Here is a 57,671-nt window from a genome sequence, read left to right as displayed (position 1 = left end):
AGTCAGCCGCAGGGGTACCGCATCCAATACGACCAGCGGCAAGCCCAATCGGCGTTGCAACCCGCTCGGCGTGGCGTGGGCCCCGCGGATCCGGAGCGGGAGCGCAACGTAACTTTTGAAAAGTTAAAACATACGTTGCCCGATACCCGGTTTTGCCGGGTGGCCTACGAGATTGAGGCCGTTTCTAAGTACAGCGAATATTTCCGGGATCGGTCCCCAAAAAATAAATCTCGGGCTAACAGCATTAGCGGTTACATAACCGAAACGTTTGATCAGTTAATAGACATTTCTAACCAGGTAGATTTGTCATTAGAGCAACTAACTAATACTTATCACGATGACCATAACGTTAAATTTCTCTCAGTATTGAGTTCCGCCAAGCCAGAAGAGCCAATCATTGAAAAAATAGTACCGCTGCTGAAGTGGAATGCCCCATCACCCAACCAACGGGATGAGTACACAACGAGCGTGGAACGGCGATGTGATTCCGTAAGAATCTACTTTTCTGGGGACTGGTACAGTACGGGTTGGGGCGAACAAGTTGCGGTCTTTTTTCGGGTCGAACAGGCCATGGAGCTGCCAGTTATTGAGCCGGGCAATTCTGCGCCATTAGATTCAGCTAACCAAGAAGTTGCCAATTACCGGTGGGGAGCCGAATTTTCTTCGCGCAACAGCGTTCGCTTTACCCAAAAAAAAACTTCTTACCACGAACAAAGCCTTAGTCAGCTCATCAGTCAATTTGGCTCGGATCCAATCGCCACCATTATCCCCGTCGGCGATACGATTGACCAAGACTTTTTTATCACTGAGGATTCTGAAAAGCGTAGCGTAAAAATTCGCGATTTGGAGTGGGAAAAACCGCCGTACGCGGACGCGAAGGATGATCTTACCGATCAACTGGGGGAAGTAGAGTTAAACTATGTAGTCTACAAGGTAAAATTTGCTTCGTGTGATGCCCTCAACAAGATGGCCGGGTATAACGGGAGAGAAGCCTATGCCTACCAGGAGGGTAAGTTCTACGTGGACATTCCGTTTAATCCGGAATGTATAAAGCCTTATTATTTTCCTTTCCTGCGGTTTGCTATTGCCCGTTACCAGCCCAATAGCATTCGGCCCATGCTCAACGCGAGCAAACTCGAGGAGCGCTCCGATCGCTACTGCTTTTCCAAAGTGGTGATGACCGATTTTTTCCAACCGCTGCCTTACCGCAAGCTTTTATTGGAGCAGAAAGGCACGAGCGAGCTCGAAATTCGGTGGCCGGTTGATCAGAATCCTACTAAACAACTGAAGAATTCAACTGGGAAGAGTAACCGCCTGGTATGTTTTGTGAATCAAGAGGTAGAAGATTCGATTGCAGCGGCTCCCCTGTACGCCATTCCGTCCCCCGAACATGGGCAGGAAGTTTATGTGCAAATATTTCAGCAGGACCTGCCCTCATCCTTGGTGAAGACTCCTGGTGCTCTGCAACAACCCCCGCCTTTGTTGCTTAACAACCTACCGAAAACCAAGAGTGTCATCACCATTGCGGAATACGAGTACCACGAAAACGATGAACTCAGCGCCGTAGGTAGTGAAGGGCAGGATCCCCGCACCGAACCCCGTCGCCGACTAATATTTTCTTATGTGCTGACTTGGCCGATGACAAACAACACGGCAAATTAAGATAATGGGTATGGGCCGGTACGTATTAATTAGCCTTTGCTGCTGGAGCTGGGCGGTTGCTTTTGCCAACGCACAGCATTTAAGTCCTCCCCCCGGGTATGCTTACCTGGATGCAGACCCTAACTGCATTATTTATTACCGCGGCGATCAGCTCCGCCTCACACTTGATTCGAAGTCGCAAACACTCTTGGTGCGAAGTGATGTGACCAGGGGGGAACGGAAGCTTAGAGCGCAATACTTCAAGACGTACGATGAAACACCTAAAGCTTCATATCGACGCAAATGCTGGCTGTTATTCTGGCAAAAGAAGTACCGCCGTGTAAAACGGCCGCAAGCAAACGGGCAAACCGATACAATCCTTGAGTGCGACTTGGGTTTATTGCAGCGCTCGGGTTTGTTCCAATTGCAACTAGAAAGTTCCGACGCAACGCAAACCGTTAATATGTTTGCCTACAGCGGTTGGACGGGTAAGCCGACGACCGTTTCTAAACTACAAGCCCCCGCCCCTAATCCACGCCGTGATGAGCTGCTGAAGGAGGCTAGCCGCATGCTAAATTTTGCACTAACGCATGCTAAATTTGATTCATTGCAAGCTAAGTGGAATAAGTTGCTAGCTCAACAACTAGCCACGCACCTGCGCAGAAATTGGTTTCCGCACACTGTTAACCGACCGTATGCGCATCATGATTTTGCGTTTGTTTTTGCTGCTGACAAGCCGATTGCTTTGTTAGTGACTGCCAAGCCAATGTACCCAGGCGTCACCGAGACGACTGAGGCGGATTCATTGCGCTTATTTGCTAAGAAATTTATCAAACAAGTACTACTTACATTCAGTGATCCAACTTATTCGACGCTCGAGAATGATGACAAAACCCCCAAAGCTTTGCTTTCACCTGAATCAGTGAAGTTGTTAGATGATGCGCTCAGTGCCTGGATTGACCTAGGACTTACCAAACCCGATGGCCCTTCTGCTATTGATTTAATAGATGATGGGGGATACGTCAACGAAGAGTTACTCAGCGAGGGCATTCAACCCGAAGAAACGACATCAACATTTCGCATTCGCGAGATCCAACAACACTATCGGCAGGTGGAATTGATTTTTCGGCTGCGCAGCCCCCCGCCTCCCAAATCGCAATAAGCCAGCGCCGCTTGCTAGACAAGGCGATTCCTCTTAAATTCCGACTACCCTTGAGTTATTGATGAACGCTTACTTACCCACGTTAAACCATGCACTCATCACTACCTACCTTAACTCTCCGACTGGGGCGCTTATGCTTGGGCGTTTTGCTGGGGGCCTGCTCTAGCACCATGAGCCCAACCTTTACTGCCACTGAAGCCGGTGAGCACCGCATTACAGCTGACCTTTCGGCCAGTCCTTCCGAAGCTGCAGTTGACGCCGTGGCGCTGCAAGCCGATATTCCCTTAGATCCTGGACACGGAGGGCGATCGATCCCTCCGGACGCTTTGGAACCTGGCGACGTTATCTTTTCGACCACCAATGAACGGATCTCGGCGGTTATTCGCCGCGTTAGCGGGCCCGGTCCGGTAAGCCACGCCCGTATCTACATTGGCAAAGTGGCCAATGAACCCATGGTGGTGGAAGCCGTCAGCTCGGGTGTGCAAAAGGCATTTCTGGGGGAGATAATTAAAAAAGACAACCTGGCCGTCGCGTTTCGCATGCGCGGCATGACTTCCGCCCAACGGTCGAACTTGATGAATTTTCTAGAGAGCGAACTCGACAAGCCTTATGATCACTGGGGCGTTATTGGTTATCCGTTTAAGCGGTTCGTTTACAAGGATAAGCCCGCCAGCGTAAATTTTGAAAATACCAATCCCAAGGGCTACTTCTGCTCACAGCTGGTAGAGGAAGCGTTTAAACGCACCGGTATGCCTATTTTTACGACCACGGCATACCCCCCTTCGCCCAACGATTTGGCATCGCTCACTTTTATTCCGGACAAGATCGAGTACGTTGGGCACCTTAAAACCCCTTAGTCGAGCGGTAACTGATTCCTTACCGTTCAGGGTAGAGCCCCTTTCTCTAGGCCAGGTTTGATGTCTGCAAGCAGGCGTTGGGGGAATAGTAGCGCTAAGCCAAGACCGTCAGTGGCTAGTTATCCCCAGTGGCGCTCAGAGTGCCAACGCTCTACTAGTCGTCGTATTTACGAGTGGAACCCTTGGCAAGGGCAATTGGATATTTTGCGGTATTTCGAGCAATTTTCTCCCGCATCAGCTCCGCAATGTCCCATCCGTACCTGTCGGCCAGTTGGAAGGCATAGAGCAGCACATCAGCCAGCTCCTCGCGGACCTGTGTCTTCGCCCACGAAGCCTTACTTCACCAATTCTTTTCCTAGTTATTTCTGCACGGGGCAGTGCGCGATCCGACTAAAAGGCGGGGTCTGCGGTTTGCGTTAGAGTTTTCGTTCTCCGCATTGCAGCATCTGGTCTTATGTAGGGATTCCCGCTACTTCCCGGTAGGTGCCTTATTGGTTTTCGAACACGCTTACTTCGGTACCATTGGTAAGCAGTACTAGCCCAGCCTGCACTAGTTCATCGTAGCGCAAAACCTGCCGCTCGTATCGGTCAATCAGAATTTGGTTGGGCTCTTTTGCACTCCACCACCGCCACGGGCGCGCGCTTGTAGATACATGCGCATCCGTAGATAATAATGTCGGCCCGGACTACCTTTGTAAAAAACGGGCCATGGGTACTTCAGCCTCAATACACTCAGCGGGAATGCCAAGCTCCGTAATCAGAAAATGAATAAACGCTTGGCGCACCTCTTCCTCCGACGTCTGTAGAATGAGTTTTTTCCGCGCCTGGCACTCGTAGCAGGGCTGCTCACCCCGCCGGTAGACTGCGCTACGCCGGTGTTTACTCAAGGAAAAAGCAGTCGTCCGATGGGTAGCCAGGTTGCTAGTTCGTGTTGTTACTGCATTAGTATTGATTAGTGACATAAAGACGGTGGCTGTTGCAGAACTCCTGATCCATTATCAGTCAAGACTAGCGGCTTTCCATTTTGGCGAGCTTATGCCTTGCCCGAAGCCAGAAAAAGCGTCCTAGAGGTGGCGAGGGCATGGCTAGGGCAATGGCCATGCGCTGTGTCCGCTCGGGACGATAGCGCAGCAGCTTCTTGAGGTTGTAGGCGATGGTGGCAAGCAGCATCGACTTGTACGCTCCGGCCTGACCGCGTACGTTGATGCGGCGCAAGCCATAATGGTGGAGCAAGTTGCCAAATACGGGTTCGATAGTTCGCTGACGCATGTGCTGCCCTTGCCGGCTGCGCTGTCGGTGCCAGGCTCGGTGATAGGCCGCCTCAAAGGCGGAGCGATTGAGTTGCTTGTGATCCGCATAGGGTACGCAACTCGCTTTGAAGTCGCAATGCTGACAGTCTTGATAGAAGGCTCGGTAGTGCTTCATCCAGCCCCCGTCGGCCGTGGTGCAGTACTTACGAAAAGGCAGCGACTTGCCGGCTCGGCACCGATATTCATCGACGTCTGCGTGGTAGGTGAAGCCGTCGAGAACGGGTTTGTACGCGCCAAAGACCGGGATCCAGGGGATGATGTTGCTGTTCTCGAGCCAGGCATAGTTGAAGCCATTCGAGTAGCCCGTGTCGGCGAAGAGGTCCTGCAACTGCAAGTCGTTGGCGGCTAAGCGCTGCTGCACGTGCCGTACCAGGCCGGGCAGGTGCAGGCTATCGCGACTGTCGGCCAAGTCGGCCTGCACCTGGCTGATCACCCCATAGGCGGTATCCACCGCTAAGCTGCACAAAAAGTTGAGCGCACGAGCCTTACCGGGTTTGACCGAGATGCGGGCGTCCGGATCGGTTGTGCTATAGTGGGTCTTGTTGCTCAGCAAGCGGGCGTGGGGATTTTTAGCACCCAAGGACCCGGCTTGCTGTTGCCGCTTGGCTTGCCGCCTGGCCTCGTGGCGCAACTGATGGGCGGGCGCGGAGCACAAGGCAACCAGTGGGGGAGCCACCGGCGGCTGGGAGTCCTCGTCGACGACGCGAAGCCCGGCCGACAACTCCAGCGCACTTTGCTTCTCGCATAGACTGTCCAGGGAGGCATTTGCTTTAACAGGTGCCGAGTCCACGGCTTGTGTATCGCCCTTGACTAAACCCTGCGCCACACACAAGCGGAACACGCGGTCAAAGAGCTGTTCAAATAAGGTTGCTGGATAGAGCTGACGGGTGCGGCTCAGGGTCGAATGCCAGGGTAGGTCTTCCTCTAGTTCGTAGCCGAGGAACCAGTGCAGATCGAGTCGCAGCGCACAGTGCTTGAGCAAGCGGCGGTCGCTGGTGATGTTTTCTAGATGGCCGACGAGCACGAGCTTGAAAAAGACAACCGGGTCGTGCGAGGGCTGTCCGGTGTGGCTATAGAGCGCTTGGGTTTGCTGGTAGAGAAACGCTAGGTCCAGTAGCTCGTCGAGCCGGCGGTAAAGATTATGCGGCGGCATGCGCTCCGAGAGCCGGAAGTGGGTGACCACCTGATCGGTAAACTGCTTCTTGCCCTGCATCCTCTCTACGCGCAGCAGCTTATTCAGGTGCCGCCTTCTGCAACAGCCACGGCCGTTTTCTTGAGCTGCTGGCTATACTGAAAACGCTACAGCAAGTTCTGAATGTGATCTTGCGTGAGACAGTTTTTACCTTAAAACTGCCTCACGCAAGATCACATTCAGGACAAGACAGTGGTTATCTTCCTGATTTTCTAGAACATCTTCAGCTATACACAATACCTGATGGATACAATACCTACAGTATACAGGTATTGTATCTCTCAGCAGCTTAGCCCTTTGATGTTGCGGAATCCAAAATTCTTCAAGGTTATAAAACCACAATCTAAGCTCTTTAAAAGGCCAAAAAGAAGAATAAAAATCAGTGCTGCCACTGAGGAATGGGATCCTATAGCTTACTAAAATTACAAGGTTCATAAACAAAATATCCTCAACAAGCCCGAGAAATTGAAGAGGTCCTCACGTCCTACGAAAAGACTAGCTCTACACCATCATAATTTGATCAACTAAGCTTCTGTTTACAAACTTTACTCGTTTACGCTATGAAAGCATTGCTAACTTCCTCTCTTGTAATTTTATTAAATCTTGCAACAGGGGTCTGCATTCAAGCTCAGCTCTTTCCATGGGTTTACCGCAGTGCTGCTAATCGAACCCAAAAGAATGAAGATAAGAAAAAGGAAGTTTTAAGTAACACTACAAGGGGGAATACATGGCCTATAAAACCAGTAACTACTCCTTTTGCTCCGGACGTAGTGTGGGGTAGTTCGGACCCGGCCAAACCTCAACAAATTGTGTTGAGCACAGATAAGACTATCACTGGTGCCACTGGCCAAACGCTGGTCATCAATGGCTACGTAGACATCACCCACCAGGATGACTTGGATGACGGGCAGAACTTGACAGGCACGCCTACTAAGATCAAGGTAGTCTACGACCACATTCGCTTCCGGCCCAATGCCAAACTTACCACCAAGTCTACGCTCGTGCTTACGGCTTTGCAGAGCATCGGCGGACCAGTCACGGTAGTCAATCTGCGTGGAGTTCAAGGCAGTGATAGCCCAAACAAAGATAGCTTCGCATCCCCAGCACCTGATGGGCCCGATGGAGGGAGTCCACCAAGAGGCGCCAACGCTAGTTCAACGCGTCCTGCTCGTAACGGGGACCCTGGCGGCAATGGGAGTAACGGCCAGAAAGGAGCTGATGGCGCCCATGGCGAGCATGGCCACGATGGCGGGCATGCTGGCTCCTTATCCTTTGATCTAAATGCAGTAGAGCCCGGCACCACATTCTTCGTCAGTGCCATTGGCGGGGCTGGTGGCAAGGGCGGCAACGGCGGTCGTGGCCAGGACGGGGGCAAAGGCGGCAGGGGTGGCCATGGAGGGCAAGGTGGTGGCTCGAATATACCGGGAAGAAGTGCGGCGGACGGCGGGCCGGGAGGCAATGGAGGCAATGGAGGGGACGGTGGCAACGGTGGCAACGGTGGCAACGGTGGCAACGGTGGCGATGGCGGCACTATCCGCTTCTTCTCAGCCAATACCAATACCAGATCCTACTTTGGATCTCGGGAGGACATTGTAGATGATCACGTTGAGGGTGGCAAGCGTGGAAATCCAGGCCTGGGAGGGGCTGGCGGCTTAGGTGGCAGAGGCGGTGAGGGCAATGAAGGAGGAGCCAAGGGTGATGCTGGTCCAGTTACTGGTCCAATCATAACTCATGACGGACTTGGTGGCCCACGTGGGACTAGAGGACAAGATGGCAAACCAGGATTAGCTGGAAATAATGGTCAGTGGGGTCAAAATGGCCGAAGAGGCAAAACAATTCAATGGGAAGTTGTGAAAAAAGATGCGTCAGCTATTGCGTCTAATGAACTATTCAGCCAATCTAAGTTAGCAGCTACCCCAACCGGCAACTTTCAAATCCGCTAGCAACGGCTCACCTTTTTCACACTTATGTTTTATGGCCAACCCCACATTCTTCGCACTTATTTTTTTCTGCATAACTTCTATGCCATGCAGGGCCCAAGATGATGATATTATAGTAAGTTTTGTTCCTTCAGGAAACTTATCAATTGGAAAAAGCATCGATATAAACAACCCAAACGCTACTAAGCAGGATGTCTTAGCGACTGGTGAATTAGAGTGGTTAGATGGTGGATCAACTTATACAGCTCTAAAAGCATCTTTGGTTAGCAATACAAATGAACTACATGAGAAGATGAATTTAAATGCAAATATGAAAGGTGAGGTCAAATTGCCTGTCATAGGAGGAGGCAAGACTGAGTACGATTTAAAACACCAGATAGAAAAAGATTACAATGACAATAACTTATATTATGTAATAGAAGCTCATAATGATTTTGGTAGGCAAGAATTAAAAGGAGTTAAGTTAAAGAAAGAATTTCAGAATTTATTAGATTCTCATAAATATGATGAATTCATTTCTTTTGCAGGCACTCATTTTGTCAAACGACAAAGAAGAGCTTCTGTTATTTATGCTTTGATCACTATCAGCAAACTAAGCTCTATTACAAAAAAATCTTTGGATTTAACTTATAATAATAGCACTAATATTAACATTTCTAAAGTCGCTGATGTTTCTGGAGAGCAAACACTTCAATTCAAACGTTTTATTAGTACTGCTAATAAAATGGCTTCCGTGAAGTTAGAATATTATTCAAGTGGTACTGCTGGCTTGTCAAAACTAACTGGCGCGTTTCCTCAATCGCCAGATGATTTAGTGAGCATATTAAAAGCATTATCACAAGCGACTGAAAGCGTTACAAGGGATAACTCTAAGCCTATAGAATACCATCTAGTATCATTCCATGCTTATGGATTAAGCTTGCCACCATTTGACCGAGATAAAAATGAATGCTTATCAAAACTTACAGACAGAAGATTAATTATAGGATCATATCTTAACAAAGTCCAGAAAACGTTAGCCAGCCCAGTTAATAGCAATTTTAAAAATTACTATTCAAAAAAACATGAATATTTAAATTTAGCCTTGAAAGCGATAAACAGGATTGAAAAAGATTGCAAAACAAAAAACATATGCTGTCAAAGTACAGATAAAGACGAGTCTATAATTTGGCTAGAGGATATAGTTACTGTAAATAAAACTTATGTAGTACCAGACTATATTGCTGTATATAATTCAGATGGGATTAAGGCAGGAAAAATCATTAAATCGTTAACATTGCTTGTGGAAGGAACTATTGAAAATGACGAATATTATTCTTCTATGAATAGCTATTATTTAGATGATGGTTTTAATCCTGTAAAAACAAATGTCAAACTTGTAGGCAATACAAACCCATCTTTAAGCAATCCTGCAGACAAAGAAGGTTATTTTTTAAAAAGAGATTTTGTTTATATTGTTGATATTACTAATATTGACTATGAGTACAACTCCAATTCGCAAGTTATTTACAATAATGTTAATCTTGATAAGAGTCAAGCTGCCGTAAATAGTTTTAGAAACAAGAACTATTTTATAGAAGTACAAAGTAGAGATAACTTAAAACATTACGTAGATTTAGGCCTTTTCAATTTTAATACAGTGCAAACTTTGGCTAGGCAATAAAATCATGGCGATGGTCTAAGCAAAAAAGGATGGTGTCAAGCCGTCGAAATGATGCGCTGGATGTACCAGCACGTGGGGTAGGCACCCTCTATGGGCTGTTTGGCAAGATCCGAAACGCATTCTACGACGACCAGCGCCGAGCTATGGCGCAAGCCCTGCTCGACGGCCTAGTGCTGCCTTTGGTGGCTGACATCCGCGAGAACATTCCTCGCCCGAGCACGCGCAAACTCCATTAACTACTGCTCGTGCCCGGCTTAGGCGAATACGCACCCTGTGTGGGTCGGGATTACCTATTTGCCCTGCTAGCCGGACACAGTCTGTTCTGAAGTGGTCTAAGGTAGCTGGACAGAAGAAGGACGTATCTTCTTTCTGTCATAACTGCAAAAAAGAGTGAAGCGTCGCCAGATAAACGGCGCAAGTACGATGCCGCTTTCAAAGCCGAGGCCCTGCGCCTAGCCAACGAAAGTTGCTCCACTCAAGCTGCCGCCCGTGCGTTGGGCATGCATCCCAAACTGCATTATCGTTGGCAGCGGGAACAGGTAGTGGCGTAAGTGGGCAGCGTGGAAGTAGCCCGTGACCCGGAAGTACGGGCTCTGCGCGCGGCCAATAAACGGTTGGGGCAAGGAATCGACATTTTAAAAGAGTCTTAGTCATCTTCGGCCAGCCGACCCCGTGAGTAGGTATCAGTATATTGCCCAACATCAGGGGCGTGTGTCGGTTCAGCAACTCTGTTACGTGTTGCGGGTAACCACCAGTGCCTACTATGCTTGGCGCGCCAAGACTCACCGGATGACGCCTGTACCCGCATGGCAAGTAGCCGTGCGCCAACAAAGCAAGCCTATCATTTTCGCTGCGAGGCAGATGGTGCGCCGCACGCGATACGGGGCGACACGGTGAATCTGGATCAGCCCTGGCGGGCCGTGGAACGCGAACTGCTGGCTATTACCGGGCTGTAGGAAGGCGCGAAGCTGTTTGCGGCATGAAAATGGCTGTTTTGGTGTGCGGGTGGCGCTCAGCCGGGCGAACGTATACTCGACAATTCAGCGTCAGATTTAAAGACAATTCCTGGTTTTTCGTTAACACGAGGGCTTAACCCCCATGGCTTTTGCAGTTCCCAACTTGATGCTCGCCATGGACGGAGTCAACCAACCGGCCGACCTAAACGGCTCCCCTGCTTTGCAGAATTATTCTTCAACTCGGCCGTAGGCAGTAACGCTTGAGGCGCCCTTTCCCGATGCGTACAGCCATAGGCGTAGTTAGAACAGCCGTAGAACGCCCAGGGCGTGCCGTCCTTTGTTCCGCTACGCTTGATCAGGTCCGCAGTTACGCATACCGGACACTTCGTCAGCGCTCCCGAAAGCCCCACCACTTCTAGCTCAGTAATGAACTTGGATTTCGCGCTGGGATCGGTCACGAGAATCACTTGCTCTTTGGCCCGCGTCAACGCCACATAAAAGAGCCGTCGTTCTTCCCCATTTTCATACTGGTCGCTGGCACTTAGCAACAAGCTCAGCACCGGATCATCCGACATTTCGGACGGAAATCCCAATTTGCCGGCATTGCAGTTGAGCACAACAACGATGTCAGCTTCCAGCCCTTTCGACTTGTGCACCGTCATAAACGGCAAGGACAACGTTTGGCGATGGCCTTGGTGATCCACACCAGCATACGTCAGTACTTTATTGGCGGGGTCGGTGCCAAAGGTGTGGGTGGTGTTTTTAATGCGCTTCCAATCAAACGAGTACCGTCCCAACAGCAACAGCTCTTTCTGCGCAATACCGGGCACTTGTGCGAGCAGCTCATCGAGAGTTTGCTTGAGCGCTGCCGTATCATCCTGCTCTTCGTAGGCACTGTAGACGATGCGATAGTCGGTTTGCTTGCCCGCCCCCGCGCTCTTCAAGGTCTTTGGGGTCTGCACCGGGTTACGCGTAATGAAGGCGCTAGAATGAGTAATGAGCGGCTCGTGAAACCGGTAGGTGGTTTCAATCTTGGATTGCAAGCAGAAGCCGAAGTGCTGCTCAAAGTTCTTGAACAGGGCCATGTCACTGCCGGCGAAGCGATAGATGGACTGCCAATCATCACCCACGCAAAAGAGCTTGCACTGAGGGTTCGTTGCCGTAATCGCTTTGATGAGCCGATACCGGCCTTTCGAGATATCCTGAAACTCATCGATAATAATATAATTGAAGCGCTTCTGGTACTCCCCGCTAGCAATGTAATCTGTTGCTAGGTTGATCAGATCGCTGAAGTCGATTTCGCGCCGGTCGGCTAGGTGCTGTTGATAGCGTACGTACAGGGGCGCGACGACATCCAAGAAGCGTTGACTGCGTTGCCGCTGGTGCTGGTGCGGAATGCGCTGGATTTGCTGGCGAACCTGCTCGAGCGAAACGTTATCCGACTTGAGCAGGATGATAAAGGTTTGCAGCAGCTTGCTGAAGCTTTTCACTTCCTCCCCGGCGGCGGTCGAAATGATCTGCCAGATTTCGGCCGGGGCTTTGCGCTGCAACACAATGCCATGCTTGGTCAGGTTGGCCGTCAAGGTATCGAACAAGGTGCCCTCCTGCATCTCGTAGCTGAACGACTCCACGAGCGTCGTGTTATAGGTCTGGCTGGTTTCTCGCGCCCAAGCCATTTTCTCCCGGTACCGCTGGCTGGCCGCTGCCCGACTTTGGCCGGGCTTGGCGAAAAAGGCCGGTACCTGGCCCTGCCGGTCAATGCCGAAGTGTTCCAGGTACAGCGTCGTATCGCCTTGCATGATGGTAAAGTCCGGCTTCCACTGCGCGTGCTGCGCGGACGCCATGTCTACCTCGTACGGGGCTTCGTAGCGGTACTCGACGCCGTGAAAGAGCAGGAAATTAGCGATGTGACACTCTTCGACGCTTTTGACGACCTCCTGTTTGTACGTAGTCTTACCCTGAAAGGACTTGCCTACCGTTTTGTAGGAGCGGAAGTTGTTGTCCTTCAGGTGCTGAATGTACTCGCCCTGGTCTTTGAATTCCTCGCTCGGCTTAACGGGTTTGAGGTAGTGCTGAAAATAGGTGGTTACTTGCTCGGCATACGCCGGGGTTTGCATCAGCTCGTGGAAGGTGCGGGTAATGAACGCGCCGAACTGGCTGTCGTCGTAGAGTGAGGGCTGTTTGCCTTGCACGGCGCTAATAATGTCCTTGCCGAACTTGTGGAACGTCTTGGGCGCCATGCCCTCAATGCCGATGCGCTTGGCCAGCGTCTCCGCGGATTTATTAGTAAAGGAGATCAGCAGGATGTTGTCCGCCGGGGTGTGGTAGCGGTCCAACACGTACTTGACCTTGCCAATAATGGTGGTGGTTTTGCCCGAGCCAGCCCCGGCCACAATCAAACTGTTGATCTCATCGCTGACAATGGCCGTTCGCTGCTGCACGTCTAAGCTGCGGCCCTCGATATGACTGAATAAGTGGTCGTACTGCTGCAGCTCGTGGGCTACGAAGTCGCGGTTGTACGCGTCCCGCAGCTCATCGGCCCGGTGATAGTGGTCGAGGAAGGACTCGATGGTCGCTTTCTGCAGCGAGGTTAAATCAGTGGCTTGGTAGGCCACCCCATCGACTTCCATGAAGGCGGGACGGTAGCGCTCTTTCCAGCGCACGAGCTGGGTATGATCGAAATAGCCGGCGGCAAAGGTGCTATGCAACTGGAAGGACGCTTCGGCTTGCGTTAGTTCTTCCAGCCAGCGGCGCAAGGCGGTCGTGCGGGCGCTCCGTTTGGTTTTGGACACGTGTTGCTGGTAGGCGACAAAGCCCACGAGCAGGACCAAAGCGCTCCAGGGACTATAGTCGAGCAGGGAGGACGAGGCGGCAGCGGTACGTTTCGCACACGTCGCCAAGCGACAAGCGCGGCGTCCTGCCTTCCGCGCTTTAGTTACGGTACTTTCCGTGAGCGAGGTAGAGCAACTTTGGAGACCAATGCACTCCGCGTTATAGTGATAAACTTCACTGTAGCTGCCTTTACAAAGATAAACCGTACTAGTTGTAGAAGCTGCCGTTGCTTTCCCTTGGGCAATAGATTGGGATACGGGGGTACTCATTAGCAGCATAACTGCTAACACGATAGAGCGCATGCGAAGAAAGATAACGTAAAGTATTAGTATAGTTCAAATAATACGGAAAGGTACTATTTAGAATAGAGCAAACAAATTACCTGTTGTGCAACACGATAGTATTTTTTAGGTTAACCACAATTATTTACTCTTCGTCCTCAAGCTGGATAGCTTGAATAATAACAAATGGGCTAAGAAAGGCTAGTTGCCTTGTGACACTTTCAGGAGACTGGATTCAAACAGTGGCACTGGCTAGGCAAAGCAAAATGCTGCTTCACAACACTATATTTTCAAGTAACACCGTATTACCTTGTAATACTGTATTACAAAGTAACATGATGTTTAGTATATTATCTTTTAGAGGTAGTAGGGTTCCCGGGAAGTGAACGTTGCAAGCCAGCTAGCAGAAAGCTAAGCCACTGCCCAGCTTGGTTGACACTGGGCGTGGTGCGGTCGGCGGGGCTGATAGCCTGGGCCATGGCCTGGGCTAGCCGGCTGGCGGTGTTAAGGTGAATCCAAGTGGTTAGAATCCTGAGCAGGCGTCCGTGCAGGGGAGGGGAGGGGAGGGGAGGGGAGGGGAGGGGCTAACCAGTGCCCCAAGCTCCTGCCTAAGCACTTGCATACCGGCCAAGCACATAAGGTCGTAACCGGCGCTACCGGCGAGAGTTTGCAGCAGCTCGTAGTGGCGAGTGAAAATGACGTCGGTAATGAGCACGTGGTAGTACTGCAGAATCAGCCGCAGGTCGGTGCCGTCCTTGCCGCGCTACTCCGGATGCAAAATAGCTTGGAGTTCAGATACAAATCATTTTCGGCGTTTAGGTCATACAATGAACACCTCTATCTTCTTTGCCGACGCATTGCCTATCAGGATAGTGCTTTTGGCCTTGCCATTGTCTGCCCTCTACCCTAATGAATAGGGAGTGAGCCGCGTACTCGTCCATTTGAAGCAGTCGATCAAAACTCCGGTGCCCAAAGACTTCGCACTTGTTGCCAAAAGGTACGTGGCGGCACGTCTTGCCACCTGTGATCCGCCCAGGCGGGCAACTGGAACGGCTGTTCTGTGCGGCCGCCCAGACGCAACAGGACGGTAAGCGCGGTGTTGCGCAAGTAGCTGTGAGCACGGGTATTGACTTGATCTGCACTCAATTCGATGAGAAACGGATAAGTGGAAAAGGGTAAGGAAAGGGGACGCGCAAGGGTGGCTTCGGCATGAGCGTGCAACTCTAATCGGTCCTCCGACCAGCTGAGCATAACGGGCTGCGCCGGATGGGCCGGATGGGTAAGGAAAAGTTCGTTGTTCTCTCTAACAGCTAGCTCCTGACAAAAGCCCGTCATGGTCTGCAGTGCGGTTGCTACATCGAGTAGTGTAGGAGCAGTCAGGAAATAGACTGAAACCGAATACCAGCCCATTGCGTGAGGAATACAACTGTTTTAGATCAGGAAGGGGTGCGAGAAAGACAACAAACATAGCCTTGTATTTTTCTTTAACGAATGGTCGTTTAATGGAGGCCTAACTACCCCACGCAAACGACCCGAAAATCTAGACTTTCCCGGGCCGTTCTTCATACCGTTTACTGGAAGGCAAAGCTGTTCTCTCGGATGCTTATGCCACCCCAGGCACTATCCCGTAAAGACGTTTTTCGAAGTTGTTCGGTGGACTGAGTTCCGCAAGGGGCGTTTCAGCGGCATAGACCAGCGAAAGACTACGATAGCGTCTGTGCTGTGCAGTACGATAAGCTCCTACCTAGCCTCTGTGTATCTTCGACGTAATGACTGCTTCTTCTTTCTTGGTCTTAGCTGACCAGCTCAGCCACCTGCACACGCAGGCCCAACACGCCGCCCTGCAACAAGTCAACTACTGGCTAACGGCTCGCAATTGGCTGGTCGGCTGCTACCTGGCCGAGTACGAACAATACGGCCAGGACCGGGCGACCTATGGGGAGCGTCTACTCGCCGAGCTGGCCAAAACCCTACGCACCCGGGGCGTTGCCGGGCTCTCGCTCACCAATCTGAAGCTCTGTCGACAGTTCTACCAGACCTATCCGGCCCTGCTGGTCACCCACGCCGCCACACTGCAAGCGGCGGGACTAACGTTGCCGGCAATTGGTCAGACAGTGTCTGACCAATTGCCGGCAACTGTTGGTGGACCTGGTATCGCTCTGCCCGCGCTGCTGACCCGACTCAGTTTCTCGCACTTCATCGAGCTGCTCGCGCTCTCGACGCCGCTCCAGCGCACGTTTTACGAGGTACAAGCCGTGAAGAACAACTGGTCGGTGCGCGAACTCAAGCGGGCCATCCATTCTGCGCTCTATGAGCGGACGGGGCTCTCCACCGACAAGGCCGCAGTTCTAGCAGCCCATGCGGGAATTCAAGCCAAGGACGGGCAAGCGTTGAGCAGCCTGCTCGGCCAGTTCAAGGCGCCGCAAACCCCGTGGGACGATTGGTTTTAATGGCTTCTATAAGGACCCCGCGCCGTTCGTTGCCTTACTCGGTCCCGTTCGAGCCTAGGTTTTTTTAATATCTGACCATACTATCCTGCGCGCTTATAAGCAGAACCTGGCTTCAAGCATCCCATCCTAATTACTTTTTCCTTGTTAGCCGATTGTTGCTGAAGGTGGCCATAACTCAGATGCGCAGAGCAACCTGTAACTAACGCTGTAGACCATACTGTTGGCCGTGTTGTAGCCAATGACGGGACCTTGCTTACTGTTATCGTAGTAAGCCAACTCGACGGCGGTACTCGTGAGGTTGCCAGGGTTGGTTTAAGTACTACGAACGGTGTTGCGCGTAATTAGCACACTTTCGGAATCGCTCCTGACCAGAATACAGCCGCCGAGGTTGCGGCGGTACCGACGTTCGTCAAGCAGTTGTAAGATACTGTAGCAAAGCTGTGAATCTATGGGATGCCCTCTACGACCCGGATTAAAGTGTGGGCTGCCGTGGCGCGGGAGTAGTTCTGGAACATGTTGCCGCTGCCCGGCATTGGCGATTTGATCTAATTGTTTGCCACAAGTACGCCAACCAGACTGGTAGTACCGCAGGCATCCGTCACTAGAATAACCTATACCTATAGAGTATATACTGACACCTAACCGGGTGGCAAGGGCAACCAGAGGCAGGTTAAGCGTTTTTTTCAGGATGCTTACCAGCGCTGTTTCTACGTAGCGCTTCGTAACGGAGAAGGGAATCAAGCCATTCTACCTCTTTCTTCGATACCCATAAGGACTGTACGTTCTATGCACAACGATTGCGCACGATAAGAATAAAGTATCTAGGTAAGTCAGGAACTAAGTAGATAGTGAGACATTGCTATATTAGACGTCAATATAGGACGGATAATCAACGATTATGCTGGACATACGGTGTCTGAAACTTTGTCTACGAAAACGCTCCTATAATGGGGCGGACAAGACACAAGCCACGACAGTTTGTCTAAGTGACCCTTGGTTTAATGTTTCACGGCCTGATAGTAATCGTTCTGCCCCTCATCGGTGTTTTCCTCCTCCATTGACAAGCTGGCCGCCGCGACAATTGCGCGATAGTGTTCTGCCCCGAGGGAGGTAGATTGGCGTCCGGTCAGGCTGTCGCGCCACGTTCCGGCTTGGGCGGGGGCGGTAAATAAGAGCCGACCACCCGCTTGCAAAGCCCGGGCCGCTTTGTAGATAACTAGTTCCTGGGCTTGTGCTGGCAGCAGAAACAACAAGCCCCAGGCCACGACGGCGTCGAATAGGCGCTGGAAAAACAATGATTCCTCAACCGCTTCGCAGACCACTGGCACCATGGGAAAGTTCTGCCGAAAGGCGGCTACCATCGCAGGCGAGGCATCCAGGCCGTACACGCGCAGGCCCTCCGCGAGCAGCAGCTGCGCAATAGGAATCCCGGGACCACAGCCCAGGTCCAACACCGTCGCCTTAGGGGGCAGGAGCTTAGCCCACTTCCGAACCGCTGCGGTGCCGATGCCTCCTACTGCTTGCCCGCGACTTGCTATAAAGATAGCCGCGATGTCTTCATAGCCATTCGATTTGTCCATGTCCGTGTTTTGTCCATGTCCCCGGCTGGGGTTGCCCATCATCAACGCGAAATACAAGCAGTTCCCGTTCCTACTGCCCGCTAGACTGATTCTCTGGTATAACGGGGGCGCCTTTAGCTTATTCTTCTGCAGGGACTTCTGCTAGGCAACTGGTTTTTCCTTCCTAGGTCGGTAGCCACTAGGCCTCTGCTGGGCTGCCTGTTTAGATTATAGAGCCATTGGGTTGATGCTTACTTGTTTGTTCCGGTCTGACCAGTTGAACTGTGTTCTAGTAAAAGCAGCTTTCTGCACGTTTGTTTCTGCCTTTAAGCAAGCATTAGTACGGGCGTCGATGCGAAAAGCAGCTTTAGAAGCGCAAGTAGCAAAAGGGGGTGGGTGCCCAGCCCTCTGAACAGCAAGTTACTTGTCGTATCCCTCCATTTCATACCGCCGGCATACGCATGCAAGGGTTTAAGGTCTACCGGGTAGACACCACGACGAATCCACTACCGGCTTCTGGCCGCCGCGGTTTTTACTCGCCTTATCTGCTTACCAGTCCAGCAGGCAACAGCAGCGGCCCTTTGAGGCCTGTAGCCCGCGCTAAGCGGGAGGAATCGGTTGCTCTCTCTGCTCGTATCGGTTCCCTCGGCCGGGATGCTACCTGCCGGCTAACGGTAAACACCCGAACAGGTCTGCTGCGGCTTGCTTAGACGAGTGAACGGCTCGGTTGAGCGAATCCAGGCTTCTACCGCGATGTAATTCCCGACTTTTGCTACCCCGCCCGCGCCGCCTTGGGGACGGGCACAACTACTTCTTATCGTTCTCGCTCGTGCAGGGTGGGCACCGCTTCGCCTTGGTCGTCCGACTTGCTTTCTAGTTTATCCCATGCTATTTTTTCAGAATGCGGCCGCCCAGCTTACGCTCCACTCACGGCCGGCTTATGTCCGACTAAGTTGGCACGCGGGCCCACTGCCGGAAACGGCGGTGCAGCACGCGCTCGACCAGGTGCTGGTCGCCTTGCAGGTGCAGGGCTGGCAGAAAGTGCTGATCGAGCAGGCCAGCAAAGAGGTGTTCAGCGTCGAGCTCCAGGTGTGGATTGAGCTGGACTGGCGCCCGCGCGCCGTGCAAGCCGGCTACCGCTACGGCGCCTTTGTGCAAGGCCGCGACTTGCTGGCGCGCATGGCCACTATGGAGAGCATTTTGCCTTATGCGGCGCCTTGGCCCGTCTATCAGTTGTGTACGAGCGAAGCCGAGGCGCAGGCTTGGTTGGCGCAGTTTCCTGCCGGGACGTAAACTGAGTCTTTAAAGGCGGCGCACGGGACGGCCTGCGCCCTTGCCTATCCGTAAGGAGAGAAGATAGGGAAGATTCAGTTTCCTGGCCACGCCTGGAGTGGGCGCGTACAAAAGCGCTCGCCTGAATGGCCAACTGCGACCAACTGTAGGAGCCGGTTAGCAGGACAACCGCGCGCCTATGTAGTGCATAAGGGCGCTGATATGGTATAATGCTATTAAGCGTTACGTATTAGCATTAGGTCTTAACTATAGTATGTGCTTGCCCCGCTGGCTTTGGTTGCGTCCGAGAGGTGGCAATAAAGCGGTAGCTCCCAAAATGCCATTCGCACTGGTTAAAACAAGTTAACCGCTTAACAAGGAGTTTACGCGTACTTCTTTTTCGGCCACAATTCGGCCTAGTCTGCAACCAAGGCCGGGCCGACAGTCCAGGCTGATGGCAACGCCACGGTCCTACGCCACCCCCTGTTTAGCAACAGCTTCGGGGAGGCAGTCTGTGGCCCGCCCGATAAGGTGCTCCGCTACAAGCCTCCAATAACCTAGCTGCGTAAGACTTCAGTAAGCGTCCCCTCCCTGCCTTGCCAAGGAGCGGTGCCCCTGCTTATGGTTGCAGCCAGCCCTGTTCCATCGCGTACTTAATCAAGGCGGGCGTGTTTTTGGCGCCGGTTTTTTCCAGTAAGTTTTGGCGGTGACTTTCCACCGTTCGTTTACTGGTGAAAAGCTTGTCCGCGATCTGCTGGTTGGTAAGGCCGTTGGCCACTAATTGCACGATCTCTCGCTCGCGGGCCGTTAGGTAAAAGGCGGCCTTGGGCGCAGGGGCGGAACCTTCCGCTTCGTAAGTCAACAACTTTTCGAGCGTGCCCAAGCCAATTTCCGAGCACAGAAAGCGCTTACCGGCGGCCACCGCTTGGATCGCCGCGAAAATTTCGCCCTTATCCGCGTTTTTAAGCACGTAGCCGTGGGCCCCGGCGGCTAACAGTTCCCCCACCGTGCGTTCGTGCGTGTTCATGGACAAGATCAGGATGCGCAGATGCGGATAGTGCTCGCGCAACTCGTGGGTGGTCGCCAGCCCATCCAGCACGGGCATGTTTAAATCCATCAGCACGACGTCGGTGGGCACGGTTGGCAGTTGGTCTAATAGGTCCTGCCCGTTGGCCGCTTCGCCCACCACTTCTAGCAGGGGCATCGCGGCAAGCACCGATTGCAGCCCGTCTCGCACAATAGCATGGTCGTCAACGATGAAAACGCGAATCATAAGGGAGAAGATAGGGAAAAGAGGTAACCGCAGATTCCGACGAGTGCCCTGTTCAAAAGAGAAAGTGCTTGGAACGGTGCTCGCTAGCCGGTCAGCCGCCGCATACCGCATACGCAAACTCAGCCCTTTGGGGTAGTGACGGGGCTGAAGCCGAGGCCGGCCGGTGCGGGGCGCCGCCCTACCCAGCCGGGGCTAGGGCCTCTCGGCCGGACTGTTAAGCTGCGTGAGCCTGTAGGACGGCCGGGAGGCGGCAAATAGGAGGTAGCGGTCGCGGGGCTTGCGTAAAAACCGCAGCGATATGTGAGGTGAATACGGAGATCGATTTCGTATTCGCCTCCTTGCGCAGGGCATTATTGTCTTTCAACTTTGCACCTGCACAGTAGACGCTATAACGCAGTAGCTAGTAGCGTATTGGCTCTGATTACGATCAGGTATCCGCTTAAAAATTTCACTATTCCGTATGCTGCTTAGTTCATTACAATTCAGTTCTGGGGGCAAGTGCGTGCTCGACTACGACGAGGCGGAGCAGTGGCTGCACGCCACGTGGAGCGGGCTGATTGGTAACCACGAGGCCATGCAAGGCGCGCTCAGTTACTTAGCTAAAGCAGCAACTCAACCCAGTACGTTTTTACTCAATAACAACCTGGCGTTACAAGGCCCCTGGTTTAACTCCGCCGAATGGCTTGAACACGCCTGGCTGCCCCAGGCGCAGCGGCTAGGTCTCCGCTATATCGCGCACGTGGTGCAAGCCGATCAGGGAGTTGATATTCTTGCCCTTACGAATTATCACCAGTCGAGCGGGTCGCTCGAACTGCAATTGTTCTACGACCTAGCGGAAGCGAAGCACTGGCTGCGCAGCTGTCAGCACCAAACTGCCTTACTCACTAAAGCTAATTACTCACTTGAATAAGGCGGCTATTGGAGGAAACAGAGTAGTTGTCGCGTTTCCTATACATACCGCTTGGCTTTATCCTCGCTAAACGGGGCCGCTTTGTTTTCTTGCCTTAATTACCGCTGCTAAACCCTGCACGGGGGCGAAGCCTTACGCGGGTGGCCGAGCGTTTGCGTGCCGCTGGAAGAGTTACCCGCTAGCTCCGGTAATCGGAATGCGGACGGTTACTTGGGTGCCCGTACTGGTAGCGGGGGGATGGAGGGAGAAGGTGCCGTTGAGCAGGTTCACCCGGTCCTGGATCGTCCGCAGGCCTATCCCCGCCGATTGGCTGAGTTCCGGGTTTACTCCTTTGCCATTGTCGCGTACTTTCAGCGTTACCGCCCCATCTTCCTGTTCGAGCAGAATATCGGCTCTGGTTGCTTCCGCGTGTTTCATCACGTTGGTTAACAGCTCTTGACAGATGCGGTAAATTGCCACCTCCAGGTAGGGCTCCAATCGGTCTTCCAGCCCCGCCACTTCGCAATAAATCCGAATCCGCGTCTGGGTATAGTTCTTGCATAAATCCTTGATGGATTTAGCCAGGCCAAATTTATTGAGGGCAGTGGGTACCAACTCGTGCGACACCTTCCGGGTTTCCTGAATCGCTTCATCTAAGAGCTGGTTGGCATTCTTGAAAACTTCTGGTGGTACCAGCTTAGCTACCCGGTCGAAGTTGAGTTTAGCCGCGAACAAGAGCTGGCCCACCCCGTTGTGCAACGACTCGGCGATGCGCCGGCGTTCTTCTTCCTGGGCGTCGAGTATCCCGAGCAACAAAGCCTTTTGTTGATTGAGCCGCATTTGCAGGTTTTCTTCTTCCAGGCGCTTTACTTCGGATACATCTAAATCGAGGCCGAGTAGCTTTTCGGGTTCTCCTAGGTCGTTGCGTAGCACGATCGACTTGATCCGGAACGTATGCACCACGCCTTCTACTTCCAGGCGGAGCGTTTCGTCTAAGGGTTCGTGCTTTGCCTGGAATTGGTGTACCAGCTTCCGGGCCACCGCCTGATCCTCCGCGATAACATAGCGCAGGTACAGATCCGGGCGTACCGGGCTGCCGACCGGCAAGTTGAACAAGCGGTACATGCCCACACTCCAACTCAGTTCGCCGCTGGCCAGGTCGTACTCCCAACTGCCCATCTGCGCAACCTCTTCCGCTTGCTGGAGCTTCGCTACGTTTCGTTGCAGGGTTTCCGCGCTCAAACGCAACTGGGTTGTTCTTTCCTGCACCTGGTGTTCCAAGCCGACGGAAAAGGCGTGCAGGGCCTGGACGGCCCGGTGCCGCTCCACAAAATCGGCGGCCGTCCAGGCCAGTAAATCCAGCAGCCGCAACTCGTGGTCGGTCGGGCGGTGCGGCTGACGGAACTGCGTGCTCAAAACCCCCACCAGGTCGTTGCTGCGGGTCAGTAAGAGCGTGGCCTGGAAAGCTCGAATTCCTTCCGCCAAGGCAATTTCCCGCCCCGCACTACTCAGCAGAAAAGAAGAATCGGTGGCAATATCCTCCACTAGCACGCGGGTACGCTCGTGGCGGGCCGCCTCGAAAGCCGCCTGAGCACCTTCGCCCTGCAGGTGCTCCCCAAACTGGTTGCTTTCCTCGTAGCCTTGGCAGGCGAAGAGCTCCAGGCGCTGGCCATCGTCGCTGACTAGTTGGACGCACCCCTGGTCCGTCTGGGTGAAGTCGCACGCCAGCGCTACTAATTCCGCCAAGGCCGCTTGCAGATCGGTTTCGGTGGCGAGTTTCGCGTGCAGCTCGTGCAGCCGCTGCATGCCCGCTAGGTCGGAAGCCACCGCTTCTTCGGCTAGTTTGCGCGCGCTCATGTCAATTACATACTCGGCGATGGTGCCATCCCCGAGATCCGCGGCCACGAACATCAGCCAGAGCCGGGTGCCGTCCTTGTGGAAGTACTCTTTCTCGTAGGGGCCACCCCGGCCCGTCTGCCGCAGGGTGGTCAGTACCTGCTGGCTAATGGCGGTGTATTCCGGCGGGGTGAAATCCTGCCAGGTGAACCGGCGGGCCGCAAACTCCGGGCGGGTGTACCCCACCATGGCCAGGAAGGCATCATTGGCCTGGAGTATGGTGTCGGCGTAGTCGAAGGTGAGCACTCCCACGCCGGGTACGTTGATCATGCGCTGCAAGCGTTGTTCGCTGGCTTGCAAGGTTTCCTCGGTGCGCTTGCGGTCGGTGATGTCAAAGAGAGTAATGACCACCCCGTTAATTCGATCCTCCGCCGTGCGGTACGGCAGCACCCGCATCAGAAAGGTCCGCTGATCCGTGGTCGTGACCTCCCGCTCGAGCGGGGTAAGCTTTTCGAGGACCGTTTCCGCGTCGGCCAGCAAGTGGTCATAGGCCAGCCGGTGGGTGATATCGGATATGGGGCGCCCGTGGTCGGAGGGAATCAGGTTGAAGAGTTGCCGCGCGGCCGGGGTATACAACCGGATGCAGAACGCGCGGTCCAGGAAAATGGTGGCTACCCCGGCGGAATGAATCAGGTTTTGCAGATTATTACTGGTTACGCTGATTTCCTCGATTTTTACTTTTAGTTCCTGATTGACCGTCCGCAGTTCTTCGTTGATCGATTGCAGTTCCTCTTTACTGGTTTCCAGTTCTTCGGCGGCCGAACGCAGCTCTTCGTTCATGGCCTGCAATTCCTCGTTCGAGACCCGTAGGTCTTTGGCCTGGTAGTCGTGCTGCTCAACGGCGCGCCTTAACTGGGTTTTCACCTGGAGCAGCTCCACTTCCAGTTGCCGGGCAATTGGTTCCTCGGACCGGCGTACGATTGGTTCCGGGGCGGGGGCCAGCCCGGGCTCCTCCACTTGAAAAAACACCAGCATAAACCCCTTCGTCGTATCGCCGCCCCTGGTGACTGGTTTTGCCTGGATGGTCACCGACTGGCGTTTCCCGTTCCTGGTCCAGGGAAGATTCCGGGCCTCCACGCTGGTTTGCTGCTGCTGGACCTGGTGCAGTACCGCTCGGAGTTCAAGCCGCAACTCGGGCTGGATCAGTTCCAGCAGGTTTTTGGTCGGTGCCCCGCCGGAAAACTCCAGAAAGCGGCCCGCTTTCTCGGACAGATGCACCAGGTCATAGTCTTCGTTCACCACCAAGGAGGGCGGGGCATAGTCTTCCAACAGGTGCTGGTGCCACTCCCCCAACGAGAGGGGATTCGCTGGTTTACTTTCCCCGACGGCAGGCGGCAGAGAAATGGGGGGGCGGGCGTGCAAAACCGGCCCCGGTTCGGGTACCGGGTACTTGGGCAGCACGGTTTCCCGGGCCCGGTAGAGATGGTTTTCCCGGCTCACCGTGGCGTACAGCTCACTGGCGCCGTCGATGGATTCGGCCGAGCCCAGAAACAGGAACCCACCCGGTTTCAGCGCGAAATGAAACGTTTCCAAGACCCGCTCCTGGGCCGTCGCGTTGAGGTAGATCAACACATTGCGGCAAGTGACCAGGTTTAGCCGCGAAAAGGGCGGGTCCTTGAGAAAATTGTGGTTGGCAAACAAGATCATTTCCCGGATCTCGCGGTGGATCCGATAGCCATCGCCTTCCTTGGTAAAGAACCGGAGCAGCCGTTCCGGCGACACGTCGGCGGCATCATTGAGCGTGTACAGTCCTTCGCGGGCGGCCGTCAGGGCGGCTTCGTCGATATCGGTGGCGAAGAGTTGCACTTTGGGCGCGTCCAGCACCCCCCAGGTTCGTTCGGCCGCCAGCATGGCCAGTGAATACGCCTCTTCACCGGTGGCGCAGCCCGCCACCCAGATCCGGATCTCGCTCTCCGCTCCTTTACTTTGAAACAGGGTCGGCAACACCTCCTGTTCCAGGGTGTGAAACGGCTTTTTATCGCGAAAAAAATTGGTTACCGAGATCAGCAGGTCCTTGAGCAAGGCTTGACTTTCCTCGGGCTGCTGCTGCAGATAGGCGACGTAGCTCGGCAGGTCGGGCAGGCTGCGCACGTGCAGGCGGCGCTCAATGCGCCGCAGCAGCGTGGCCCGTTTATAGTTCGAGAAATCATGCCCGGTGCGCAGGCGTAAATGGGCAAATAGCTCGCGCAGCGCCTGCTGGTGCTGCTCGGCCTGGCTCGCCGCCCCCTCGGTTAGGGCCACCCTCCCCAAGCTATTGCGGTAGGCAATGATGCGGCCGGGAATCTCGGCCACCGGCAGCACTTCATCGATGAGTTCGGTGGCAATCGCGTTGCGGGGCATTTCGTTGAACTCCGCTTCTCTCGGGGATTGCGCGTAGGCTACTCCGCCCCGTTCTTTCACTCGTTTCAGCCCCATCGACCCGTCCGCACCCGTGCCGGATAAGACCACGCACAGGGCCCGCGGGCCGTGCGAATCGGCCAGGTTCCGGAAGAAGATATCGACGGGGGCCCGCCTTTCTTCCAGGTACAAATTGGGAGAGGGGACAATGGAGTCCTCTTCCAGGCCCAGATGCTGATTCGGGGACACCACGTAGATATGGTTCGGCGCCAATTCCGTCTTTTTTGTTACCTGCGTAACGGGAAGGGTGGTAACGGCCTGTAGTACCTGCGCGAGCTGACTATCGTGGTCCGGGGACAGATGCAGGATGACTACGTACGCGCTATGCGAGTCTTCGGGCACGTGTTCAAAGAACTTCTGCAGGGCTTGAATGCCCCCCGCCGAGGCTCCCAAGCCGACTACAAGAAAGTTGGCTGGCTTAGCCAGGAAAGAATCCGAAGCGGGGTTCAACTGCATCGTAGAGTCCTGTGGTGATAAAATTGCAGCCGCTCAAAACTGTGGCTGGGCCTAGAGATAACACTTCCTACGCAAGGGACCAGGGTGGTAGCTAGCTCGTTCCCAGAAATAGCAAGACGCAGGAGCCAATCCGAGCGAAGGCGCCGCGCCCGCCAGACAACCTGCTGTGCACTCTGAATGGGAAAAGCGGCCCGCGCCCCGGAAGGTAAGTGGTTCGTAAAGATGAGTTACTCACCCTACCCTGGCCGGCGAAACGCAAGAGCTACGGAGGCCCCTAAATGGGCGCTAGGGCGGTTCCCGCGGCAACTCGCTGCTCATGGCTGTTCGCTAGCAACCTTGGAACCCCAAACAGTGAAAATTAGGCGTCACTCTCTTCCGCGGCTTGTTGGCGGATACGGCTCGTGGTTAACTGCTCGTGGGTGAAAACGGCCTGGCGAACTGTCTCGGCCCGGCCTTCCGCTTCTTTCGCCTTTTGAAAACACACCGCAGCAAGCTTGGGCTGGTTTTTTTCGGCGTAGTGGTCCCCCAAGTTGTTGAGCAAGAGAATGCTTTCCTCCACGCCCCGAATAGCACTCCATAACGTGTCTTCCACGTGTTCGGTAAGGGTAGCGAGCAAGCTGTCCGTGGAATAGGCATGCCCAGTGTGACACCGGTAGCGGACCAGCTCACCATCGGTAATAGCCAATAAAACCCCGTGGCAGTCCGGGCAGGCGTACGGCGAGGGCTTGCCCAAGCCCAGGATGCCCTGTTCCAAGCCCCGGTCCTGGGCGGCAATGCGCGTCTCAATCGCAGTCTTTTGCTGCTCTTCCATCGCAATTTCTCTTTCTTGAGTAACTGTTTCGGCGCTTAGGCGCACGAGCAACGGCGCCATGTCGGCAACCGAGACCCGGTAGTCCACCGCCACGGCGGCCAAGGCGTTTTCGGGCATGGCGGGTACTTCGGCCTCGGCCGGTTCCTGCACCAGGGCCAGGCCACCCCGGTTTTTGATTGTCCATAACCCGGCCGTGCCATCGTCTAAGGCGCCGGATAAGACAATGCCGATGACCCGAGGGCCATAGAGGTAGGCCGCGGACCGAAACAAGGGGTCGACGGCGGGTCGAAACCGGTTTTCTTTGGGTCCTTTCGTCACCCGCACAACGCCCTGCTCGAGCAGCAAGTGCCGGTCGGGGGGCGCTACGTAAATCCGGTTGGCAACAATGGGCTCGCTATCCACCGCGTTGGTGGCTAGTAAGGTTTTCTGCCGATTCAGCACCTGCGGCAAGATGCCCGTCACGTCCGGGGACATGTGCCAGACGATGAACAGCGTGGCATCCAGGTCAGGGGGCAACAAGGCCACCAAGTGCTTGAGGGCCTCAAACCCACCCGTGGAAGCGCCAATTACGATGATATTTCTCTTTTCCACTGGCAGCGTTGCTCAACAGGAGAACACGCACCTGTAAGGGTAGATACGAGGCGGCGGGCCTTTCGGCCACGTACCCGGAGATGCGCGCGTCGGGTGTTGCCGTCGGTAACGGTTTTTTACCGCCTGGTAAGGGCAACCCCAAAGCTTCGCGTAAAGGGTGTGGGTCACGTGCCTGCTGCGAAGCCGTTTTCGCTTTCGGTTGGTGCTCGAAAGCGCGGTAATCCTTGTTTAGTTTACTGCGTTGCTTCCCAGGTTGCCCCGGGTTCCCCACGTTCATACCTGAGCAGCTGGAAGTGGCTGGCCCGCGCAAACCGGACCGCGTGCTCGACCGCCGCCCTACTGGTGCCTCGGTGCAGGCAGGTGCGAACTCAGCACCTGCGCAGTTGGGAGCGCGTGGTAATTGCAGGGTTAGGCGAGCCCGGTCGTGCAGGCACCCCCGCCGGAATCGAGGCTACGCCGGTATGGTTACAGTACACGACCTTTGCCAGTTGGCGATAGAATAAATAGGCAAAGAGTGGCGGATCGGGGCGTTGAAAGCGGTGTTACCTATTCTTGATGGCAATTCACGTTGCGTCACGGGATGCGCTAACCCGAAGTGTGTGCGCCGGCCGGGATGTCGGCTGGTGGGCATGATGCACCACGCAACACGCACACTCCGGCCACCGCAAAGGGTTACCCGGCACCCGGGATTCCCACGGAATGCTCTGCGCAATCTGACACGTGGGGTGGGAGTGATACACGTTGAGAACCCCAATGCCGCGGTTAAGAGAATAAAAGGGATACCCCTTGTACATTATTATTCCGCTTTTATATTCGGGATTAGCGGTTGAGGTGAATCGGTTGTTTTTCAGTGAATGCAGGTGGCAAAGTCCCTAACTGACGAGTAAGTTTTCGCGCCTGCGTGTCTACAGAATACCCCCCAAACCTTGGTTGCTTGTCCGGGGTCGACACCGCAAGGGCGTTGGCAACTCGTCTAATAAAACCTCAGGCAAAGCCTCCTCGGACCAACCGTATAGCCGCCCCGCGCAGCCTTATACCAGTGCCGCCGTTTTCTTGTGCAAATAGGCGTTCTGGTTGTGGTCGATGGCTCCTTTCGGCAACCATTCCCACCAACTACCCAAGTCGTTCTGAATGATCTGCTTATAGAAGGCAGGTAACTCTTGTGACTCTCCTTCGAAATACTGCCGGAAGCCCCGGTCGTGTATCAGATTTTGGCGCACTTGCTTGAAGAAGCGCAGTCGGCCGTAGCCCTCCGACGAGATGGCCCGCATGGTGTTCATCCACTTGGCGGCGCGGGAGGGCGAGGCCATGTAGCGGCGGTAAATAGCTTTCTTCGAGAACGTGTAGGCGGTGAGGTCGATGACCTTGTCGTAGAAGTCTACCCACTCATAGTTGGCGGGCTTCACGTTCATCGCCAGGTGGTTGTTGAGGAAGTGGAAGGGGAACGGCAGCACCCGGTTGTTTTTCTGGTAATCGAGGTTGAGCGGGGCCGCTTCGCCGAAAGCACTCAACAACGAGTAACCCGGAAAAGCCGCCGGCGCCAGATCCACAAACCGCTTGGTTAGCTCGAACGGCTCGTCGCCGGAGTCGCTGTCGAGGCCGAGCACGAAGTTGGTTTGCACGTACGGCACGTACTTGAACATCAAGTTGACGTGCTCGGCCACGCGCCGCACCTTTTCCTCGCCGGCCAGCCGCGAAGTGCGCGACTTGTTACCCAACTCGTACCACGACTCAACGCCCGGCAGCAGCGCCTCGAAGCCGTGGTTTTGCAGCACTTTCAAGTGGTCTTCGGTGAGGATAGACAAGCTGCTTTCCGCCAAGAAGCGGAAGCTCTTGAGCGGGGCCGCCGCCTCAATGGCGTCCATGGTTTCGTGGAACCGCACGCCAAAGTTAGGGTCATGCCAACCCACCACGGGTTTCTTGAACTTGGTGAGCAGAAAGCGTAGATCTTCCTTGATGATGTCGACGCTCATGGGCTGGTAGTCCACGGTGGCATCAATGCAGAAGGCGCAGGTGTAGGGACAGCCGACGCTGCCAATCATGGGCACCATCTTCAGCACCGGCGCTTTTTTCAAGGTCGGCTCGATGAACTTCCACCGCTCCCGCACACCCGGCAAATGGCTCGGTTGCTTGCCCGCCGACAGGTGCTTGCCCTCGGGGCGTTGCGGCTGACAGTTGTGGAGCACCTCCTGAATGGTGCCTTGGTTGGTGAAGCCCAGTACGAAATCGAAGTACTGCACCGCATCATCCGGATAGCACCGGGCGTGCGGACCGCCGAGCACCGTCACGGCGCCTTGACTGCGGAAGTAATTGCTGAGCGCATACGCCAGCAAGGCCGATTCGGTGAAGGCACTAATGAACACCAAATCCACGCCTTTGGGTAGTTCTTTGCGCAAATCTTCGAGGCCCGTGTAGCAAATCAGCTTCACGTCGTGCCCCTCCTCTTCGCACCAAGTAGCCACTACTTGGGGCATAATGCTGGCTAGATTAGCGTGCATGGCGCGGGCCCACAACGTGGTGGTGGGCCCTTTGCAAACTAAGTCGATAATGCCAATCGAAAGCTTTGTCATAAAATTACTTGCAGATTATACCTCGGACCAGCCTTTCCCGTTCCCCCTTGCGCTAGGTTATCTGAGCTTCAGTCAGTGCCTGAATAGTCGCGCCCGGGGATGTGCGCCCAAGTAAGCTCAAGGAGTTGCTTGCAAGGCGTGGTATACTTCCAGCCAGCTTAACTCCCCAGCCACGTACCGAGCGTAGAGCGGCCGGGCAGCGGCCGGCGCTTTCTTATGCAACCCGGGTAAGGCCGCCTGCATTTGCTGCAACACCCACGCACGTTGCGCCGGGGTTCGAGCATAAGGGCCATAGCGAGCATCGGGTGCCATACAAACTGCCAGAAGGAGGCGTGGAGATACGCTGCCCCAAAGATGAGAGGAGGAAAGCCGCAACGGGCTGCGGGCGATACGAAAAAGGGATTGCGGACAATACCTAATTTCTGTTTCGCCGTACGCGGTCGAACAGTCTCCCTCGCCGACACTTAGGGTTAAATGACGGGAGAGTAATGAAACCAGACTGGCTCTGCAGAGGAGCAGTAGAGACAAGCACTGGTTGCCCCTTCTCGGCTCGGCTTTGTCTTGCAACAACGCCAGCCCATCACTTTCAAATCCTGCCGTTCGCTCCCTATCCTCGTAAAGCGGGCAAGGCGTTGTATAAGTCCCGAGCCAGCCTTACTAAGTTCCGCAGAGTGACGAAAGCAGGAGCCCCCTGCTGTTCCCCGCGCGTATGCGCTCAAAGCCAGTTGTCGATCGATTGCCCGCCAAGCTAAGTCACCGCAACTTACAACGTAGGGGACCGAGTGCTGACTCGCTGGCAATGTGAGGTTCCGCAACCGCCGCTAAAAAGGTCTGCCAGCAAGCAGTAGGAGCCCGTTATGTTGTCCTCCTACGCATACTCCCGTACGGCTGCTCTATGAACTAGTTACTCGTTCTCGTGCCCGGCCCGTAGAGCAGCAGTGCCCTGACCAGGCCATCACGCCTATTGAACTTTACGATTGACAGCGCTTTAAAGTGAAAAGAATGCCGCGTCCTTTCGGGAAAGGACGCAAGCCGGCCTGCCACTTAAGCGAGAGCAAACGAGATTGGTGGCGTTCTAGGGACGCGGCCTTTCCAGCGTCGTGCTGATCTGGCGCAGCGTTTCGGCCAGCGCCGCGCCACCCACGCCCCCCGGAGCCAGCAGGACTTCAAACAAGCGCGCCACGACGGGCACCGTGGCGTGGCCCAGGGCCATGCGCCAGTGCGCAAAGAAGCGCGGACGGTCGGCCGCCTCGTAAACGGTAACCACGTGGGTATGGCGCGGATCCTGCTCGATGCGCGCGTACAACGCGCGTACCTGGGCCTCGGGTCCTTCCAGCACTTGTACGTAGTACCCTTGCTGATAGACGAGCAGCCCCGTAATCTGCCGGGCCGCGTTGCCCTGCCGGGCTTGACTAAGCAACTGGTAGAACTCGGTCTCGCCGAGCGGCTTCGTCGCTTGGCTGTGGTAGAGCAATTGGAAAACAGCCGCCGCGGGTCCTGGCGGAACCGAAGTCGGCCCGCGCTGCAGGTCGCGCAGCAGGGTAGTGAGTTTCGCTTCGGTCAGGGGCTTAGGCACGAAGCTGCTGACGGGTAGCGCCTGCAGGCGCTCGAGGTCTAGCAGGGGCAGCGACGTGGTCAGCACCACCACCGCTATTCGCTCGCGCTGGGCAACGGGCAGGTGCTGGAAGGCCTCGAGAAAGGCAAAGCCATCGAGCACCGGCATGCGCATGTCCAGCAGCACCAGCCAGGGGGCCGGCTCGGCGCCGACGGGTTGGGCTAAGACGCGGTGGAGCAGGTGCAGGCCTTGCGCGCCGTTCTCAGCCATGAGCAGGCGGCTGGTCGGCGCCACTCGTTGCAGGAGCCGGGCGTTCAGAAAGTTGCTGGTGGCATCGTCATCCACCAAGAGAATGCCAGCTAATCTGCGCATAAAGTAGGAATCACTTGTTGGGGATTGGCTTGGCAAAAGCAAAGGGGATTGGGTACTTCGCTGGGGCTACGACCAATACGTAACAGCCGCGTCATCGAGCCTGTTCGGGCAGCAGCCGGTCAGTAGTCGGGCGCACTAGATTCGTAACGGCAATTTCCGGCAAGCACGAAAGTGATAAGTGAAATCCCAGCAATAGATCCTTTGCTTACTGCTAGTAGCAGTAATGGCAGCGCAAGCCAACTGCTTGGCTGCTCCAGAACAGCTCCACGCTGCTCGGTGGGGGCAGCAGTTGGATTCCATTTAAATATACCTTTTCGCGCCGCGAACTATATGTGCTGATCAGGTGCTATTTTTTAATTTAAAAATGCTATTTTAGGAGTGGGGCGCTTGTTCGTAGTTGGCCCTCCCTGCTATGCTTGCTCCCTCCCCCAACGCTGCGCCCCTCCCGGCAAACGACATCCCTGCCGAGCAGGCCGCCGTGCCTCCTTCCCCCGCCGAGCAACCGTCGCTGCCGGTTGGGCGCTGGCAACCCCTGCTCGAGCAGTTGCCGCTGGGCCTGCTCGTGCTTAACGCGGACTTTACGCTGTGCTACGCCAACGTTGTTGCCATTGCCCTGCTGGGTTTGCCCGTCGACACGCGGCTGGTGGGGCGCAGCGTGCTCGACTTCAGTCACCCCGACTACCACGCCGACTGGGCCCGCCTGCAGCACGAAGTGCACGCGCTACACCGCTCCCGTGCGGCCGTCGAAACCTGCCTGCTCCGGGCTTCGGGCACGGTGCTCTGGTGCCGGGTTACCGTTCTGGTGGTGGTCAGCGACGGGCAGCCCGTGGTGTTTGCTACGCTCGAAGACATTTCGGGGCGCCGCCACCTCGAGGCCCAAGTGCTGGATTCGACGCACGAACTGGAGTCGGCCAACGAGGAACTGACGGTCTTCAACGAGGAACTGCAAGCCAGCAACGAGGAACTGCTGGCCCTCAACCGCGAGTTCGACACCTTTGTCTATGCCGCCTCCCGGGAGCTGCGCCAGCCGGTCGCCTCGTTGCGCAGCCTGCTCCAGGCCCTAGAAGAGCAGCTCCTGGCCCCTACCCGGCCCGGGCCCCTGGTCGAGCCGCTGCTGGGCCGGATGCAGGAAACGCTCACCCGCGTGGACCACACTTTGGACCGGCTCGCGGACTTCAATGCCGTGCAGCTGCCGGGGCGGCCGGCCGGGGAGATGGTGGTGCTCGGCGCCGTGCTCGAGCAAGTGCGGCGCGAACTCGAGCCCGTGCTCGTGGCCGGGGGGGGACAGCTAGAAGTGGACTTGGCCGGCAACCCCTCCTTGTGGTTTTCCCGGCCCCACTTGCACTCGGTGTTGTTGCACCTGCTCAGCAACGCCCTGCACCACCGCCACCCCGATTGGCCGTCCCGGGTGCGGGTATGCAGTTATCGCCAAGCTGGCCGGCTGATCGTGCGGGTGCAGGACAACGGCATGGGGTTGCACCCGGCCGAGCAAGAGGCCTTGCTGCAGCCCTTTGCGCGCGCGCACCCGCCCGTGGCGGGCACGGGCGTGGGCTTGTACCTGGTCAAGAAGATTCTCGACCAAGCCGGCGGCAGCTTGCAAGTGGAAAGTCAACCCGGCGCCGGCTCGACCTACACGGCGGTGTTCCCCGCCTGAGCGCGGGGCGAACCAAGATAAGCGCCTTTTCCGCGGGGGCTCCCCGCCTCGTCCTCCTCCGGCAATAGGGCCAGCGCGCCCTCTCGCCGAGTGCCAACGGCGGCGGCACGGGTAGCCGGGACGGGTGTAGGCCATCTGCAACCGCCATAACCGGCCGGAAAAACGCCGCCGGGAAGCTCCGTCCTGCGTCAGCAGGGCAGTGCCTTAGGGTACCTTAGAATCAAATGCCTGTGTTTCCGGCCAGCCGACCGGCTCAGCAGGAAACGAAGGTCCTACTCCAACCACGACGAGATTTCCCGTTCCGAGGCAAATTTTCCCGCAGAGCAACATTTTTTCTTGCCATGATACTACCCTGGCCGAGCTCTTGCTCTTCTGCAATCTAGTTGACAATAAACAGGTTACCTTCTCTTGCGTTAGCGATTTCGCTTCATTTAGGGCTGGCTCGCCCGCAAATCAAACCGGCTGATATGGTGGCTGCCTAACTAAGACCAACGCCAGGCGAAGTTGCTGCTAGCATTACCCGGTGACCGCCGGCGGCGTGCTGCCGTAGCGTTTGTTTTGTATCGCTCCCGCGATGGAATCGTCGCTTCTTTCCGCCCGGCTCGTGGCCCCGCCCACCCCGCCATCCCTGTTAGCCGACTTTACAACTCTCGACGGCTTGCGCGTGGCGTATGCGGCCGGGGCGGCGGCCTTGGCCAAGGGCGACGCCGTGCTGGTAGGGGAGCGGTTGATTAGCACCTTTACCACGGCAACCGAGCCCGTCTATCCTTTTCACGAGGTGACGGCGTAAGTTTCCTTTTCTGAGGGCGACCTTTTGCCAGGGGCCATGCTCTAAACCTTTTTTGGTAAACCAGAGCCGGTAACAGAAAAGGGATTGCGGTAGCTGGGCTCGCATGGAAGGTGCCCCCTTGCGGCCGCCGAAAGTTTTCGCGCTGGTTGACGGCCCCTCGGAGTTGAGCAGTTGTCGGCACAGTTGAACGCGAACGGCCCGCTGGTCCGGATCTTGCGCCCTGGTTTAAGCGTGTCAACCCGGGATTTGCCACCAGGCGCTGCCTAGTCCGCACAGCCTGGAGGAAACGGATACTCCCCGCGTGTGGCTCGGCCCCACTACTAGACCTTTTCGGGAGGATGCCGCGTACTGACTACCAACCCTTTGCCGGCTTTACAGCTAGTTACTGCTGGCAGAGACACCGGTTCCCAAACGCCGAGAACTGGGTCCGATGCCTCGGGGCAGGCAATCCCCTTTGCTTGCCTTTGCACGCCGCGAAAATTAACCCGGCGCGGCCAGTAGGCTTCGGTGCCGCTCCGCTAGTTCCAGTTCGCAAAGTAGGTTGTCTTCCTGAGCGCCCCGCGTAGGCCCCGGCGTTGCTATTGCGGCTGTTGTTGCTGGTGCTGGAATAACCAGTCGGCGGAAGCGGCAATACGAGTTTACGGGCCGCCCCGGTCCGGCGCTTCGTGCGTGGGAGGCGGCGCCAGGGTAGGGGCCACGGGCTGGTGGGGGCGCAGTTTGCAATGTGCACCGACACGCCCAGTTTATGGGTGCTGATGCCCTTATAAGTGGCTTTGACGGGCGGGCAGTCCCGGGGGTGGCGGCCCAGCGCAACGCGGAGGTGCCCGTCGTTGACGATGCGGTTGTTGGTAGAGTTGAGGCGCAGCCAGCCGTAAAACGGAATGTAGGGGGTAGCTCTTGGACAAGTTCAGTTCCAGGGTGGGGGCGGGGCTAGCACGGGCTTGGGTCTGTTTTTTACCCGCCAGATTGTGTTGCTAAAGCGTGGTAAGGTCAGGCAAGCCTTAATCTTGTATGTCGTGCGCACAGGTATCGGGTGCCAACAGCGGGGCCTTAGCAATAGGCCACCTTGCCCAGTAAGAAGGAGTTACTGATCTTGTTACCCGTTACCGTAATGGCTTCTCGTGCTTCGTCAAGGTGCATGGTCTGCTCATGCAACGGTTCGGAAGCAAAAAGCACACAATAGGTCATTAAATTATACTGGGTAGGCTGAAAAATGCAGATTATGCTCGCCTTATAGGTCGGTCTGGCCCCTGCTTATCGGGGGATTAATAATTAAAATTTTTAAAAATGTTGCGTTATTTTCTGTAGTTCCGTTTGAATCTCCTTTTGCTTGTTTTCGCCCGCCAGTAAAAAGGAGTTTTTAGTGGTGTTCATTTTATCTCTTGTGAGGGTAATCTCCTGGGATATCTGGTTGATCTCAGCTTTTAGGGTGGTTAAGCGTTGGGTAAGGGTTTGCAGTTCCTGCGCTTTTTTCTGGAGCAGTTCTTCCTTGGGCCGCACCTCTTTCTGGTACTGCTGCGCGTGGGCGCTTTGAAAGGCATTCAAATCCCGGCCAATCAGGTTTAGGTATTCCTGACCGGTGGAGACAAGCTTTTCTTGGGTGAGGCCGGTGCTTTTTAACGCGTTGTAAGCGGTCTGGTACTTGAGGGCTTCGTCCTGAATGTCGTCTATGTCGATTTTGCTGTCCACGAACTCTTTGAAATCAACTCCCTGGAACAAGGGGTTGCGGGCATTGGCTTCGTCAATCAACCGCTCAAAGTACTGCTGGTGTTCGGGCAACGGTTCCGTGATGGTGCCGCCGGCCGAATAGGTGGGAACATGGTCGGGAATAGTGACGGGCGCGGCGGGGCCGTTGATCAACGGATGCTGGGCATTCTCGGGGACAGCAGGTAGTGGCGGGGGCAGGAAGGAAGGCGTAGCCGGCGCCGCAGCCGGCGCGGTAATCGGTGGATTCGGTTTGGCCGTTCCTTGCTTGGCATCGTCTTCAAACTCCACAAACGGAGTCAACAACTGCTTTAAGAAACTCATAGGAAGAGAACTTATTGGTTGAGGCTCAGCAGGAACCCGATGGTAAAGTTGGCGTCCCAGTCAAACACAAAGGTGTCGGTGCCGGTTGCCTCGGCCAAGCCTTTGTAGATAGTCAAGCCCGAGGCCATTTTCTTGTCCGCTGCCTTGTACGCCTCAGGGGCCTTCAGTACGGTATATCGTTCTTCTCCTTGGCGGTGTTGCTTGGCTAGGGTGAAGGGCACCCCACCCAGAATGAAGCCTACATTCCGCTTGTCCTGCGGCACTTTAGCGGCCAACGTTTTCACTTGGTTGTACACCTGCTCATCGGCGGTTCCTTTTTCGTAGTACTTGGCGCCGGGCAACTCGATGGATTGCAGGCGGCCATTCTCCTGCCAGGAGATTTTGGTATTACCGGAGCCGATGTCTACCAGGAAAGAATTATCGGCGAAGGCGGGGGGAACGGTGGCACTGAAGCCGAATTTGCCTTCCTGCTCGGCGGTTACATTGTTCACCACGTACCCCATCTTTTTCAATTCGTTGCTGATGATGGCGGTTTTGGGGGCTTTCTGAGCGCCCGAGGAAATCACGAAGTGCATGTTTCTGTTCGCCACGCCTTTGTCGAACATGGCCGACAGGTATTTCTTGAGACCGGCTCGGATATCATCGGTGGTAGCTAGGCCTTCGTAGGCCAATGATTCGCCGAAATCCTTGGAGACAATCTCCCAGCGTTTCTGACGGTCCATGTTGATGACGAAGGAGTTGAAGCCCGTGGCTCCTACTTCTACTACCCCCCGTAGCGTGCCATTCTCCGGTTTTTCGGGCGTGTAGCTAAATGCCCGGGTTTCTTCGGTCGTGCCGGCCGCAGGGGGAGTAGTGGAGGGAGTTGAAGCAGCCGGTACCTCCCCTGTATTGTCCGGCGTCTGGTTGCTACCGGGTATGCTAGGCGAGGTGGTAGAGGACGTAGCGGTGTCGGCAGTGCCCCCGGTTAAACGAGGTTTGAGGGCGAAATAGCCTAGCACCCCAATGATCAACAGAACGACAATAATCCCTAGTGGCTTGATTTTCATCTTGGTAAGTGTTAGTGCGTTGTAAGGTTATTTTCCCTCTCAACTTCTCGGTTCTTTCTTGTTGCTGGAAACCGTAGCGGCGCTACTTATTGGCCATGGTAATCACCACCACCCGGCCGCCTTCTTCCTTGGACAGCAAGAGTTTCTTGCCGTCGGTGAGGTCTACCATGGTATTCACGGGTATCTCTTTGTCTTCGGTGAGGTCTTTCAACGAAGTGAGTTTCTGGTTGACCAATACCCACTTATTATGGTGGAAGGTGAAATACCCCACCGGGGTCTTTTGCTCGTCGGTCAGTTTTTCATTTCTGACCACGTGCCGGTTCACGTGCCACTGGAACAGGTATTGGTTGTGGTAAACCATGAGGCGGTGATTCTCGGGGCGCCAGACGGTGGGCTTGAACTCGAAGTATAGGTCCAGCACAGGCAGCGTGCCGTGTACCGGCGTGCCGCAAAACGGACACTTGGGCGAGGTGGTATTATCGAACACAAACCACTTCTGCTGGCATTTGGGGTTGCTACAGGGCTGCATCAGATCGGTGGTCTTGAGCAGAGCCTGTTCCCATTGGTCGGCGTTAGGCCGCTGGTTGGGGTCGTGCAGGCCCGTTACAAAGGCCTGATCAAATAACGCCTTCAGGTAGGGGCCGGTGATGGTGTAGGGTAACTTCGTTACATCCGCCCACGGCAGCGTCCACTTCGACACCTGATCCATTTTAGGCCGGTTGGAGTGGTCAGTCGGGTGCTCAATGAACAAGGCCTTCTCCCCCATCGACAGCAAATCGTCTTGTTCCGTATCCAGGGAGTTGACCTTGCCTCCTTTCAGCGGGTGCCGGTAGAGCAGGTACAAGTAAATCATGACCGGCAGGGCATGCAGGTCGGTGGTGCGGTTGGCGTGCTTGCGGGTAGGGTCGCGCAGTTCCAGGTGTTTGGTGGCCAGGACCTCCGGCGCAATAAAATCGGCGGTGCCGATGACATCGGGGGGGTACAAACCAGGTACGACCAGCCCATCAATGTCAATGATGGTAGCTGATTTACTGACCGGATCAATTAAGACGTTTTTATAGGATAAATCGGAATGGGCCAGACCGGCGGCGTGCAGGCGCTTCACTCCCCGGGCAATTTTCACGCAGATCTGGAAATAACTGAGCCAGTTGCCTAACTCGCTGTCATCCAGCCGCAAAGCGAACTGAGGATGCCGGAACTTGGCCGAAGCAAACCACAAGCCTTGTTTCTCTTTGCCTTTGATGCCCTCGCTGGTGGCGTAGCCTTGCTTGAAAAAGAAGTTCTTGTTATAGGTCGGCACCACCAACCCCACTTTTCCGTCGGCGGTTTCCACCATGTCGGTCGGCCAGCAGTACAGCTCTTTGTAGTATTCGCCGCCTTCCCGATTGAAGAAGCTATCGTAATACTGCGTCACCAGTTTCTTGAGCCGTTCCCGGGAATTGTAATCCTGCTTGTCGCGGTAAAAAGCAATTACGTACGATTTATCGGGTCCGAAATACACGTCTTTCATGCCACCCCGCATGGGCTCGCCATTATCTACGTACGGGTACATTTTACCGGGCGTGATGATGGACGGTACCGACTTCGCGGGTTGACCGAGGTTACTGGAGAAGGTGGGGCTACTGCTTTGGCTCACAGGTTCAATTCTATAAATTGTAAGTACCCTGGTTCAGATTCGGTTGCCAGTTACTTGGTAGGCAAGAGCTAGAAGACGATGGCCAACGTTCGGTCGTCGTGGTTGCCGGAACTCCAGAAATCCATCCAGCGAGAGAGTTGCGCCTCAATGTCGGGGTTGGTGGTGCTTAGTTCTACCGTGGCCTTATCCTCGTTCTGCCCCTGTAAATCAGCCAGAAACTCCTGCCACTTGGCAATGTTAGGCAGGTTCGCCTCCACCACGAACTTAGGGTCATAGATGCCATCCGACATCATGATCAGGTACGAGAAGTCGTCGATCAGCTTAAACCCGAAACGGGTAGCGAACTTTTCATTCTGGAAGATCTCGGGCATGGTGATAAACCGGGTACCACCCCCGAATTCGCCCACGTCAATCCAGTTCATGAGCGTCACTTCGGTCACGTCTTTGCTGAGCACGGCAATAGGACAATCGCCGACGCCAAAGGAAAGCAAGGCGTACCCCACATCGTACTTCTTGAACAAAGTGAAGATGAGCGTACTGCTCAAATCTTTCAGCGTGACCTCCTGCGCCTTGGCGAAGCTTTCCAGTTGTTTGTGCACCTGAAAAGCCGCTTTGCCTAGGTTGTTGTAGACGAAACGGTTTAGGTTTTTCTGGGTGTCGTCCCCGGTTTGGCTGGCGTGCTGTTGGAGCAAGTTGTCAAACTCAATCATGCTCTCTACCGAGGCGGGGTCCAGAAAATAGTTGACCACGCCCGCACAGGCCAGCGCCGATCCTTTTCGGGATAGTTTCGCACTCCCGGCCCCATCCGACACCACCACGACGTTCCAGCCATTGGGCAGCTCCTTATAGGCAAAGTCATCTTCCCGAAACGACCCCACATTGGCGTGGGAGCGCCCGCGTTTAGAAGAAACCAGCAGGTGCCGGTCGCCTAGTGGCGAGAACAAGGTGACTTCGTCTTCCTTCCAGTAAGGATCGTTCTTGTCGCTTTCCAGGTTTTTCCAGAGGCCTTTGGGGTCTGGGTTGATGATGAGTGGAATGTCTTTTTGGTGGAAGGGAGCTTCCTCCGGTTGTCCTTCCACTTTGAAGTAAACCAAAAACTTGAGGTCGCCGCTTTGGGTGGGAACCCCGGTAAGCTGGTTGTTTTCGGCGCTGTAGGCCAGCCCGAGGGCTTCTAGTCCTTCTATTCGAAAGGCGATAAGGTCGTTCCAACCGTATTGCTCGAAGTCAAACGGAGCCGTGTAGGGTTTGCCCACGGTAGCGTTGGGAATACGAATGGGCTGCTGCACGATCTCAGCTATTCTGTCTTCGATTTTCCAATTCGCCATAAGCTGTTCCTGGTTTTTTCTGAGTTGGTGGAGAATGGCAAGGTTGTGTTCTTCCAGTAAAAAGCGGTCGAACAACTGCATCCGGTGCGCTGGAATGATAATGCCATAGCTTTTGAAAAGATCAGTCACCAGTTGTTTTGCTTCGGCCATTCCCGCTTATGTGCTACCTGTTTAAAACTCATGTTCGGTGGGCTACCCCTTAGCCAACCCGGTTGCCGCTCCGGCTACCTGGTAAGCTTTCGCTACCTAATTGGCATTGGTTGCTGAGCCTACTACTGCAGAAAACAAGGAAAAGGAAGAGGCTAAGGGAAGATATCTTCCAGCCTCTTCCTTGCCTGATGCGGTGCTACTCGCTTAGGTAACGATATTCAATTCTGCAGGAGGCGGGGGTAATTCGCCTATACCGGTCACTTCTTGGCCGCCATCCTCCACCTTGGTAGAGGAAACGCCAATGGAAGCACTCACCCAAGTGAAGAACTTGGCAATGCTCTGGCTGTCGGCAGTATCCAGGCTGACGACATTTTCCGTGATCTGCTTCAGCAGCGCCGAATCGGCGGCGCTACCCGCGGCGCAGGCCACGGTAAAGGCGGTTTTTCGTTTTCTAAATTCTTCCAAGCCAATCTGCCAATCATCGGTAGGAATCCCATCCGTCATGATGAACACTAGGGGTTTCCAGTCGCCTTTTTGCTCGGCTGTGGTTTTCGTTACCTCATTGTCGATGCAGGTAGAAACCAACTTCAGCGCCTCGCCCAGGCTGGTAGTGCCGGTAGCTTTGATGTCCACCATCTGAAACGAAGCCAAGTCGGTTAAGGGCACCACTTGTTTCGCCTCGCTATCAAAGGTGATGATGCTGATGAAGGCCGTCTCAATCGCCTGCGGATTCTGCCGCAAGGAACTGATCATAACCTGAACCCCATTTTTAACTGCTTCAATGGGCTCGCCGGTCATGGAACCAGATGTGTCCAGTAATAAATAGACGGGTAGTCTCCTCATCGTTTCAGGTGTTGAAAGGTTTTTGATAAACTCTGCCATTGCAGCGGTGTGCGCAAGCCAGAAACAGAAGTCAATTCTCCTAGAGAAAATGGCTTTTACACTACAGGCTGTATTCTACGCGTCATTTTTGAAAACCAGCTATGAAGCCCTAACTTCCAAAAATTGGCGGTTGAAATGTTCAACGCAGGCCGTTGGGCAAGGTTTGCTATTCATTAAGGAAGAGTTGCCTTTCACTCTGTATACTCGTTAAGGCATTGAGCAGGTCGAACGAGCAAAGTGAAGTAAACACCGGCAGGACTATCGGTCTGCTACTCCTGAGTGGACTCCTCGTCTTAAGCCTGTGTGTGGCTTACTCCTGATTTTAAGGATAGAATACTCTGCTACCCCTAGGTTGGAACAGCCGAGCGTGGTTCAAAGGGGGGCAGTAGCAATAGGGTAGGGTCGAAACTTGCCGGTTGCCAACTCGATTTTTATGATCTTTGTATGCTTATGCAAGAACTGAAGAGTCCTACCAACCGCGTTTACCTCACCATCGACACCGACCACGCCAACCGGTGGGTGGCCGTCACCTGGCAGGGCTACCTGACCAAGGAAAGCATCCAGGCGGGCGCCGCGGCCTATACGCAGGCCCTAGCTGCCTCCGGCTACGCCTGCGTGCTCAACGATACGCGGCAGGTGCGCGGCCCCTGGGACCACTCGCTCGAGTGGGTCATCAACGTGTGGGCTCCCCAGGCCGCGGCAGCGGGGTTGCAGTACTTTGCCCTGATTACCACGCCCGATTCCTTTGCCGAGGAGTCAGCCAGTGCCTTTTACGCGCAACTGACGGCTTTCCAGGCGAAAGTGTTCGCCACTATGGAGGAAGCTCAACTTTGGCTCCGCCAGCACGCGCGGGCTGCTGCTTCAGCGGCCACTAGTTCGCCGGCGAAATCGTAAGTGCTCATGACAGACGCAGTGATCCTGGAGGAACCCTACGGCTCGGTGCTGGTTGATGCCCGCGTACCGTGCGTGATTGTGCAGTTCCACGGCTTTGCCAATAAAACGCAATTCATGCACGCGATGGAAACCGGGCTGGCCTATTACGTCCAGTACAGTACCCCGGCTAGGCCCTGGGGCTGGATCGGGGACGTGCGCCACATGAGCCCCATCCCGAAGTAGGTGCAGGACTGGCTGGTTACGGACTGGAACCTGCGCGCTTTTCGGGCCGGTATACGGGAGGTGAGCGTGGTGCAAGCCGAAAACGTGCTGGGCGCGTTGGCCACGCAGCAGTACAGCCGCAACACCGCCGCCCGGCGCAACGAGTACGAAATCTACTCCGTCTACTACCCCTCCCTGCAAGCGGCGAAGCAGGGGGCACGGCAAGCCCTGCGGCCCCAGCCGCCCCGTAAGGGGATGGCCCCGCGGCTCTTTCGTTTACTTGCCTTTCTTCTTGCCCTGTGAAGTAACCGAGGAAACGAAACAGTTGCGGCGTTAAAGTAGGTGTTTACCGAACGTACTCTGAGCGCTTGCTAGGGTGAGCTCGAGGGGGGCACTGCCGTAGTATGTCAAGCAGCTTCTCTTAAGTTTTGGTAGCTTGGGAAGCTAGGCCTTATTTTGCACTTTTATCTACTTTAGCTTACCTAAGCTCGGCCGGGTGAAAGCGTCAGCATTGTGGCCTTAAAATCCGCTATCTCTCTTTTCATCCATTACTATAGGGCGCCTGCTCGCATGAAAAGTTTCCTGACGGCCATTCTGCCCGTTGTCGTCTTTATTCTACTTTATCAACCTTATATCTACCTCTATTATCGCTCTCATGAGCACCTGCCTGAACTCTACCAAAACTGGGGCTATATCCTCGCCGTTGTCCTGCTGATAACGCGACTCGTCAACTTGGCTTGCTTGAAGCAGCGAAAGGGCTATGCGGATTTGCTGACCGCGAACCGGATTGGGTACAATCTGCTTGTGCTGCTCGTGGCTTGGCTAGTGCTCGGCAATGTGCACGCCCTATTTGAGTTGTTCCGTCCATACAGCGAGAGCATGATCCTGCACATTTTGACGCTCTTACTGGTGTCCTTGGTCGGCGTGCGCGAAGTGCTCTGTCCCACCAAACCGTCTCGCCCGCCGGGCGCGGGCCATAAGTGATAGTGATTGATACCAACTACAGGGACAGACTCTTGGGATAGACGAACATCCGATTACTCAAGGGTGGTTGACATTAAAACGACTTCTCGGACAAGCTTTTATTATCTCTATTCAAATGAAACAATTACTAAAAGACACATGGGGAGTTGGATGGCGTGTTACGGCTTCTGTCTTCGGCTATTATACATGCGTCTTTGTGGGCGAATCCTTACAACGACTGCGAGGCAACTACTACACTCCCTCCGCGTGGGCAATGTCAATTGCGATGTGTTTTTTTACCTTTTGCCTGCTCGCCATTGCCTTATCCCTGGCTTTCCAAATCAGAACTACGTATCGTCCTGGTACGCTTGTAGCAGGCGCGAGCCTACTCTACACCCTGGCAACGCTCTTGTGGTTCGGCGCGTTTTATGGTCATTTTGAGCGGCCTTATCGGTTAATATTCGTTATCTGTTGCGGTCTGTCAGGCTTGGTTACACCCTGGGTAATAGGAAAGACTTGTAAGCGAGTGATTCAATTGGCTTACAAAAGTTAGATTATAGCAAGAGTATATAGCCATAGCTGCTTTGCTCCCACTCTTAGAAAAGTTGATTGACATAAGAGTTGTTCTCGGACTAGTCTGAGAAAAGTAAAACTATGGATATCATGCTGCTATTACACTAGTAGTAGTATTTTGTCGCTATGATTCTCTGTGAAGCTTGTCGCCTCCGCGCTAGTGTTATTCAAGAAAAACGCAACGGGTCGGTTATCCCCTACTGCTTGTGCCAGCCCTGCTACCAGCGGCTGTTGCATCGCGCGCTGCGGCCGTTAGAGTACTTCAATTTAGTTGCGCTCCACGGCCACGAATACGAGCTTTGCGATGACTTTTACAGTGATGACGGTGTCGCGGATGCGGCCGAGGAGCCAGTTGACCTAGAACCAGCCCTCACCTTTCCCACCCTAGAGAGTCTGCGCGGCCACGTAGAACGCCTCGTGGACTATACGATCGTCAAATGGTGGTATCCCGCAGCGGTGACGCCTTATTTAGTGGGCTTTGCTCCCCAAGAGGTGTTGCACGTGCTGGATGACAAGCTCGCGCGCAATCCCTTCTTACTACCGAGGTGCTTAGAGGTTGCGGCCGAAGTACTGCAAGGCCACGCGTATGCCTGGGTCAAGTATCAACTAAGTTCAGTAGAGGAACCGCTGCAGGTGCTCGACTTTGCCTATGCCTTATCCCGTTGCTTTCCCGCCGCCGAAGCAGAAGCCGTACTCCTGGCCGCGCTGAGCACCCTCAACGAAAAAGCGCTAGCTGAACACGTGACTTGTTTGTGTTACCTGGCGGGGAACGGGCCGTTGGACTGGATCGAAGCGCACTGCCGGGCCATTACCACCGTGCCGGGGGGCTATGGCGTCACCTGCGCGGCGCTGGGGATCACGTGGGAACGAGTGCAGCGCTGGTTAAAAATGGGACGCCCGTTAAGCTTGATGGCCCTGGATGCCTTAGTTAACTGTAGCACGACGGCCGCAACGCAGAACCGCCCCCTCTGGCTACGGGAGCATCCCCCCTACTTACACGCCCCTTCCACGCTGGAAGCGATGAATGAGGTCTTATCTGCCTATGTCACGTTGGATAGTGTACCCCGCACCAAAATGGCAATTCGCTTCATCCAGGAGCATTGGCCACAGATTTTAAAAACGAACTAGGTTTAAAACAGCTCCTGTATGTTGGATCTTATAACGTTTCTTGAAAGGCCCTGCACACGCGTTACGAGCCAATTGTCATTTTACAAACGGTCGTGGCTGTTGCAGAACTCAATCCGTATTGTGGTAAAGGTGTGTTTGGCCCCTGAAGTGCTGAGAATAGTAGCGCTAAAGAGGTTTTTAGTCTACTTTACTCGCTGTTGCTAACCATTCAATCCCTTGTTGGGAGTTCTGCAACAGCTACCTTTGTTATCAGACTGACCTCGGAAAAAGGCTGATTTTTGGCTCGACTGGCTACTGCACCCGACTTAGTACTTTGACGGGGAACTAGGCGCTAGTTCTTGCAGGTCAGAACCTCCCCCCGGCAGGCTACTTCGTAACTGTTGACTGTAAACGGATTTTCTAAACTTGCTCCGCGCAATAGAACCAAATGGTCACCAATTATATAGAAAACTTTTAGTGTCACCGGAAGACGGGTAAAAAGGGTAATTTCACTCATGATCCGTTTCCTCGTCGCAGCTTTGTTTGGGTGTTGGCTGGCGGGGATCGGCCCCATTGTCCGCGCCTGGGGCCAGGGGTCTCAGACCATCGTCTTGCACCCCTGGTCGGGCCCCGCTACGCCGGTGAAGGCCACCCTACAGGTGGATTCGGTACAGCAGCTTGCCGACCGCGGACTCGTCCTGACTCTGATGCTGCACAACACTGGGCCTTTGGCGGTTACCGTTGCCAACCCCCTCTACTACACGTATCTTCGATTATACGACCCGCGCGGGCGGCAGGTGTACGAGCCGCCCTTCACGCAACAGGCCATTATTTGCGGTGTAGGCGGGCGAAACTATCAAGCCGACTACACGGCCCAGTGCTTGCCCTTGGGAGGAGCGTGGGTAAATCAGCAGCCCGTGGACGCTTATCAGTTCTATCAGCAAGCTCAGGTAACGTTGTCAGCGCATGGCACGCTTCGCCTCGTGGTGCAGGTTCCGAACATGCTCCAGCTGCCGGGCCCGTCCATAACGTACTCGACCCGCCTGACCAAACTCGCGGCCGACCGCTACCGGCTGGAAGTAGGGCTCGCCCTAGTGTGTGCGTCCGCCAGCGGGGAACGGGCCCAGCCGACGCACATACAAGGAACGCCCCTGTTCGTAAACTATAGCTTACGCTAAGCGGTCCAATCTTAAATCTGGGAACGCTAGCAGTACACTAGACTTCTAAGTAGTTCAAAAAAACAGTGATTTGAATGAAAAGTGGGCCATTTTACATCTTGTGAATGCCCTTCTCAGCACATAAAATGGCTTGTAACGTTAGTTGAACGGTCGCCCAATAAGCGTTACGGTAGCTTAACCCGTCCTCGTTGTCGTAGGGCTACGAAGGGCAGTGCCCTGGCGCTCCCTCTTCCCTACCGTTTTCTGCTATGCAATGCTTCGTACACCCGGGCTACTCTTCTCCGTGCTGCTGGCCAGCTGCCATGACGCCCCCAAGCAGATAGGCGTGGGAACGTCGGCGCGTCTACCCGTAGCGCACCCGGATTCTGTTCTGGCCGCTCCCCGAGCCCCGAGCCCGTTGGATACGCTGCTGCGCCTCGCCCAAGAGCGCCCGCTCGTCTCCTACTCCTCGGCCCGAGCACTGCCGCCCAGGGTCGCGGCCTACTTGCAGACGCAAGAAGGCGGTGCCGACTCCTCGTTTGTGCTGGCCGACGTCGGGGCCCGCTTTCAAGTAACGGATGTCGTTCTCGAGCCCGGTTTACCCCGACACCAGCTCGTCTACTTAGGGGTGAGCCCGGACGTGGTTCTGGTCTCGTACTACAGCGGCGGCGTCGGGCTGATGCAAAGCGTGGGCTTGTTCCGGCTCCAGGGTCAGGCCATCACGCAGGGGTGGCTTGGCTATGTGCCGGAGAACCCTAAAACGAAGGCCGAGCTACTACGACAGGTGCGCATGCGCGAGGAAGAACGGATGCGTGGCCAGTAACACAACTCGAACAGATGCTGCTCGTGCCCCCGCTCGCAGTCAGCCCGATACGCCGTATGAAAGAACCTCTTTTCTCAATTGGCATTTTATGAACGGTGTTGAAAGTCAAGGGTTGAGGGAAAGTTTTGAGGTAAAATCGGCTTGATAAGGCTGGCCCGACTTGACAATAGCAAAGGCTTGCTTGAGTAATTTGTTGCAGACGGCAATCAGGGCCACTTTGCCATTCTTGCCTTTCGCCACGAGCCGCTCATAGAGCGCTTGGCAGGCCCTATTCCTCTTCTTGGCCGCGAAGCTGCACATGAACAGCTTGCCGCGGATTAACCCACCACCCATCTTGGTGATGCGTACCTTACCCCGCACACTCGTGCCGGAGCTATGCTCGCGTGGGGAGAGACCGGCGAGGGCAATCAGCTGTCGGTAGTTCTCGAAGCGATGGAAGCTACCGGCAAACAACAAAAGTGTGCCCGCGGTCTTGCGTCCAATCCCCGGGATGGAGCACAACAGCGCCATCTCGGCTTGGAAGCGCTGTTCGAGTAAAGCCAGTAATTCGGCTTCGACCGCTTGTACCTGGTCGGTGAGGACGTGCAAGGTATGCTGCAGGCGTTCGCGTGCCAGTTGGCTAACCACGGGTTGCTGCAGCAGGGCCGCCAAGGCATTACTCGCCATGGTTTTCTGCTTGATTAACTGTTCATTGACCTGCTCCAACTGCCGGCACTCCACTAGTACTTGCTCGTCGGGTTGCCAGATTTTGACTGGTTGTTGCTGGCCATAGCGCAACAGCCACTGGGCATCCTTGCGGTCACTCTTGCCTTTACCTAGGTGCATCTGAATAAAGCGCTTGATAACGAGTGGATTGAGCACCGCAACCTGGCCTCCCTGCTCGTGTAAATAATACGCTACCGCCAGATTATAAGCGCCGGTGGCTTCCATCACAAACAGACACTGCACCCCACAGGCCTTGACGAGTTGCTGAAAACCAGCTTTGCTATTGCTGACTTCCAAGTGCTTGACCTGTTGGTTGGCCTGATAGCATACCGCCAGCGAGGCTTTGCTGACGTCAATACCCACGACGGGAAGAGGAAGTGGCGAATCCATAGCGAGCGAGGAGAAAGAAGTGAAGGGAAGAGTAGGTAAGCAGGACTTCTAGCGCGTCTTTTTTATCCTAATACAAGCTCAATGGCCTTATGGAACGGTCCAAAGTGGCGCTAGAAAAGAGGAGGGATTCTCATAAAATACGAGCTCGACGACTCACAAACGCTTGAATCTTACTCTCCTCTTTTCCTGCTCAGTCGCCGCAAATACGGCAGGTAGGCGAACATAGGACAAACGCTCCACTGTAAGGTGCCAATTGAGGCGCGGGGGTGTCATGCATTTCGTTGGCCTGTTCTAGCTTGTGCTACCAAGCGCCTCGTGTTCCTGCTTTCTTCAGCTTTCCGGTACAATAAACACAGGAGTGGTCGCTCCTGCTTTAAACCGACCAGTCAGCATTTAGATCCTTGAATGTGCGAAAGCAAACCCTAGTATTTCACGAGGGTCGAATCATACACTACCCGAAAGAGGCGAGCGGAGGAATCCCTTGGCACAAGGCCAAAGAGCGGACTCCTCTTCGCGCGGCGGGAATCCTTGTACTCCGGTATGGTCCCGGCAACATAAAAATCGCTCGCCACAACTTGTAGTGTGGTATCAACCCCTTGGCCTTGGGTAGAGCGTAGTGTTAAGCGTAAATGCCTGTACTTCCTATGGAATGCAAATCGAAACTGGACGTGGGTTAACCGGTTGGCAGGTGAGTTTACTGTTGTATCTACCAGGATAGACTGCTCATGCCGGAGTATAAGCCGTTCATGGGGATATAGATACCCAGAAAACAAGGTATCCTGAGTCGGGAGCTTTTGCTGCGAATAGGTGCAGCTCCCGAGCAGGCTTGTCAGCAACAGGAAGACGACAGCCGATGTAGTAGTTCCTATCATTTTTGCGCAAACTACTGCTGGGTGACTAGCACGACTTTCTTTGAGAGTAGGGGAACCTCGCTCCAGCAACCTATGCCTAATCTCCTGCCGAAAGCAAACGCTGCGCTATAACTCCTCTTATACCTCAACAGAGAGGAGGAAGGAGTGTTTTTCCGAGGCGGAATTTCTACTACTAGGGCTGTTGTAAAAGGCAGGCAGGCCGCAACATGCCTCTCTTCCTACAAGCCCTTTTCGAGTACTCAACAGTCGGCGTAAACGACTAGGCGCACGCCTACCTGACCAGCAAGTGGCAGCCAGCGGGACGTTGGGGCGCAAAACGAGCCTGCATCGGCTAGGGGCCGACTCGGCGCCGAGCCGTTTTCTACCGGTAAGCGCACGCGCCGAAACGGGAAGGTGGGCTGTTCGATCGTCTGCTGGCCCAGCTGGCGGAACGTGCTTCGTTTATGGCTCTTCTTAGTATACTGTCCCAACGTGAAAGTATGCTACATTCGTCCTAGTGACTTGCTCCCTTGCTTCGTTCCCACCTTTTTCTTCTTGTCAATGACGCCCTTCTTTCGGGGTAGGAGGACCCGCGGCGCGCTCCTCATGGGCCTGCTGGTGCTGCCCATCATGAGCCTCGCGCAACCGACGGTGATGCGGGCTAGCTTAGCGCCGGCCGCTAATGCCCCTGCGGCGAGCCGCAGTACGACGGTGGTCGTGCCTTTCTCCCAAGCCATTGCGCCGGCCACGGCGGGCACCATCCGGCTATTCAGCTCGCAATACCGGGGGCAGCGCACGGCCACCACTAGCGTGAGCAGCAACACGGTGACCCTGGCGCCCACCGCTCCTACCGGCTCGAGCGCTTTCCGACCCGGCGAAACGGTGCACGTGACCATACCGTCCACGGTGCAAAGCACGGGCGGCACAGCGGCGACCCCGTACGTGTACCAGTTTACGGCGGCGACCACGGGCGGCAGCGGCACCTTCAGCGGCGGCTCGGACCTGCCCATCAGCAACCAGCTCACCAGCGTCGTGCTAGGCGATGTCGACGGCGACGGCGACCTCGACGTGATTCTCGGCAACGTGGGGGGCTCGACCGTGAACGTACGCCTCAACAATGGCCGCGGTACCTTCGGCGGGGGCTTTGACCCCGGCGTGACGAGCGATCCTCGGCGGGTGAGGCTGGGCGACGTAGACGGGGACGGGGACCTGGACCTACTCACGGTCACCCCCTTCCTCTTTACCGGCACGGTGAGCGTGCGCTTGAACGACGGGAGCGGCCAGTTTAGTGGCGGCACTACCCTCACCGGCTTCTATCAGCCCGAGGATGTGGTGCTGGGCGATGTCGACGGCGACGGTGACCTCGATCTGGTGGTAGCCAACTATCGTGATAACTCGGTAGACATCCGGCTCAACAATGGCAACGGCACCTTCAGGGATGGTTCCACTCTGCCCGTGGGTAGTAATCCCGAAAGCGTGGTCCTGGGGGACGTGGACGGCGACGGCGATCTGGATCTAGTGGTGGCCAACAGCGCGGTCCTCGGCACGGTGAGCATCCGCCTCAATAACGGTAGCGGCACCTTCAGCGGCGGCACGGACCTGGCCGTGAGCAGCCAGCCCACGGCCGTGACGCTGGGCGACGTGGATGGGGACAGTGATCTGGATCTGGCGGTGACGGACTACAGTAAGGGCCTGATCCATATTCGGCTCAACAACGGAAGTGGCCTGTTCTCCGGTGGTTCGAGCGTACCAGTCGCCACCCAGCCCACGGGCGTGCTGCTGGGCGACGTGGAGGGGGACGGCGACCTGGATCTGGTGGTGGTCAACAGAGCTGGCAGTACGAGTGTAAACATCCGCCTCAATAACGGCAGTGGCACCTTCAGCGGCGGCTCGAGCCCAAGTATCGGGCTGGCGGCCCTAGGGTTAGCGCTGGGCGACATAGATGGCGACGGGGACCTCGACTTGCTCACCACGGACCCGATCAACAGGTCGGTGACGGTACGCCTCAATGGCGGCGGGCCCCTGCCCACGCGACTCGCCACCGGCACCACCGCCCTCAGCCTCTATCCCAATCCGGGTCGGGGCAGAGTGCAAGTGACGGGTCTGGCACCCAAGGCGGCCGTGGTCGTATCCGACGCGCTGGGCCGCCCCATCACGACGGCCAGGGCAACTGCGGGCGGAGTGGCCTACTTGACCCTACCACCGAGTCTGGCGGCGGGCGTATACTTCGTCCGAAGCGAGGGGCATAGCCAGCGGCTGAGTGTAGAATAGGAGTTGCTACGCGCTGTTCCTTCGTGACCGAAAGAGGTACGCGTGTTCAGCGTACCGCTTTCCTTCTAGCCGAGCCTTACAACGTGTCAGGCGCTAGGTGGCCAGGATCCTTTACCTTCTGTGCAACATCGTGGCTGTTGCAGCACTCCTGCCCCGCGCATGCGCGAGGCAGCTGGCAGATGCTTCGTCAGCGCTAAAGCGCTGTAAAGCGCCTTGTGTGCCGCTGGCAGATGGCATACAGTAGTCAGCTATGTCAAGAGCAGACTTCTGCAACCGCCACGCGTGTTATACCCACCTTCTTGGAAAAATAGTGATTCCACCATCTGCTTCCCCTACTCTTGAATTGTTGTACGTTGGCGAGGTCCTAGCCCCTATCTGGCGTTTGACGAAAGGAGATTAATAGTATCCGTTTCGCCTTAAGGAGCGAGCAATTCCTCTACCCGATAGGTATAGTGGCCCATGTTGCGTTCGGCAAAGAGGGTGCAGCGCAGGACCAAATCGCTCGGGGCTCCGTCGACGCACAACCGGATGTCGGCATAGAGTTCAGCCGGCTCTCCTTCCCCAAGCGTCAAATAGGTTTGGGGGCCTTTGGGCGGTAAAGTAATGTGCTGCCCATGCTCGGCCAGAACGGCGTTGAGATCTCCGACAGCACAGCGACTAGGTTTACCACTCCGGAGCGCCTGCTCGAGGCCCCCACTGCTCAACAGGTGCATAACGTACTGGATGGTTGCAGATACCCGTTCCTTGTCAAATCGGTGCATACAAGCAAGGTTATTGTGATTCAGGAGAATGGTCCAAGAAGCGAAACGAGAGTATTGACAGCTGTAGAGTTACGTTCACACCTCTTGAAGTTCTGCCCCTAATAGACCGCAAGTGTGCAGGCAGTATTGAAGCCACGCCAGTACCGCTTGCTCCTGCTCTGCTGTAGCTGCATGTAGGAGCAGGTAAAGCTGCTGGTCCGATAGGTCAACCAAAAAGTCTTCTTCCCAGACAGGCGGCACCCTAGCAGCATGAGCGTAATGCAAAAAGTGAGCTTCTCCGTCATAGTTGGCTCGCATCAATGCCCAAGTTGGGGGATTTTTTAAGCACAGTACCAGTCGCTCCACCGTGGGAAAATCAACTGGCGGCGTAAAGGATAGTTTATACTCAAAGCCCATAACCAAAGCAAAGCTACTTCCTTCTATCCTGTGGGCTCACAAAAACGATGATTCAAGAAAAGTTGGTCTTTACACCCCTGCGGCGGTGCTGCCCGGTCTAGTATAGTCACTTTATCAGGGTCGTTTGGAAAATGTCCAACCCTACTATCTTTAGGATAGCCTTCCTTCCCCACTGCCCCTCTCATATGCCGTACGTTGCCTACTACCGTGTCAGCACCTTGCAGCAAGGCAAGAGCGGGCTCGGGCTAGCCGCGCAACCGCAGCTGGTAAAGGCCTTTGTAAAAGAGGAAGCCATACTCGGGGAATTCGTCGAAGTGGAGGGTGGGAAGAAGGCCACGCGCCCCCAGCTCCGGCCGGCCGTGCAGCTGGCCCAGCGCCAGGGGGCCGTGCTCGTCATTGCCAAGCTGGATCGGCTTTCGCGCAACGTGGCCTTCATTGCTTCGCTGATGGAGTCGGGCGTGGAGTTTGTGGCGTGCGATCAACCGCAAGCCAACAAGTTCACCCTGCACATCTTCGCCGCGCTGGCCGAGCAGGAGCGCGACATGATCAGTGAGCGCACCCGCCGGGCCTTGCAGGTGCTTAAGACGCAGGGCAAGCAGCTGGGGACCCCGGCCAACTTGACGCCGACAGCTCATGCGCAGGGCCTAACGATCCGGCAGCAGAATGCCCGGACCCACGAGGGTAACCGCCAGGCCACCGCGTTGATTGTGGCGCGGCGGGCGCAGGGACAGGGGTATAACCAGATTGCGCAGGAGGTGGAAGAGTTGGGCTTTCGCACCCGTCGTGGCTGTCGCTTCACCCACAAACAAGTCCAGCGCCTAGCACAACGGGCGGCAGAGCAGGCATAAACAAGAACCCGTTGTGCACCAGAAGAAAGCGGACTTAGGCGTCAGGTACCTCGACGTAGCTTCTCTGGAGTTGTAATCCTGGCTACGGATTCGGGAACCCCATACTAATAGCAAGTCCCTTGGCGATGCCTATCAAATGGCGAGTTATGTAGATTACGAAACGTCCCATCTTCTGAATTGATGCATGTAGGTAGAAACAGTCAAGCGCAATAGTAACAGATTGTTGGCACATACCGATGACCCTCTGATGGGACAGCAAAGAGAGCACGGCCCGTTGCGGGCGGGCTACTTTCGCGGTAATTCCACCTAACGTAATCGTGGTTCTCGGACTAGCTAACGAACTGATGAGATCTCTAGCAGATATAATTGACAGCAGTGGCGATTCAATTCTTGAAACGTACGCCTATGCCAACGGCTTCCTAACCGTGAAGCTCACTTTAGGCACAACCGAGCAGAAAGTCGAATTGGCGATGCCCACGGAGCACTTGTCCTTTGATGCTTTCTGCTTAGCGAAAAAAGAGGATCTCTACCGAACGTGCCGGATTGTAATCCAAGACTTGTCGCAAGTGATATCGGTCGCCAACGGGGTGTATGTACCGGCTCCTGACTTCGGAAAGCTGATGCAGCAAGCAAAGGCCAACTATAACTTGGCGTATGGAAAAAAGGCGTCCCACTGGAAGTATCTCTTCTCCTTGATTGGGTATGGCCACTTAGTGTCGTGCTTGTTATCTGACCTAGAGGCGGTTTCGATAGTGGAATTGGCCGAATAAGCTCGTCTAAAAGACCACACTCGTCGTGCACAAGAACGGGGGACGTTGCTAACGGAGACCTGCGAAAAGGCTACGTTCCAGGTGGATCCATGGGGTGAAAGGCCAGGAAGAAGAACCCTAGAATGGCCACCAACAGTCCAAAGCCGGCGAGCAACGCGAGCCCTAGTAGAAGTGCTTGCCCACTAGTCCAACAAGCGCGTCGGTATAGGCGATAGCATAGCACCAGACTCGCCAGCACATAGAGCCCGATCGGCATAACAAAGAAGAAGAGAAAGTCTCGTTCCAGCATCTACTGCGTGAGTCAGGAGGGTGTTCCTCTGTAAGGTGCTCCTCCCCGGCCCCAGGTTTCTTGAAAGTGCTAGATTAATTCACACCTGTAGATTTTACTTTGCTTTTGGCATTTAACAGTAGACCATTCACTAAACGTTACGGTACTCGGTGGCTTACTTCTTGGAACTCCTGATCTGGTCCAGTTTGGCTTTCGCTTGCTCCGGCGTGTATTGTTTGCGGTCTAGGCGTTGCAATGCATTATAGTTTCCGAAGTGTATCCGCCCTACCCCGTTGGGTACTTCTATCAGATTTAATGCCGTGCACGCCTGACACTGCGCCACCACAAAGCAAGCGCTGGGAATAGCCTCCCGCTTGTCAAGCAGAACCGTTTCCAGAATCGCCTGACACTTCGTACAGGCCTGCGTCAGGGTAGGAGCCGCCTTTTCGGGTTCCTCGCGCTCGAATGCTTTCATCAACGTATACATAACTCTCCCATAAAGCCACGTATTTAACTCCTCCTTTAGATCCACTTCCATGACCTGCGCCAACTCAGAGAAGGTAGCAACGATGAACTCTCTTTCTTCGGTGTCATAATCCTCGCTCGCAAACGTGTTGAGCCCCGTCACCAGCGTTTGCTGAAGTTGCGGCTTAGTCGTCCTTGTTGAAGCTGGGTAATGAGCTGAGCGGTGCAGTCATTGAACAAGTTGTTCAGGTGGGCCGATAACTCATTGCTGGACGGGTTTAAGCCTCGTGCTTCCCACGCCGCCGGAGAGAATTTGTTTTTTGCTTGAAAAGCCTGCAGGGTGCTCAGGGTTTGAGGACTCATCGTAAGGTACTGGTCGTCTGGCGGGGAACAAGAAAATAGACTAAGGGTGGCGAGCATCCCGACTTTCAACACATAGTGGACCAGTTTCCGGAATAAAAGCACTGGATAAAGGGGTGCGTTCACAAGCACTTATATTGAGGTGGTTACTCGGTAAAGTACCATAATAACTAGGAGTTTTTTCTGTGAGCTAAAATTAATACGATTTCAAGACAGTGGTTATAACAAATCTTATGTTAATGACTAATTCCCTTATCTAATAACATCTGCCTAAGAGTTCGCTTCTATATTAAACACAATAATGATTCGCTCGCTAAAGCAGCGATCGATAGTTCTCAACCGAAGGGTCTTAACAGTAAGTAGGGGGAACCCTTCGGGTCAGGCATCCAACTAGCCGAATGGTTAAGATAGGTAGCTGTAAAACAGTACTTTGGGAGGTGCAACGGGAAAGACAGTCGTATTCGCTCCTCTTGCGACGCCTGGATGCCTTCGCAGTAACAATGGCAGAGGGTTGGCCCTCGTTGTTGAAGAGCACCCCTGCGGGCGAAGGATTACCTTATTTCCATTCTTTACCCTATGAAGAACTACCTGATCTTCCTACTGTTGGTACCGGGCTTGGCCGTTGCGCAAACGCCTATTCCTTATTTTTTGGCTGGCAAACTGGGTTCAGATACGTACCGCGGTAAACCGACCTACGTTTATCTGCGCTCCGGCAGCTTGCTAGATTCTGCGCTGGTCAAGAAAGGGCGCTTTCAACTGAAGGGCACTGTGGATGAACCCCATAAAGCGTTTCTTTCAATGAAGCGGCAGAGCGAGGATATGTCCGATTACAAGGCAATCTTTTACCTCGAAGCCGGTACGCTGGTTTTCACCAGTCCCGATTCGCTCAAGAATGCTCGAGTGGGCGGCACCCCGCTCACGGATGTGTGGCGGGCGTTACTCGCTGCCCAAGAACCGATTACGCAGCAACTTGATGCACTGTACAACGAGTTCGAGGCCGCTACGCCGGCCCAGCAGCAGTCGCTGGCATTCCAGCAGCGCCTACGGGAACGGCGCGCGGCGACATTGCGCGCCGGCACTCGCCTGGATTCGGCTTTCGTACGCGCGCACCCGACATCGATCATCAGCCTGTATCAACTCAACCGGATGAGCAAGGACTCCACGCATGCTGCCCTGGTGACGGCCTTGCTCCCGACGTTATCCCCGCCTTTGCGCAATGATGCGTTAGCTGAGCAGATTCGAACCAGAATCGGGCAAGCTGCATGGGGTCCCACAGCCGAGCCAGTGCTGAAGGTTGGCATGATGGCCCCCAACTTCACCCAGTCCACCCCGGACGGGCAGCAAGTATCGCTCACCGACTACCGCGGCAAGTACGTGCTAGTTGACTTCTGGGCTTCCTGGTGCCGCCCGTGTCGCGAGGAAAATCCGAACCTGACGAAAGTCTACAACCAGTACAAAGACAAGAACTTCGATGTGCTGGGCGTGTCGCTCGACGAAGCGAGGGACCGAGCGAAATGGGTGAAAGCCATCCAGAATGATCAGCTCCCCTGGACGCAAGTGGCCGATCTGAAGGGCTGGGGGGGCCAAGCGGCGGCCTCTTATTTCATCAAGTTCATTCCGCAGAATTTTCTGGTAGACCCCACGGGTAAAATCATCGCCGTCAACCTGCGCGGCGACGCCCTGCCCGAGGTACTAGCACGGCTCGTGAAGTAGAAAGCCTAAACAGTCAACATCGGAAATTAGCTGATCCTTTCGAAGCAACTTAAAAAGCGGATTTTCAAACTGTCCGAGAAGTAAAGCTTATGTTAAATAGAGAGCTGCTAGGATGCATACGGCATCGTTTTTTAGTCGCTTACCAAGGATCTGGACCTTTCATGATTGTCCAATTGGAAGGTGCCCAAGGGTCAGCACTACCTGATGTTCAAGTTAAACAACAGGTTGCGGGAAGCAAGTAGGGGCATGAAAAAGGGCCTGCCGCCCGAGGCAGCAGACCCTTTTCGCTTTCTGACAACATCCCGTACCAGGACAGGCACCTAATTGTTCCTGGCGAGGCGTTCAAAATGGCGTCCCCTTTTTCGCCGCAGGGCCTACTTTCTAGTTGGGCGCTGACGGGTTATTTGCGTAATAGCTTGACGTGGGCCTGGCCTTTGGCCCCGCGCAGGTGTAGGTAGTACAAGCCTTCCGCCGGCAGCTGCGGCGAAAAGTCGAAGGTCAAGGACTGCCCTCCGGCCGTAACCGTGCGCTGGCCCTCACTCAGGGTCGTGCCCAGCGACGAGACCAAGGTATAGCTGACCTCGCCCTGGAAGGCGGCGGGCAGCTCGACCGTGACGCGGCCGTCAGCGGACGGATTGGGGTAGAGCTTGACCTGAGCGCTGTAGACGGGCACCTTCGCCGTCGTCGCCAGCGGGCTGGCCACGGGGCGCGCTGCGGCC

The 57,671-nt window shown here is 55.1% G+C and carries 45 protein-coding genes (1 of these 45 running past the window's edge); 23 read left to right on the top strand and 22 right to left on the bottom strand.

The genetic code is table 11. The features are described from left to right. From P1X16_RS30220 to P1X16_RS30210, 3 genes are all read left to right on the top strand, one after another. Positions 1–1,662, top strand: partial view of a hypothetical protein gene (locus P1X16_RS30220; protein ID WP_277236500.1) — the final stretch only. Its footprint begins 3,300 nt before the window's first position; only the last 1,662 of its 4,962 coding nucleotides appear in the window; the start codon falls outside the window, past its left edge; it ends in the stop codon at positions 1,660–1,662. A gap of 10 nt (positions 1,663–1,672) precedes the next feature. Next, complete coding sequence (locus tag P1X16_RS30215) at positions 1,673–2,803, top strand: hypothetical protein (protein WP_277236499.1); 1,131 nt, start codon at positions 1,673–1,675, stop codon at positions 2,801–2,803. A gap of 170 nt (positions 2,804–2,973) precedes the next feature. After that, positions 2,974–3,660, top strand: a complete 687-nt coding sequence (locus tag P1X16_RS30210) for a YiiX/YebB-like N1pC/P60 family cysteine hydrolase (protein ID WP_277236498.1) — start codon at positions 2,974–2,976, stop codon at positions 3,658–3,660. A gap of 1,008 nt (positions 3,661–4,668) precedes the next feature. Here P1X16_RS30210 and P1X16_RS30205 read toward each other — a convergent pair. After that, positions 4,669–6,183, bottom strand: coding sequence for an IS1182 family transposase (locus tag P1X16_RS30205; RefSeq protein WP_277236497.1), 1,515 nt, complete (start codon positions 6,181–6,183; stop codon positions 4,669–4,671). A 791-nt stretch (positions 6,184–6,974) separates the two neighbouring features. Here P1X16_RS30205 and P1X16_RS30200 point away from each other — a divergent pair. Genes P1X16_RS30200 through P1X16_RS30190 form a run of 3 tightly spaced genes read left to right on the top strand, consistent with a single transcriptional unit; the run spans position 6,975 to position 10,001 of the window. Continuing rightward, positions 6,975–8,105, top strand: coding sequence for a hypothetical protein (locus P1X16_RS30200; protein ID WP_277236496.1), 1,131 nt, complete (start codon positions 6,975–6,977; stop codon positions 8,103–8,105). Between the two features lie 31 nt (positions 8,106–8,136). Further along, positions 8,137–9,765: a hypothetical protein gene (locus P1X16_RS30195; protein WP_277236495.1), complete on the top strand. Its 1,629-nt coding sequence runs from the start codon at positions 8,137–8,139 to the stop codon at positions 9,763–9,765. Positions 9,766–9,794: 29 nt separating this feature from the next. Then, complete coding sequence (locus P1X16_RS30190) at positions 9,795–10,001, top strand: hypothetical protein (RefSeq protein WP_277236494.1); 207 nt, start codon at positions 9,795–9,797, stop codon at positions 9,999–10,001. Positions 10,002–10,217: 216 nt separating this feature from the next. Here P1X16_RS30190 and P1X16_RS30185 read toward each other — a convergent pair whose 3' ends face one another. Next, on the bottom strand, positions 10,218–10,388 hold the full coding sequence (locus tag P1X16_RS30185) for a hypothetical protein (protein WP_277236493.1): 171 nt from the start codon (positions 10,386–10,388) through the stop codon (positions 10,218–10,220). 183 nt (positions 10,389–10,571) lie between these two features. Between P1X16_RS30185 and P1X16_RS30180 the strand changes: the two genes are divergently transcribed. Further along, on the top strand, positions 10,572–10,721 hold the full coding sequence (locus tag P1X16_RS30180) for a hypothetical protein (protein ID WP_277236492.1): 150 nt from the start codon (positions 10,572–10,574) through the stop codon (positions 10,719–10,721). Positions 10,722–10,906: 185 nt separating this feature from the next. On the opposite strand, the gene P1X16_RS30175 is transcribed toward P1X16_RS30180, so the two are convergent. The 3 genes from P1X16_RS30175 to P1X16_RS30165 all read right to left on the bottom strand — a co-directional run bounded on the left by P1X16_RS30175 (position 10,907) and on the right by P1X16_RS30165 (position 15,244). Continuing rightward, on the bottom strand, positions 10,907–13,513 hold the full coding sequence (locus P1X16_RS30175) for a UvrD-helicase domain-containing protein (protein WP_277236491.1): 2,607 nt from the start codon (positions 13,511–13,513) through the stop codon (positions 10,907–10,909). 844 nt (positions 13,514–14,357) lie between these two features. After that, positions 14,358–14,549, bottom strand: a complete 192-nt coding sequence (locus P1X16_RS30170; protein ID WP_277236490.1) for a hypothetical protein — start codon at positions 14,547–14,549, stop codon at positions 14,358–14,360. A 239-nt stretch (positions 14,550–14,788) separates the two neighbouring features. Beyond that, entirely contained in the window at positions 14,789–15,244 is a 456-nt protein-coding gene (locus P1X16_RS30165; protein WP_277236489.1) for a hypothetical protein, read from the bottom strand. Between the two features lie 359 nt (positions 15,245–15,603). On the opposite strand from P1X16_RS30165, the gene P1X16_RS30160 reads away from it, so the two are divergent. Beyond that, a complete protein-coding gene (locus tag P1X16_RS30160) occupies positions 15,604–16,284 on the top strand; it encodes a DUF1016 N-terminal domain-containing protein (protein WP_277236488.1) in 681 nt (226 codons plus the stop codon). Positions 16,285–17,282: 998 nt separating this feature from the next. Here the strand turns inward: P1X16_RS30160 and P1X16_RS30155 are convergent. Beyond that, positions 17,283–17,864, bottom strand: coding sequence for a class I SAM-dependent methyltransferase (locus tag P1X16_RS30155; RefSeq protein WP_277236487.1), 582 nt, complete (start codon positions 17,862–17,864; stop codon positions 17,283–17,285). Between the two features lie 864 nt (positions 17,865–18,728). Here P1X16_RS30155 and P1X16_RS30150 point away from each other — a divergent pair. Next, on the top strand, positions 18,729–19,136 hold the full coding sequence (locus P1X16_RS30150; RefSeq protein WP_277236486.1) for a hypothetical protein: 408 nt from the start codon (positions 18,729–18,731) through the stop codon (positions 19,134–19,136). A gap of 598 nt (positions 19,137–19,734) precedes the next feature. Here P1X16_RS30150 and P1X16_RS30145 read toward each other — a convergent pair. Next, positions 19,735–20,388 carry a response regulator transcription factor gene (locus P1X16_RS30145; RefSeq protein ID WP_277236485.1) on the bottom strand — a complete coding sequence of 218 codons (654 nt, stop codon included), beginning with the start codon at positions 20,386–20,388 and terminating at the stop codon, positions 19,735–19,737. A 460-nt stretch (positions 20,389–20,848) separates the two neighbouring features. On the opposite strand from P1X16_RS30145, the gene P1X16_RS30140 reads away from it, so the two are divergent. Further along, positions 20,849–21,298, top strand: coding sequence for a hypothetical protein (locus P1X16_RS30140; RefSeq protein ID WP_277236484.1), 450 nt, complete (start codon positions 20,849–20,851; stop codon positions 21,296–21,298). A 171-nt stretch (positions 21,299–21,469) separates the two neighbouring features. On the opposite strand, the gene P1X16_RS30135 is transcribed toward P1X16_RS30140, so the two are convergent. From P1X16_RS30135 to P1X16_RS30115, 5 genes are all read right to left on the bottom strand, one after another. Next, complete coding sequence (locus P1X16_RS30135) at positions 21,470–26,026, bottom strand: CheR family methyltransferase (protein ID WP_277236483.1); 4,557 nt, start codon at positions 26,024–26,026, stop codon at positions 21,470–21,472. 358 nt (positions 26,027–26,384) lie between these two features. Next, positions 26,385–27,428: a chemotaxis protein CheB gene (locus P1X16_RS30130; RefSeq protein ID WP_277236482.1), complete on the bottom strand. Its 1,044-nt coding sequence runs from the start codon at positions 27,426–27,428 to the stop codon at positions 26,385–26,387. 1,031 nt (positions 27,429–28,459) lie between these two features. Further along, positions 28,460–29,998, bottom strand: coding sequence for a radical SAM protein (locus tag P1X16_RS30125; RefSeq protein ID WP_277236481.1), 1,539 nt, complete (start codon positions 29,996–29,998; stop codon positions 28,460–28,462). Positions 29,999–30,115: 117 nt separating this feature from the next. After that, on the bottom strand, positions 30,116–30,310 hold the full coding sequence (locus tag P1X16_RS30120) for a hypothetical protein (protein WP_277236480.1): 195 nt from the start codon (positions 30,308–30,310) through the stop codon (positions 30,116–30,118). Between the two features lie 763 nt (positions 30,311–31,073). Next, a complete protein-coding gene (locus P1X16_RS30115) occupies positions 31,074–31,925 on the bottom strand; it encodes a BLUF domain-containing protein (RefSeq protein WP_277236479.1) in 852 nt (283 codons plus the stop codon). A 412-nt stretch (positions 31,926–32,337) separates the two neighbouring features. On the opposite strand from P1X16_RS30115, the gene P1X16_RS30110 reads away from it, so the two are divergent. Both P1X16_RS30110 and P1X16_RS30105 read left to right on the top strand, forming a co-directional pair. Then, complete coding sequence (locus P1X16_RS30110) at positions 32,338–33,579, top strand: PAS domain-containing sensor histidine kinase (RefSeq protein WP_277236478.1); 1,242 nt, start codon at positions 32,338–32,340, stop codon at positions 33,577–33,579. A 574-nt stretch (positions 33,580–34,153) separates the two neighbouring features. Continuing rightward, positions 34,154–34,369 carry a hypothetical protein gene (locus P1X16_RS30105; RefSeq protein WP_277236477.1) on the top strand — a complete coding sequence of 72 codons (216 nt, stop codon included), beginning with the start codon at positions 34,154–34,156 and terminating at the stop codon, positions 34,367–34,369. Positions 34,370–35,650: 1,281 nt separating this feature from the next. On the opposite strand, the gene P1X16_RS30100 is transcribed toward P1X16_RS30105, so the two are convergent. The 5 genes from P1X16_RS30100 to P1X16_RS30080 all read right to left on the bottom strand — a co-directional run bounded on the left by P1X16_RS30100 (position 35,651) and on the right by P1X16_RS30080 (position 41,397). Continuing rightward, positions 35,651–36,397 (bottom strand): hypothetical protein, encoded by a 747-nt coding sequence (locus tag P1X16_RS30100; RefSeq protein WP_277236476.1) that lies wholly within the window; start codon positions 36,395–36,397, stop codon positions 35,651–35,653. A gap of 11 nt (positions 36,398–36,408) precedes the next feature. Continuing rightward, on the bottom strand, positions 36,409–37,443 hold the full coding sequence (locus tag P1X16_RS30095; RefSeq protein WP_277236475.1) for a hypothetical protein: 1,035 nt from the start codon (positions 37,441–37,443) through the stop codon (positions 36,409–36,411). 82 nt (positions 37,444–37,525) lie between these two features. Next, the gene (locus P1X16_RS30090) at positions 37,526–39,079 is read right to left on the bottom strand and encodes a hypothetical protein (RefSeq protein ID WP_277236474.1); all 1,554 of its coding nucleotides are present in this window, start codon (positions 39,077–39,079) and stop codon (positions 37,526–37,528) included. A gap of 68 nt (positions 39,080–39,147) precedes the next feature. After that, the gene (locus P1X16_RS30085) at positions 39,148–40,533 is read right to left on the bottom strand and encodes a PP2C family serine/threonine-protein phosphatase (RefSeq protein ID WP_277236473.1); all 1,386 of its coding nucleotides are present in this window, start codon (positions 40,531–40,533) and stop codon (positions 39,148–39,150) included. 225 nt (positions 40,534–40,758) lie between these two features. Beyond that, positions 40,759–41,397, bottom strand: a complete 639-nt coding sequence (locus tag P1X16_RS30080; RefSeq protein WP_188816400.1) for a VWA domain-containing protein — start codon at positions 41,395–41,397, stop codon at positions 40,759–40,761. A gap of 489 nt (positions 41,398–41,886) precedes the next feature. Here P1X16_RS30080 and P1X16_RS30075 point away from each other — a divergent pair, with 489 nt between their 5' ends. The 7 genes from P1X16_RS30075 to P1X16_RS30045 all read left to right on the top strand — a co-directional run bounded on the left by P1X16_RS30075 (position 41,887) and on the right by P1X16_RS30045 (position 47,154). Continuing rightward, positions 41,887–42,330 carry an STAS/SEC14 domain-containing protein gene (locus P1X16_RS30075; RefSeq protein ID WP_277236472.1) on the top strand — a complete coding sequence of 148 codons (444 nt, stop codon included), beginning with the start codon at positions 41,887–41,889 and terminating at the stop codon, positions 42,328–42,330. Between the two features lie 6 nt (positions 42,331–42,336). Further along, positions 42,337–42,552 carry a hypothetical protein gene (locus P1X16_RS30070; protein ID WP_277236471.1) on the top strand — a complete coding sequence of 72 codons (216 nt, stop codon included), beginning with the start codon at positions 42,337–42,339 and terminating at the stop codon, positions 42,550–42,552. Continuing rightward, positions 42,553–42,834 carry a hypothetical protein gene (locus P1X16_RS30065; protein ID WP_277236470.1) on the top strand — a complete coding sequence of 94 codons (282 nt, stop codon included), beginning with the start codon at positions 42,553–42,555 and terminating at the stop codon, positions 42,832–42,834. It begins immediately after the preceding gene. Positions 42,835–43,101: 267 nt separating this feature from the next. Next, entirely contained in the window at positions 43,102–43,515 is a 414-nt protein-coding gene (locus tag P1X16_RS30060) for a hypothetical protein (RefSeq protein ID WP_277236469.1), read from the top strand. Positions 43,516–44,298: 783 nt separating this feature from the next. After that, positions 44,299–45,195 (top strand): hypothetical protein, encoded by an 897-nt coding sequence (locus tag P1X16_RS30055; protein WP_277236468.1) that lies wholly within the window; start codon positions 44,299–44,301, stop codon positions 45,193–45,195. A gap of 494 nt (positions 45,196–45,689) precedes the next feature. Beyond that, complete coding sequence (locus P1X16_RS30050; protein WP_277236467.1) at positions 45,690–46,352, top strand: hypothetical protein; 663 nt, start codon at positions 45,690–45,692, stop codon at positions 46,350–46,352. A gap of 253 nt (positions 46,353–46,605) precedes the next feature. Continuing rightward, a complete protein-coding gene (locus P1X16_RS30045; protein ID WP_277236466.1) occupies positions 46,606–47,154 on the top strand; it encodes a hypothetical protein in 549 nt (182 codons plus the stop codon). Positions 47,155–47,259: 105 nt separating this feature from the next. Here P1X16_RS30045 and P1X16_RS30040 read toward each other — a convergent pair whose 3' ends face one another. Next, the gene (locus P1X16_RS30040) at positions 47,260–48,249 is read right to left on the bottom strand and encodes an IS110 family transposase (RefSeq protein ID WP_277236465.1); all 990 of its coding nucleotides are present in this window, start codon (positions 48,247–48,249) and stop codon (positions 47,260–47,262) included. 1,111 nt (positions 48,250–49,360) lie between these two features. Next, positions 49,361–49,591, bottom strand: a complete 231-nt coding sequence (locus P1X16_RS30035; RefSeq protein WP_277236464.1) for a hypothetical protein — start codon at positions 49,589–49,591, stop codon at positions 49,361–49,363. A gap of 70 nt (positions 49,592–49,661) precedes the next feature. Here P1X16_RS30035 and P1X16_RS30030 point away from each other — a divergent pair, with 70 nt between their 5' ends. After that, positions 49,662–51,371, top strand: coding sequence for an FG-GAP-like repeat-containing protein (locus P1X16_RS30030; RefSeq protein WP_277236463.1), 1,710 nt, complete (start codon positions 49,662–49,664; stop codon positions 51,369–51,371). Between the two features lie 416 nt (positions 51,372–51,787). Here the strand turns inward: P1X16_RS30030 and P1X16_RS30025 are convergent, their stop codons facing one another. After that, entirely contained in the window at positions 51,788–52,132 is a 345-nt protein-coding gene (locus P1X16_RS30025) for a hypothetical protein (RefSeq protein WP_277236462.1), read from the bottom strand. 581 nt (positions 52,133–52,713) lie between these two features. Between P1X16_RS30025 and P1X16_RS30020 the strand changes: the two genes are divergently transcribed. Together P1X16_RS30020 and P1X16_RS30015 are read left to right on the top strand one after the other, a co-directional pair. Further along, positions 52,714–53,376: a recombinase family protein gene (locus tag P1X16_RS30020; RefSeq protein WP_277236461.1), complete on the top strand. Its 663-nt coding sequence runs from the start codon at positions 52,714–52,716 to the stop codon at positions 53,374–53,376. 344 nt (positions 53,377–53,720) lie between these two features. Further along, positions 53,721–54,146 carry a hypothetical protein gene (locus tag P1X16_RS30015; RefSeq protein WP_277236460.1) on the top strand — a complete coding sequence of 142 codons (426 nt, stop codon included), beginning with the start codon at positions 53,721–53,723 and terminating at the stop codon, positions 54,144–54,146. A 443-nt stretch (positions 54,147–54,589) separates the two neighbouring features. Here the strand turns inward: P1X16_RS30015 and P1X16_RS30010 are convergent, their stop codons facing one another. Further along, positions 54,590–55,042 (bottom strand): hypothetical protein, encoded by a 453-nt coding sequence (locus tag P1X16_RS30010; protein ID WP_346771276.1) that lies wholly within the window; start codon positions 55,040–55,042, stop codon positions 54,590–54,592. Between the two features lie 773 nt (positions 55,043–55,815). Here P1X16_RS30010 and P1X16_RS30005 point away from each other — a divergent pair. Then, the gene (locus P1X16_RS30005; RefSeq protein ID WP_277236459.1) at positions 55,816–56,952 is read left to right on the top strand and encodes a TlpA disulfide reductase family protein; all 1,137 of its coding nucleotides are present in this window, start codon (positions 55,816–55,818) and stop codon (positions 56,950–56,952) included. A gap of 400 nt (positions 56,953–57,352) precedes the next feature. Here P1X16_RS30005 and P1X16_RS30000 read toward each other — a convergent pair whose 3' ends face one another. Beyond that, positions 57,353–57,625: a T9SS type A sorting domain-containing protein gene (locus P1X16_RS30000; protein ID WP_277236458.1), complete on the bottom strand. Its 273-nt coding sequence runs from the start codon at positions 57,623–57,625 to the stop codon at positions 57,353–57,355. Positions 57,626–57,671 lie beyond the last annotated feature (46 nt).

The sequence above is a fragment of the Hymenobacter sp. YC55 genome, from assembly GCF_029433095.1.
Lineage (GTDB): Bacteria > Bacteroidota > Bacteroidia > Cytophagales > Hymenobacteraceae > Hymenobacter.
The sequence above is the reverse complement of the archived record's forward strand: the minus strand, read 5'-3'. Positions and strand labels throughout refer to the sequence as shown.

Coding starts and splice junctions, on each gene's coding strand:
- P1X16_RS30125 (WP_277236481.1), bottom strand. CDS start 29,998: ATGACAAAGCTTTCGATTGGCATTATCGACTTAGTTTGCAAAGGGCCC.
- P1X16_RS30180 (WP_277236492.1), top strand. CDS start 10,572: ATGGCAAGTAGCCGTGCGCCAACAAAGCAAGCCTATCATTTTCGCTGC.
- P1X16_RS30060 (WP_277236469.1), top strand. CDS start 43,102: ATGAAAAGTTTCCTGACGGCCATTCTGCCCGTTGTCGTCTTTATTCTA.
- P1X16_RS30195 (WP_277236495.1), top strand. CDS start 8,137: ATGGCCAACCCCACATTCTTCGCACTTATTTTTTTCTGCATAACTTCT.
- P1X16_RS30030 (WP_277236463.1), top strand. CDS start 49,662: ATGACGCCCTTCTTTCGGGGTAGGAGGACCCGCGGCGCGCTCCTCATG.
- P1X16_RS30205 (WP_277236497.1), bottom strand. CDS start 6,183: ATGCAGGGCAAGAAGCAGTTTACCGATCAGGTGGTCACCCACTTCCGG.
- P1X16_RS30150 (WP_277236486.1), top strand. CDS start 18,729: ATGCTATTTTTTCAGAATGCGGCCGCCCAGCTTACGCTCCACTCACGG.
- P1X16_RS30140 (WP_277236484.1), top strand. CDS start 20,849: ATGCTGCTTAGTTCATTACAATTCAGTTCTGGGGGCAAGTGCGTGCTC.
- P1X16_RS30115 (WP_277236479.1), bottom strand. CDS start 31,925: ATGCGCAGATTAGCTGGCATTCTCTTGGTGGATGACGATGCCACCAGC.
- P1X16_RS30080 (WP_188816400.1), bottom strand. CDS start 41,397: ATGAGGAGACTACCCGTCTATTTATTACTGGACACATCTGGTTCCATG.
- P1X16_RS30135 (WP_277236483.1), bottom strand. CDS start 26,026: ATGCAGTTGAACCCCGCTTCGGATTCTTTCCTGGCTAAGCCAGCCAAC.
- P1X16_RS30040 (WP_277236465.1), bottom strand. CDS start 48,249: ATGGATTCGCCACTTCCTCTTCCCGTCGTGGGTATTGACGTCAGCAAA.
- P1X16_RS30070 (WP_277236471.1), top strand. CDS start 42,337: ATGACAGACGCAGTGATCCTGGAGGAACCCTACGGCTCGGTGCTGGTT.
- P1X16_RS30110 (WP_277236478.1), top strand. CDS start 32,338: ATGCTTGCTCCCTCCCCCAACGCTGCGCCCCTCCCGGCAAACGACATC.
- P1X16_RS30120 (WP_277236480.1), bottom strand. CDS start 30,310: ATGGCACCCGATGCTCGCTATGGCCCTTATGCTCGAACCCCGGCGCAA.
- P1X16_RS30100 (WP_277236476.1), bottom strand. CDS start 36,397: ATGAGTTTCTTAAAGCAGTTGTTGACTCCGTTTGTGGAGTTTGAAGAC.
- P1X16_RS30045 (WP_277236466.1), top strand. CDS start 46,606: ATGCTTCGTACACCCGGGCTACTCTTCTCCGTGCTGCTGGCCAGCTGC.
- P1X16_RS30160 (WP_277236488.1), top strand. CDS start 15,604: ATGACTGCTTCTTCTTTCTTGGTCTTAGCTGACCAGCTCAGCCACCTG.
- P1X16_RS30020 (WP_277236461.1), top strand. CDS start 52,714: ATGCCGTACGTTGCCTACTACCGTGTCAGCACCTTGCAGCAAGGCAAG.
- P1X16_RS30025 (WP_277236462.1), bottom strand. CDS start 52,132: ATGCACCGATTTGACAAGGAACGGGTATCTGCAACCATCCAGTACGTT.
- P1X16_RS30165 (WP_277236489.1), bottom strand. CDS start 15,244: ATGGGCTGGTATTCGGTTTCAGTCTATTTCCTGACTGCTCCTACACTA.
- P1X16_RS30015 (WP_277236460.1), top strand. CDS start 53,721: ATGAGATCTCTAGCAGATATAATTGACAGCAGTGGCGATTCAATTCTT.
- P1X16_RS30095 (WP_277236475.1), bottom strand. CDS start 37,443: ATGAAAATCAAGCCACTAGGGATTATTGTCGTTCTGTTGATCATTGGG.
- P1X16_RS30005 (WP_277236459.1), top strand. CDS start 55,816: ATGAAGAACTACCTGATCTTCCTACTGTTGGTACCGGGCTTGGCCGTT.
- P1X16_RS30210 (WP_277236498.1), top strand. CDS start 2,974: ATGAGCCCAACCTTTACTGCCACTGAAGCCGGTGAGCACCGCATTACA.
- P1X16_RS30190 (WP_277236494.1), top strand. CDS start 9,795: ATGGTGTCAAGCCGTCGAAATGATGCGCTGGATGTACCAGCACGTGGG.
- P1X16_RS30145 (WP_277236485.1), bottom strand. CDS start 20,388: ATGATTCGCGTTTTCATCGTTGACGACCATGCTATTGTGCGAGACGGG.
- P1X16_RS30050 (WP_277236467.1), top strand. CDS start 45,690: ATGATCCGTTTCCTCGTCGCAGCTTTGTTTGGGTGTTGGCTGGCGGGG.
- P1X16_RS30075 (WP_277236472.1), top strand. CDS start 41,887: ATGCAAGAACTGAAGAGTCCTACCAACCGCGTTTACCTCACCATCGAC.
- P1X16_RS30155 (WP_277236487.1), bottom strand. CDS start 17,864: ATGGACAAATCGAATGGCTATGAAGACATCGCGGCTATCTTTATAGCA.
- P1X16_RS30105 (WP_277236477.1), top strand. CDS start 34,154: ATGGAATCGTCGCTTCTTTCCGCCCGGCTCGTGGCCCCGCCCACCCCG.
- P1X16_RS30215 (WP_277236499.1), top strand. CDS start 1,673: ATGGGCCGGTACGTATTAATTAGCCTTTGCTGCTGGAGCTGGGCGGTT.